At 42.3% G+C, this 57671-nt stretch carries 47 protein-coding genes and 1 tRNA gene (1 of these 48 only partly in view); 31 read left to right on the top strand and 17 right to left on the bottom strand.

Annotation, left to right across the window (positions count from 1 at the left end):
* The first annotated feature begins 89 nt into the window (after positions 1-89).
* Together Xsto_RS02670 and kdsB are read left to right on the top strand one after the other, a co-directional pair.
* Entirely contained in the window at positions 90-269 is a 180-nt protein-coding gene (locus Xsto_RS02670; protein WP_099110703.1) for a Trm112 family protein, read from the top strand.
* A 3-nt stretch (positions 270-272) separates the two neighbouring features.
* Positions 273-1019, top strand: a complete 747-nt coding sequence (gene kdsB, locus Xsto_RS02665; RefSeq protein ID WP_099124019.1) for a 3-deoxy-manno-octulosonate cytidylyltransferase — start codon at positions 273-275, stop codon at positions 1017-1019.
* A gap of 86 nt (positions 1020-1105) precedes the next feature.
* Here kdsB and elyC read toward each other — a convergent pair whose 3' ends face one another.
* A complete protein-coding gene (elyC, locus tag Xsto_RS02660) occupies positions 1106-1912 on the bottom strand; it encodes an envelope biogenesis factor ElyC (RefSeq protein ID WP_099124018.1) in 807 nt (268 codons plus the stop codon).
* A 314-nt stretch (positions 1913-2226) separates the two neighbouring features.
* Here elyC and cmoM point away from each other — a divergent pair, with 314 nt between their 5' ends.
* From cmoM to Xsto_RS02620, 8 genes are all read left to right on the top strand, one after another.
* A complete protein-coding gene (cmoM, locus tag Xsto_RS02655) occupies positions 2227-3012 on the top strand; it encodes a tRNA uridine 5-oxyacetic acid(34) methyltransferase CmoM (protein WP_099110706.1) in 786 nt (261 codons plus the stop codon).
* Positions 3009-4331 (top strand): chromosome partition protein MukF, encoded by a 1323-nt coding sequence (gene mukF / locus Xsto_RS02650; protein WP_099124017.1) that lies wholly within the window; start codon positions 3009-3011, stop codon positions 4329-4331. Before cmoM ends, mukF begins: the two co-directional genes overlap by 4 nt.
* Positions 4312-5034, top strand: a complete 723-nt coding sequence (mukE, locus tag Xsto_RS02645) for a chromosome partition protein MukE (RefSeq protein ID WP_099124016.1) — start codon at positions 4312-4314, stop codon at positions 5032-5034. Before mukF ends, mukE begins: the two co-directional genes overlap by 20 nt.
* Positions 5031-9488, top strand: coding sequence for a chromosome partition protein MukB (mukB, locus tag Xsto_RS02640; protein ID WP_099124015.1), 4458 nt, complete (start codon positions 5031-5033; stop codon positions 9486-9488). Before mukE ends, mukB begins: the two co-directional genes overlap by 4 nt.
* A gap of 174 nt (positions 9489-9662) precedes the next feature.
* Complete coding sequence (aphA, locus tag Xsto_RS02635) at positions 9663-10376, top strand: acid phosphatase AphA (RefSeq protein ID WP_099110710.1); 714 nt, start codon at positions 9663-9665, stop codon at positions 10374-10376.
* Between the two features lie 330 nt (positions 10377-10706).
* The gene (ldtD, locus tag Xsto_RS02630; protein WP_099124014.1) at positions 10707-12416 is read left to right on the top strand and encodes a L,D-transpeptidase; all 1710 of its coding nucleotides are present in this window, start codon (positions 10707-10709) and stop codon (positions 12414-12416) included.
* A 465-nt stretch (positions 12417-12881) separates the two neighbouring features.
* The gene (gene mepK, locus Xsto_RS02625; RefSeq protein WP_099110712.1) at positions 12882-13430 is read left to right on the top strand and encodes a peptidoglycan L,D-endopeptidase MepK; all 549 of its coding nucleotides are present in this window, start codon (positions 12882-12884) and stop codon (positions 13428-13430) included.
* Between the two features lie 99 nt (positions 13431-13529).
* Positions 13530-14162 carry an MBL fold metallo-hydrolase gene (locus Xsto_RS02620; protein ID WP_099124013.1) on the top strand — a complete coding sequence of 211 codons (633 nt, stop codon included), beginning with the start codon at positions 13530-13532 and terminating at the stop codon, positions 14160-14162.
* Between the two features lie 107 nt (positions 14163-14269).
* On the opposite strand, the gene Xsto_RS02615 is transcribed toward Xsto_RS02620, so the two are convergent.
* The 4 genes from Xsto_RS02615 to pncB form a co-directional block, all read right to left on the bottom strand.
* Positions 14270-15460 carry an amino acid aminotransferase gene (locus Xsto_RS02615; RefSeq protein WP_099124012.1) on the bottom strand — a complete coding sequence of 397 codons (1191 nt, stop codon included), beginning with the start codon at positions 15458-15460 and terminating at the stop codon, positions 14270-14272.
* Positions 15461-15700: 240 nt separating this feature from the next.
* Positions 15701-16816 carry a porin gene (locus Xsto_RS02610; protein ID WP_099124011.1) on the bottom strand — a complete coding sequence of 372 codons (1116 nt, stop codon included), beginning with the start codon at positions 16814-16816 and terminating at the stop codon, positions 15701-15703.
* A gap of 307 nt (positions 16817-17123) precedes the next feature.
* Positions 17124-18524 carry an asparagine--tRNA ligase gene (gene asnS, locus Xsto_RS02605; protein WP_099110716.1) on the bottom strand — a complete coding sequence of 467 codons (1401 nt, stop codon included), beginning with the start codon at positions 18522-18524 and terminating at the stop codon, positions 17124-17126.
* Positions 18525-18873: 349 nt separating this feature from the next.
* A complete protein-coding gene (pncB, locus tag Xsto_RS02600; RefSeq protein ID WP_099110717.1) occupies positions 18874-20088 on the bottom strand; it encodes a nicotinate phosphoribosyltransferase in 1215 nt (404 codons plus the stop codon).
* 328 nt (positions 20089-20416) lie between these two features.
* On the opposite strand from pncB, the gene pepN reads away from it, so the two are divergent.
* From pepN to Xsto_RS22795, 11 genes are all read left to right on the top strand, one after another.
* Positions 20417-23035: an aminopeptidase N gene (gene pepN / locus Xsto_RS02595; RefSeq protein ID WP_099124010.1), complete on the top strand. Its 2619-nt coding sequence runs from the start codon at positions 20417-20419 to the stop codon at positions 23033-23035.
* A gap of 149 nt (positions 23036-23184) precedes the next feature.
* Positions 23185-24195: a quinone-dependent dihydroorotate dehydrogenase gene (pyrD, locus tag Xsto_RS02590; RefSeq protein ID WP_099124009.1), complete on the top strand. Its 1011-nt coding sequence runs from the start codon at positions 23185-23187 to the stop codon at positions 24193-24195.
* A 179-nt stretch (positions 24196-24374) separates the two neighbouring features.
* On the top strand, positions 24375-24926 hold the full coding sequence (locus tag Xsto_RS02585; protein WP_099124008.1) for a cell division protein ZapC: 552 nt from the start codon (positions 24375-24377) through the stop codon (positions 24924-24926).
* A gap of 283 nt (positions 24927-25209) precedes the next feature.
* Positions 25210-25329: an alpha-amylase domain-containing protein gene (locus Xsto_RS22800; protein ID WP_422646211.1), complete on the top strand. Its 120-nt coding sequence runs from the start codon at positions 25210-25212 to the stop codon at positions 25327-25329.
* Entirely contained in the window at positions 25274-27370 is a 2097-nt protein-coding gene (gene rlmKL, locus Xsto_RS02580) for a bifunctional 23S rRNA (guanine(2069)-N(7))-methyltransferase RlmK/23S rRNA (guanine(2445)-N(2))-methyltransferase RlmL (protein ID WP_422646210.1), read from the top strand. The genes Xsto_RS22800 and rlmKL overlap by 56 nt, the downstream gene beginning before the upstream one ends.
* 4 nt (positions 27371-27374) lie before the next feature.
* Positions 27375-29285: an ABC transporter ATP-binding protein gene (locus Xsto_RS02575; RefSeq protein ID WP_099124006.1), complete on the top strand. Its 1911-nt coding sequence runs from the start codon at positions 27375-27377 to the stop codon at positions 29283-29285.
* A gap of 108 nt (positions 29286-29393) precedes the next feature.
* On the top strand, positions 29394-30662 hold the full coding sequence (pqiA, locus tag Xsto_RS02570) for a membrane integrity-associated transporter subunit PqiA (RefSeq protein ID WP_099124005.1): 1269 nt from the start codon (positions 29394-29396) through the stop codon (positions 30660-30662).
* A 1-nt stretch (position 30663) separates the two neighbouring features.
* A complete protein-coding gene (pqiB, locus tag Xsto_RS02565) occupies positions 30664-32313 on the top strand; it encodes an intermembrane transport protein PqiB (RefSeq protein WP_099124004.1) in 1650 nt (549 codons plus the stop codon).
* Positions 32313-32918, top strand: coding sequence for a membrane integrity-associated transporter subunit PqiC (gene pqiC / locus Xsto_RS02560; RefSeq protein ID WP_099124003.1), 606 nt, complete (start codon positions 32313-32315; stop codon positions 32916-32918). The genes pqiB and pqiC overlap by 1 nt, the downstream gene beginning before the upstream one ends.
* A 421-nt stretch (positions 32919-33339) precedes the next feature.
* On the top strand, positions 33340-33972 hold the full coding sequence (locus Xsto_RS02550; RefSeq protein WP_099124001.1) for a baseplate wedge 1 family protein: 633 nt from the start codon (positions 33340-33342) through the stop codon (positions 33970-33972).
* Positions 33973-33980: 8 nt separating this feature from the next.
* Positions 33981-35666 (top strand): tail fiber assembly protein, encoded by a 1686-nt coding sequence (locus Xsto_RS22795; protein WP_422646209.1) that lies wholly within the window; start codon positions 33981-33983, stop codon positions 35664-35666.
* Between the two features lie 246 nt (positions 35667-35912).
* On the opposite strand, the gene Xsto_RS02540 is transcribed toward Xsto_RS22795, so the two are convergent.
* The 3 genes from Xsto_RS02540 to Xsto_RS02530 form a co-directional block, all read right to left on the bottom strand.
* A tRNA-Pro gene (locus tag Xsto_RS02540) sits at positions 35913-35989 on the bottom strand.
* Between the two features lie 75 nt (positions 35990-36064).
* Positions 36065-37807, bottom strand: coding sequence for an LPS biosynthesis-modulating metalloenzyme YejM (gene yejM, locus Xsto_RS02535; RefSeq protein WP_099124000.1), 1743 nt, complete (start codon positions 37805-37807; stop codon positions 36065-36067).
* Positions 37808-37838: 31 nt separating this feature from the next.
* Positions 37839-38066 carry a YejL family protein gene (locus tag Xsto_RS02530; protein WP_099110991.1) on the bottom strand — a complete coding sequence of 76 codons (228 nt, stop codon included), beginning with the start codon at positions 38064-38066 and terminating at the stop codon, positions 37839-37841.
* 277 nt (positions 38067-38343) lie between these two features.
* Here Xsto_RS02530 and yejK point away from each other — a divergent pair, with 277 nt between their 5' ends.
* Positions 38344-39351: a nucleoid-associated protein YejK gene (yejK, locus tag Xsto_RS02525; protein WP_099110990.1), complete on the top strand. Its 1008-nt coding sequence runs from the start codon at positions 38344-38346 to the stop codon at positions 39349-39351.
* Positions 39352-39457: 106 nt separating this feature from the next.
* On the opposite strand, the gene rplY is transcribed toward yejK, so the two are convergent.
* Positions 39458-39739 (bottom strand): 50S ribosomal protein L25, encoded by a 282-nt coding sequence (rplY, locus tag Xsto_RS02520; RefSeq protein WP_047679702.1) that lies wholly within the window; start codon positions 39737-39739, stop codon positions 39458-39460.
* A gap of 164 nt (positions 39740-39903) precedes the next feature.
* Positions 39904-41661 carry a DNA repair helicase RadD gene (gene radD / locus Xsto_RS02515; protein ID WP_099123999.1) on the bottom strand — a complete coding sequence of 586 codons (1758 nt, stop codon included), beginning with the start codon at positions 41659-41661 and terminating at the stop codon, positions 39904-39906.
* A 184-nt stretch (positions 41662-41845) separates the two neighbouring features.
* Here radD and rsuA point away from each other — a divergent pair, with 184 nt between their 5' ends.
* From rsuA to Xsto_RS02500, 3 genes are all read left to right on the top strand, one after another.
* Positions 41846-42553 carry a 16S rRNA pseudouridine(516) synthase RsuA gene (gene rsuA / locus Xsto_RS02510; protein ID WP_099123998.1) on the top strand — a complete coding sequence of 236 codons (708 nt, stop codon included), beginning with the start codon at positions 41846-41848 and terminating at the stop codon, positions 42551-42553.
* Positions 42554-42593: 40 nt separating this feature from the next.
* The gene (locus Xsto_RS02505) at positions 42594-43781 is read left to right on the top strand and encodes a Bcr/CflA family multidrug efflux MFS transporter (protein WP_099123997.1); all 1188 of its coding nucleotides are present in this window, start codon (positions 42594-42596) and stop codon (positions 43779-43781) included.
* An 873-nt stretch (positions 43782-44654) separates the two neighbouring features.
* Entirely contained in the window at positions 44655-44999 is a 345-nt protein-coding gene (locus tag Xsto_RS02500; protein ID WP_099110986.1) for a YejG family protein, read from the top strand.
* 82 nt (positions 45000-45081) lie between these two features.
* Here the strand turns inward: Xsto_RS02500 and mepS are convergent, their stop codons facing one another.
* Both mepS and Xsto_RS02490 read right to left on the bottom strand, forming a co-directional pair.
* A complete protein-coding gene (mepS, locus tag Xsto_RS02495; RefSeq protein ID WP_099110985.1) occupies positions 45082-45678 on the bottom strand; it encodes a bifunctional murein DD-endopeptidase/murein LD-carboxypeptidase in 597 nt (198 codons plus the stop codon).
* 345 nt (positions 45679-46023) lie between these two features.
* On the bottom strand, positions 46024-46728 hold the full coding sequence (locus Xsto_RS02490) for a phosphatase PAP2 family protein (protein ID WP_099110984.1): 705 nt from the start codon (positions 46726-46728) through the stop codon (positions 46024-46026).
* Between the two features lie 472 nt (positions 46729-47200).
* Between Xsto_RS02490 and Xsto_RS02485 the strand changes: the two genes are divergently transcribed.
* Positions 47201-47482 carry a hypothetical protein gene (locus Xsto_RS02485; protein WP_099123996.1) on the top strand — a complete coding sequence of 94 codons (282 nt, stop codon included), beginning with the start codon at positions 47201-47203 and terminating at the stop codon, positions 47480-47482.
* A 336-nt stretch (positions 47483-47818) separates the two neighbouring features.
* Positions 47819-48136: a type 1 fimbrial protein gene (locus tag Xsto_RS02480; RefSeq protein WP_099110995.1), complete on the top strand. Its 318-nt coding sequence runs from the start codon at positions 47819-47821 to the stop codon at positions 48134-48136.
* A 63-nt stretch (positions 48137-48199) separates the two neighbouring features.
* On the opposite strand, the gene yeiP is transcribed toward Xsto_RS02480, so the two are convergent.
* The 3 genes from yeiP to Xsto_RS02465 form a co-directional block, all read right to left on the bottom strand.
* Positions 48200-48772: an elongation factor P-like protein YeiP gene (gene yeiP / locus Xsto_RS02475; protein WP_099110982.1), complete on the bottom strand. Its 573-nt coding sequence runs from the start codon at positions 48770-48772 to the stop codon at positions 48200-48202.
* 123 nt (positions 48773-48895) lie between these two features.
* Positions 48896-50140, bottom strand: coding sequence for a tryptophan permease (mtr, locus tag Xsto_RS02470; protein ID WP_099123995.1), 1245 nt, complete (start codon positions 50138-50140; stop codon positions 48896-48898).
* Positions 50141-50294: 154 nt separating this feature from the next.
* Positions 50295-50714, bottom strand: a complete 420-nt coding sequence (locus Xsto_RS02465; RefSeq protein WP_099123994.1) for a nucleotide triphosphate diphosphatase NUDT15 — start codon at positions 50712-50714, stop codon at positions 50295-50297.
* Positions 50715-50953: 239 nt separating this feature from the next.
* Here Xsto_RS02465 and fruK point away from each other — a divergent pair, with 239 nt between their 5' ends.
* Complete coding sequence (gene fruK, locus Xsto_RS02460; RefSeq protein WP_099123993.1) at positions 50954-51892, top strand: 1-phosphofructokinase; 939 nt, start codon at positions 50954-50956, stop codon at positions 51890-51892.
* Here fruK and nfo read toward each other — a convergent pair whose 3' ends face one another.
* The gene (gene nfo / locus Xsto_RS02455) at positions 51893-52735 is read right to left on the bottom strand and encodes a deoxyribonuclease IV (protein ID WP_099110978.1); all 843 of its coding nucleotides are present in this window, start codon (positions 52733-52735) and stop codon (positions 51893-51895) included.
* A gap of 124 nt (positions 52736-52859) precedes the next feature.
* On the bottom strand, positions 52860-53960 hold the full coding sequence (locus Xsto_RS02450) for a YeiH family protein (RefSeq protein WP_099110977.1): 1101 nt from the start codon (positions 53958-53960) through the stop codon (positions 52860-52862).
* 197 nt (positions 53961-54157) lie between these two features.
* Here Xsto_RS02450 and yieE point away from each other — a divergent pair, with 197 nt between their 5' ends.
* The 3 genes from yieE to Xsto_RS02435 all read left to right on the top strand — a co-directional run.
* Positions 54158-55021, top strand: a complete 864-nt coding sequence (yieE, locus tag Xsto_RS02445) for a DNA-binding transcriptional regulator YeiE (protein WP_099110976.1) — start codon at positions 54158-54160, stop codon at positions 55019-55021.
* Positions 55022-55190: 169 nt separating this feature from the next.
* The gene (locus Xsto_RS02440; RefSeq protein WP_099123992.1) at positions 55191-56678 is read left to right on the top strand and encodes an amino acid permease; all 1488 of its coding nucleotides are present in this window, start codon (positions 55191-55193) and stop codon (positions 56676-56678) included.
* 229 nt (positions 56679-56907) lie between these two features.
* On the top strand, positions 56908-57671 hold the 5' portion of the coding sequence (locus Xsto_RS02435; RefSeq protein ID WP_099110974.1) for an ABC transporter substrate-binding protein. It continues 367 nt past the right edge of the window; only the first 764 of its 1131 coding nucleotides appear in the window; the start codon lies at positions 56908-56910; its stop codon lies off the right edge, out of view.

Below are 57671 nucleotides of genomic sequence, written 5' to 3'. Positions count from 1 at the left end.
TTAAATAAAACAACAGAGTTAACGGTGATACATCGCTTGTGGTATTCTGAGCCACATTAAACTTCAAAAACCCGTCATTTGGGGGATGTATGGATCACCGTTTACTCGAAATCATCGCTTGTCCGGTATGTCATGGCAAACTCAGTTACGATAAAGAAAACTTTGAGCTGATTTGTAAAATTGACCGTCTCGCTTTTCCTTTCCGTGATGGTATTCCTGTGCTGCTGGAGCATGAAGCACGTGCTTTACCAACAGAGGAAAAGAAATAATTTATGTTTACAGTCATTATCCCCGCACGTTTTGCTTCATCCCGCCTGCCCGGAAAGCCGTTGGCTGATATTCATGGTAAGCCGATGATTGTGCGGGTTATGGAGCGTGCTATCCGTTCCGGTGCCGGTCGCGTGATTGTAGCCACAGATAATCAGGCTGTTTTTGATGCAGTCACTGCTGCGGGTGGTGAAGCCTGTATGACCAGTGAAAATCATCATTCAGGCACAGAGCGTCTGGCAGAGGTTATTGATAAATACCAATTCGCTGATGATGAAATTATTGTCAATGTTCAGGGCGATGAGCCACTTATTCCTGAGCAAATCATCAAGCAGGTTGCTGATAATCTGGCAGGGAGTGATGCAGGTATGGCAACACTCGCAGTTCAGATCCAGAATGCAGAAGAAGCATTTAATCCGAATGCCGTAAAAGTGGTTATGGATGCTCAGGGTTATGCTCTCTATTTTTCTCGTGCAACTATTCCGTGGGAACGGGATCGTTTTATGTACTCCAAAGAGACTATCGGGGATAATTTCCTGCGTCATATTGGGATTTATGCATACAGAGCCGGGTTTATACGCCGCTATGTGCAGTGGGAACCCAGCCCACTGGAAAATATCGAAATGCTTGAACAACTGCGAGTACTTTGGTATGGGGAAAAAATTCATGTAGCGAAAGCATTACAGGCTCCGGGAGCTGGAGTCGACACACCGGAAGATTTGGAAGCAGTCAGAAAAACTTTTGCGGCCTGATACAAAAAATAACAAAACAGAGTAATAGCAATTAGGCGATTAAGTTCGCCTAATTTTTTCTGGCTACTCAGCAACAACCCGTATAATTAATTCCTACTCTCACTCTTTTCATTTTTATCTGTACCGGAAGGTTTAATTGCCTGCCAGATACTACCCAGAGTTTCATACCATGCTCGCTCCGTGTGAGAAAAATAATAAGGTGACGGAATATATTTTTCCCAGTTATACAGTGGCGTTGTGACTGCTAGCTGATTTGCCGGGCCGGGAATAGGGTGCATACCACGTTGTTCAAAGAATTTCAGTGAACGGGCCATATGGTTTGCGGATGTAACCAGAATAAAAGGTTGCTGACCAATAATCTTTTCGACTTCGGCTGCTTCTTCCTCTGTATCCAGCGGATTTTTTAATGCTATCGTGTCAGCTACAGGAACCCCCAGTGATTGTGCTACCATAGCCGCGATTTCAGCACTGCTGATTGAATTAACCCCCTTACCACCGGTAAAAATCATTTTAGCGCCGGGGTTAAGACGGTATAAGCGAATACCTTCGGTTACTCTGGGCAGGCTATTGCTGATAAGGTTGGCACTGGGTGCCCATTTGGGGTTATAAGTGAAGCCGCCGCCAAGAACAACAATGTATTTTACCGCAGATGCGTGTATCGCATCTGGCTCGTAACGTTGAGTATATTTTCCTTCGACAGGGAGTAGTAAGTTATCTGCAACAGGCTGTAAACTCAATAAAAGCAGGGTAAGCCAGCTTAGTGAAAGAATTGTTTTCCCTGTTTTTTGCCATCGGGTAAACCACAGCAGGAATAAAGCGATGAAAGCGATTAAAATGATTAAAGGGAGCGGCATTAATAGCGCACCAACGTATTTTTTTAGCAGAAATAGCATCAACTGGCCTTAATCTGATTGAATTATCACCGCACAGGGGTAAATTCAAGGGTAAAAGTAGTGAATTTACCGATTACTGTGCCAGAATAACGGTAGTAAAAATAGCACTAGGCACTATCTATACACAATGGATTTCAAGATGCATCGCAGCGGCAAGGGAGCTCATCTCCAGGAGCATAGATAACTATGTGACCGAGGTGAGTGAGCGCAGCTAACAAAGAGGCAACTTGAAAGACGAAGTGTATATACTGAATAGACCCTATAAATACATCAATAGATACATAAAGCTTAGTTTATTAATGAGGCGTTTTTTCATGCGGGATCGCAATTTCGATGATATTGCAGACAAATTTTCGCGTAATATTTACGGCACCACCAAAGGTAAAATCAGACAAGCCGTTGTCTGGCAGGATATCGAAGAATTGCTGAATCATTTGCCTCAACGATCTTTGCGTATTTTGGATGCAGGGGGCGGTGAAGGGAATATGGCCTGTCAGCTCGCTGAATTAGGCCATCAGGTTATATTATGTGACCTTTCCGAAGAAATGATCCAACGGGCAAAAAGTAACGCTGAAGAGCGGGGAGTTCTTCAGAAGATGCAGTTTATTCAGAGCCCGGTACAGGATATTCATCAACATATTACTCAGCCTGTTGATCTAATCCTATTCCATGCGGTATTGGAATGGATCACCGATCAAAAAGATGTGATAGAAATATTGGGTGATATTATTACGCCCGGTGGTGCGCTCTCATTAATGTTTTATAATGCTAATGGGTTGGTTATGCGCAATGCCATTCTGGGTAATTTTCATTTAGCAACGCCAAATATTCAGCGTCGTCGGAAACGTTCCCTGTCGCCACAGAATCCATTAATACCTGAACAGGTATATCAATGGCTCACTGAACTTAATATGGAAATAGTGGGTAAAACCGGAGTCAGGGTCTTTCACGACTACCTGCAAAGCCGCCAATTGCAAAATACAGATTTTCCGGCGCTGCTTGAGCTTGAACAGCGTTATTGTAGACAAGAGCCTTATATTAGCCTTGGGCGCTATATTCATGTGACAGCACGCAAGCCTACCTTAAAGAGCGAATTATGAGTGAATATTCCCAGACTGTTCCTGAACTTGTGTCCTGGGCCAGAAAGAATGATTTTTCCATTTCGTTGCCACCGGAGCGGTTGGCTTTTTTAATGGCAATTGCCGTACTGAACAATGAACGTCTTGATGGCGAAATGAGCGAAGGAGAGCTGATTGATGCTTTCCGGGAAGTTTGTAAAGGTTTTGAGCAGACTTCAGAAGCCGTGGCGGTCAGGGCAAATAATGCAATTAACGATATGGTAAGGCAAAAGCTACTTAACCGTTTTACCAGTGAACTGGCGGATGGTAGCGCTATCTATCGTTTAACCCCATTAGGCATTGGCATTAGCGACTATTATATCCGTCAGCGTGAATTTTCCACGTTGCGTCTTTCTATGCAGCTTTCCATTGTTGCCAATGAACTACATCGTGCGGCCGAAGCGGCTGAAGAAGGTGGTGATGAATTTCACTGGCATCGCAATGTATTTGCTCCTCTTAAATATTCGGTGGCTGAAATTTTTGACAGTATTGATCTGTCACAGCGCATCATGGATGAGCAGCAAAACAGTGTAAAATCAGATATTGCAGCCTTGCTCAATCAGGACTGGCAGGCTGCTATAGCAAATTGTGAGCAATTATTGTCCGAAACCTCCGGAACTCTGCGGGAGCTTCAGGATACTCTGGAGGCAGCGGGCGATAAATTACAGGCTAATCTGCTGCGGATCCAAGATGCCAACATGATGAGTGGCGGTTCTGAACTGGTGGATAAGCTGGTTTTTGATCTACAAAATAAACTTGACCGCATTATTAGCTGGGGACAGCAATCCATCGATCTCTGGATCGGTTACGACCGACATGTCCACAAGTTCATCCGGACAGCGATTGATATGGATAAGAACCGCATTTTTGCCCAGCGTCTCCGCCAATCTATCCAGAATTACTTTGATAACCCGTGGGTGCTGAATGTTGCCAGTGCAGAGCGTCTGCTGGATATGCGTGATGAAGAACTGACATTACGCAATGAAGAAGTCATGGGTGAATTGCCACCAGAAATGGAATACGAAGAATTTAATGAAATTCACGAGCAACTGGCGGAAATGGTAGAACAGGCACTGGCAATTTACCAACAGGCTAAACTCCCTCTGGATTTGGGCGCTGTATTGCGTGATTACCTTGCCAAATATCCACAAAAACGTCATTTTGATGTTGCACGTATTCTGGTGGATCAGGCAGTACGACTGGGCGTTGCAGAAGCAGATTTCTCTGGGTTGCCAGCGGAATGGTTAGCGATTAATGATTACGGAGCCAAGGTGCAGGCACATGTCATCGACACATATTGAACAATTTATGCCAGTTAAACTGGCTCAGGCATTATCCAACACACTTTTCCCAGAATTAGACAGCCAGCTTCGTTCAGGGCGTCATATTGGAATGGATGATCTTGATAATCACGCTTTTCTGATGGATTTTCAGGAAGAGCTGGAAACATTTTACTCGCGTTATAACGTCGAATTGATCCGTGCACCAGAAGGTTTTTTCTACCTGCGGCCGCGTTCAAATACGCTGATCTCCCGCTCTGTTTTATCTGAGCTGGACATGATGGTGGGTAAAATTCTGTGTTACCTCTATCTCAGCCCGGAGCGCTTATCTAATCAGGGAATATTCACTTTTCAGGAACTGCATGAAGAGCTGTTGTCACTGGCTGATGAAAACAGACTGATGAAATTGGTGAATCAGCGTTCAACTGGCTCAGATTTGGATAAACAAAAACTACAGGAAAAAGTACGCACTTCCCTGAACCGCCTGCGTCGTTTGGGGATGGCCTATTTCCTACAAAATGACAGCAATAAATTTATGATTACCGAAGCGGTATTTCGTTTCGGTGCAGATGTACGTAGCGGTGATGATCCACGTGAAGCTCAGTTACGGATGATCCGTGATGGAGAAGCAATGCCAGTGGAGAGCAGTTTATCGCAGGAAGGTAATGAACACGAAGAAGCACCAACGGATTCAGCCACAGGTGCGGAGGATGAACAGTCATGATTGAACGCGGTAAATTTCGCTCACTGACACTCGTTAACTGGAACGGTTTTTTTGCCAGAACATTTGATCTTGATGAACTGGTAACGACTTTATCCGGGGGTAACGGCGCAGGTAAATCTACAACGATGGCGGCATTTGTCACCGCATTAATTCCGGATTTAACACTCCTGCATTTCCGTAATACGACGGAAGCAGGTGCAACCAGTGGCTCCCGTGATAAAGGTCTGCACGGTAAACTGCGGGCAGGTGTCTGTTATTCTACGCTGGATGTGGTCAATTCCCGCCACCAGAGAATTATTGCTGGTGTACGCTTACAACAAATTGCAGGGCGAGACCGAAAAGTTGATATTAAACCCTTTATGATTCAGGGTGCCCCTGCTTCAATACAGCCAACACAACTATTGACTGAAAACATCAACGAACGTCAGGCGCGGGTTCTGCCACTGAATGAACTGAAAGAGCGCGTCGAAGAAATGGATGGTGTTCAGTTCAAACAATTTAATTCCATCACTGATTACCATGCCCTGATGTTTGATTTGGGGGTGATCCCGAAACGCTTACGTTCTGCCAGTGATCGCAGCAAGTTTTATCGCCTGATAGAAGCATCGTTGTATGGTGGTATTTCCAGCGCGATTACACGTTCATTGCGTGACTACCTATTACCAGAAAATAGCGGAGTCAGAAAAGCATTCCAGGATATGGAAGCCGCTCTGCGTGAAAACCGTATCACACTGGAAGCTATCCGCGTCACTCAATCTGACCGTGACCTGTTTAAGCACCTTATTACCGAAGCGACAGCTTATGTTTCTGCTGACTATATGCGCCATGCCAATGAACGTCGCGTTCATCTGGATGAAGCGCTGGCTTTACGCAGTGAACTGTTTGGCAGTCGGCGGCAGTTAGTGACGGAACAATACCGCCATGTAGAAATGGCGCGGGAACTGACAGAACAAAATGGCGCATCCTCTGATCTGGAAATGGATTATCAGGCAGCCAGCGATCATTTGAATCTGGTTCAGACAGCCATGCGTCAGCAGGAAAAAATTGATCGTTATCAGGCTGATATCGAAGAGCTGACTTATCGACTGGAAGAACAGACCGAAGTCGTTGAAGAAGCGAAAGAGATGCAGGCGGAATATGAAGTTGCATCTGAGGCCGCAGAACAGGAAGTTGATGAATTAAAAAGCCAGCTTGCTGATTATCAGCAGGCACTGGATGTTCAGCAGACCCGCGCTATTCAGTATCAACAGGCATTGCAAGCGCTGGAGCGAGCTCGTGAGCTTTGCCAGCTTCCTGAGTTATCGGCAGAGAATGCTGATGAATGGCAGGAGACTTATCAGGCCAAAGAACAACAGGCAACCGAAACACTGTTAGCATTGGAACAAAAACTCAGTGTGGCTGATGCTGCTCATAGTCAGTTTGAGCAGGCTTATCAGTTGGTGAAAAATATTGTTGGTGAAGTCAGCCGTAGTGAAGCATGGCACAGTGCCCGTGAAGTATTGCGTGAATGGTCATCTCAGCGCCATCTGTCAGAGCGTGTTCAACCGCTTCGTATTCAGTTGGCTGAGCTGGAACAGCGTCTTAACAGCCAGCAAAATGCAGAACGCATGCTGGAAGAATTCTGTAAGCGTTATCAGCAGCAATATCAGCCAGAAGATTTGGAAATGTTGCAGGGTGAGTTAGAAGCTCAGTTGGAAGAATTAAGCCTGACTGCTAATGAAAGCGGTGAATCTCGCATGCAGGTGCGTCAGGAACTCGAACAACTTAAACAGAAAATACAGGCGCTGACTGCCCGTGCGCCAGTCTGGCTGGCAGCACAGGAAACACTGGACCAGCTTTGCGAGCAGAGCGGTGAGAATTTTGAAAACAGCAATGATGTCACGGAATATATGCAGCAATTGCTGGAGCAGGAACGTGAAATCACGGTTGAACGTGATAATGTCTCGACACAGAAACGTGAACTGGAAAAACAGATTGAACGGCTGAGCCAGCCAAGTGGGGCGGAAGACAGCCGTTTGCTGGCTCTGGCGGAACGTTTCGGTGGGGTTTTGTTGTCAGAAATTTATGACGACATCACCATTGATGATGCACCTTATTTCTCTGCGCTCTACGGCTCAGCACGTCATGCGATTGTTGTACCGGATCTTTCATTGGTACGCCCACATCTGGAAGCATTAGAGGACTGTCCGGAAGATCTCTACCTGATCGAAGGAGATCCACAATCGTTTGATGACAGTGTGTTTGATTTTGAAGAGCAGGAAAATGCTGTTCTGGTTAAATCCTCTGATCGTCAGTGGCGTTATTCTCGCTATCCTGAAGTCCCTTTATTCGGACGGGCGGCAAGGGAAAATCGTCTGGAAGCGCTCAGTCTGGAGCGTGATACGCTGGCAGAGCGTTATGCAACACTCTCATTTGATGTGCAGAAAATCCAGCGTGCACATCAGGCCTTCAGCCGTTTTGTCGGTAAACACTTGTCGGTGGCATTTGATAGCGATCCGGAACTGGAAATCCGTACTCTGAACCAGCGGAGAACAGAGCTGGAGCGAGAGCTGTCACAATTTGAGTCCCGCACACAACAGAATCAACAAAAACTGGCTCAGGTAAAAGAGAGCCTGTCTGTACTCAATCGGTTGATCCCACAAATTACGATTTTGCTGGATGAAACCCTGACTGATCGGGTGGAAGCTGTACGTGAAGAAATGAGCGAAGCACAGGATGCGGCTCGTTTCCTGCAACAGCACGGCAATACCCTGAATAAACTTGAACCGATGGTATCGGTTTTACAAAGTGATCCTCGCCAGCATGAGCAATTGCAGCGGGATTATGAAATGGCGAAACACAGCCAAATCAAAGCCAAACAACAGGCGTTTGCCCTGACTGAAGTTGTACAGCGCCGTGTGCATTTCAGTTACAGCGATTCAGCCGGAATGCTCAGTGAAAATAGTGACCTGAACGATAAATTGCGTCAGCGTCTTGAACACGCAGAATCTGACCGCAGCCGTGCCCGTGAACAACTTCGTCAGCAGCAATCACAAAGTGCTCAGTTTAGTCAGGTTCTGGCTTCCCTGAAGAGTTCTTATGACACCAAGCAGGATATGCTGAAAGAACTTGAACAGGAGATGAAAGATATCGGTGTACAGGCTGACGCTAATGCGGAAAATCGTGCCCGTGAACGCCGTGATCAGCTTCATGCCGCAGTACAGGCCAATCGTTCCCGAGTCAATCAGCTTGAGAAGCAGATCGCATTCTGTGAGGCGGAAATGGAAAACCTCCAGAAGAAACTGCGCAAATCAGAACGTGATTATTATCAGAAACGTGAGCAGGTTGTATCCTCTAAAGCAGGTTGGTGTGCTGTGATGCGGATGGTGAAAGATAATGGTGTTGAACGCCGTCTTCATCGCCGTGAACTGGCTTACATGGATGCTGATGCACTACGTTCAATGTCGGATAAAGCACTGGGTGCCCTGCGTCTTGCCGTAGCAGATAATGAACATTTACGTGATGCGTTGCGTCTGTCTGAAGATCCAAAACGCCCTGAGCGTAAGATTCAGTTCTTTGTGGCTGTTTATCAGCATCTGCGTGAGCGGATCCGTCAGGATATTATCCGTACTGATGATCCGGTTGATGCGATTGAGCAGATGGAAATCGAACTTGCGCGTTTAACCGAAGAGTTAACGGCACGTGAGCAAAAACTGGCGATCAGTTCTAAGAGTGTGGCTAATATCATCCGTAAGACTATTCAGCGTGAGCAGAACCGTATCAGAATGCTGAATCAGGGATTACAAATGGTCTCCTTCGGTCAGGTAGGCGGTGTGCGCCTGAATGTGAATATACGTGAAAGCCACGCTGTTTTACTGGATGTGTTGTCTGAACAACAGGAACAACATCAGGATCTGTTTAATAGCCAGCGTTTGACCTTCTCAGAAGCAATGGCCAAACTTTATCAGCGCTTAAATCCACAAATTGATATGGGGCAGCGTTTACCTCAGACAATTGGTGAAGAATTACTGGATTATCGTAATTACCTTGAATTAGACGTTGAGGTGAACCGTGGCTCAGATGGCTGGCTAAAAGCGGAAAGTGGAGCGCTTTCCACCGGTGAGGCCATTGGTACAGGGATGTCGATTCTGGTTATGGTAGTGCAGAGCTGGGAAGAGGAATCCCGTCGTCTGCGTGGTAAAGATATTTCCCCATGTCGTTTGCTATTCCTTGATGAAGCAGCGCGTCTGGATGCGAAATCTATCGCCACACTGTTTGAATTATGTGAACGCTTACAGATGCAGCTGATTATTGCCGCACCGGAAAATATCAGTCCGGAGAAAGGAACTACGTATAAATTAGTACGTAAGATCTTTAATAATCAGGAACATGTGCATGTTGTTGGTTTACGTGGCTTTGGGCAGGAAACGCCGGCTATTGAACAGCGGCAGGAACAGGCTCAGGCGATATTCTGAAAATAATTTCTCTCTGAGTGAGTAAGTTAAAGCCGTCATTGATTATATGACGGCTTTTTAATTTATGAAGATAATAATCACGTTTTGAAATATGTGCATTAAATCTCATTTTCTTGAAATAAGAGTGCTTATCATTCCCTCCCATTGTGATCAGGATGAGAAGAAGGAAAAACAATGCGTAAAGTAGTGTTAGCATTTAGTGCAATTGCCCTTGCTGTTGGTTTAAGTAGTACTGCTCAGGCAAAAGTACAAGTACCGGAACAAGTCAGCTCAGGGGTCACTACAGTAGAGCTTTCCCAACGTCAGGCGGTACACTGGGTTTCAGTGGAGCAGATTGAAAAAAGTTTGCAAAGTAAACCCCCCATGTCTGTGGGATTCGATATAGATGATACAGTACTGTTTTCCAGTCCCGGATTTTATCGAGGTCAACTGGAATATTCGCCGAATGATAATAGCTACCTGAAAAACCCGGAATTTTGGGAGAAAATGAACAATGAATGGGATAAATTCAGTATGCCGAAACAGGTTGGCATCGATTTGGTTCAGATGCACCTGAAACGCGGTGATGACATTTATTTCATTACTGGCCGTACCAGAACTAAAACAGAAACAGTCACTAAATATTTACAAGAAGACCTTCATATCCCAGCCGATAAAATGAATGCTGTTATCTTTGCAGGAGATGATCCCGGCAAAAATAATAAAATCAGTTGGATGAGAGATCATAACCTGAAAATCTATTATGGCGATGCTGATGCTGATATTGCCGCAGCTCGTGAATTAAATATTCGTGGTATTCGTATCTTGAGAGCATCAAATTCCTCCTATCAGCCTTTACCTAAAGCAGGAAAATTTGGAGAAGAAGTCGTTATTAACTCAGAATATTAATTGAAACATTTATCATGTTTATTTATTATTAAAGGCACTTTGAGTGCCTTTTCTTTTTTATAACTAATATAAGTTAATTTATTATAACAATAATTTTCTTTTAGTTCATGTAATTGGATATAATTGGGGGGCTTTCTGTCTTAATAAGTAATTATGTATATAATTACTACTATTCTCTTCTGATAACATTGGTCTGCCGATAATTAGAATAAGTCATTGGATAGCCAAATATACCCAGTAAATTTCATGTGTGGTTTCATGGCTGATAAATACAGTCGGTAAACTCGTCACTACGAAAAAGGGGTATACATAAAAGCGAGGTGAACTCTTATGGCAAAGAATACGGTAAGGTTACTAAAAGTTTCTTTTATCTGTAGTATTTTAGTAGTATCAGAGGGAGCCTTTGCAAGTCAACAAAACGTATTGATAGCAAATGATGCCCAGCCATTATCATGGGGGCAAAAAAAAGTAGATACTGATGTCACTTCTACTCAAATGGCTCCTGTGTCTTTATCAAGTTCTCCGGAAGAAAATAAAGTTCAGTTACTAGAATTATTACCTAAACAAGTAAAACCGATATATTATCAACAATTATCACGATTATATTCAGTAAATAATATGAAACCGTTATGGCGGGATGAAACTGCCATACAAAATTTTAAAGATCAATTGCTTGATTTGTCGTTAGCCGGGTTTCAGCCTCAATTTGGTAAATGGATGATACAACTTAATTCACCCGAATTAAGTGAAATGGGACGGGATATTATTCTATCTGATGCTATGTTAGGTTATCTTCACTATATTAATAATATTCATAATAAAGGGGATTCATGGTTATATGGTAAAACTCCATATAAAATCGATTTACCCCCGAATAGTTTAATTGAAAAGTGGCAACAGCACGTTAAGAATAATAATCTCAGCAATTACATTTCGTCATTATCACCTAACCATTCTATGTACGAACAGATGCGTAATGAGATGCTAAAACAATTGAAGGACAAACAGCCGTGGTCTGAATTTTCAATGAAAGAAACATTAAGGCCGGGGCAAAGTAGCCAGAGTGTTATTGCGCTGAGAAATATATTGGTCCGTTCAGGTACTTTAGAATCTTCAATAGTTAGCCCTGAGAATAAATTTTATAATAAAGAGTTAGTTGCAGCAGTAAAGCGTTTTCAGTCTTTACACGGCTTAGCTGCTGATGGAGTCATCGGGCAATCGACAAGAATATGGTTAAATACCACCCCGAAAACTCGCGCAAGGATCATGGCATTGAATATGCAACGGTTGCGCATCATTCCTGATAACCTTCCTACCGCAATTTTAGTGAATATACCTGATTATTCATTATTTTATTATTTGAATGGCGAAGAGGTATTAAGTTCTAAAGTCGTTGTTGGGCGTCCAAGCCGAAAAACACCAATTATGAGTAGTGAACTGAATAATGTAGTGATTAATCCTCCCTGGACGGTTCCTGTCAGCATGACCCGCAAAGATATAGCACCGAGAGCCATGCGTGACCCCAGTTATTTTCGCAGCCGTGGTTATACAGTATTTTCCAGTTGGAGCAGTGATGCAGCCGTTGTCGATCCTTCTTCAATTAACTGGGGAGTCATAACTCCCGGTAATTTCCCTTACCGGATACGGCAGGCACCTGGCCCAACAAACTCATTAGGCAGATTCAAGTTTAATATGCCAAATTCGGAAGCAATATATTTGCATGATACACCAAATCAGGCTTCATTTAAGCGTGAAATGAGAGCGGTCAGTTCAGGGTGTGTCCGTGTTAATAAAGCACCTGAATTAGCTAATATGTTATTAGGTGATGCTGGTTGGAATAAAGGAAAAGTCAATAATTCTTTGAAAACGTGGGCAACAAAATATGTGAATATACCGAAAAGAATCCCGGTATTCCTTTATTACCAGACAGCCTGGGTTGATGAAAAAGGAAAACCACAATATCGTGCTGATATTTATGAATATGATAGCCATGCCAGACAAAAATATGAACTGATATCTCAGGTTTTGGTAGCCAGATAATACTCTTATTTTTGTTAAATTATAAATGGAAAAAGTTAATAATATATTTTAGCAGTGAGGAATATTCTCACTGCTATTTTTTTACCTGTCATCTCTCCCACACTTTGATTTTTTCTTTTAGTTATTGCACATTTACTAAATTAATAGCTTGCATTAACTAAATATAAATATTTAAATTCAGTTTAATATACTCGATAAACTTCAAGTTACAACGGGTAATATAAAGTGAGTCCTTATATCTCCCCGCGCCGCGAAGAGATATAACGCGTATCTTGAAGTTGAATAGGTATAAAAACTCTATTCTGTAAATCAGAATAAATACATCAACTAAAAAATTTACATTAATGTACAAAAATAGTAAAAGCTACTTTTTTGTTCGTTGCGGTTTTGTTAATTGATTGGTGTTAAATGTTAATATATTTTTGAAACTATCTAAGAATCAGAGAAAGCAGTAGAGCACAATATATGAATAATATTGATCATAACCGCCGTAAGTGGCTCGGCGTAAGTATGGTTGCATTAGGGTTAGGTTTATTGCCCCAACATGCACTAGCCACACTGACAACACCACGCCCCAGGATCCTACGGGTAGATAATCTCCATACCGGAGAAACAATTAAAGCCGAGTTTTTTGACGGGCGTCATTATAATAAATCTGAACTTATTAGACTGAATTATTTATTCCGTGATTATCGCCAAAATGAAACAAAGAAAATTGATCCAAAATTATTTGATCAAATTTACCTGTTACAAATGATGATGGGAATAAATAAACCAGTTCAGTTAGTTTCAGGATATCGTTCATTAAAGACGAATAATATGTTGCGTCATGCAAGTTCAGGTGTGGCAAAACACAGTTACCATACCCGCGGTCAGGCAATGGATTTTCATATTGATGGCATGGAGTTATCACATATCCGTAAAGCCGCATTGAAAATGAAAGCTGGTGGAGTAGGGTTTTACCCAAAAAGTAATTTTATTCATATTGATACAGGCCCGGTCAGGACGTGGTAATCTTATTATATCTTTCATATTTCAAGTGGACCGTAAAAGGGCTTGAAAGATGACGAATATATTAAGAATTTGTCCTGATTGTGGAGTGTAAACAATACAATGAAATACCACATAATGCCTGTCACCGTTGCGATGCAGAATTGTACGTTGATCTGGTGCGATGAAACGCTGGAAGCTGCAATTGTTGATCCGGGAGGTGAGGCTGAAAAACTGATCGCTGAGATTGAGAGGCGGGGAGTAAAGTTAACCCAAGTTTTGCTGACACATGGTCATTTTGATCATGTTGGTGCAACCGTTGATATCGCTAAACATTTTAATGTACCAGTACATGGGCCGCATAAAGGTGACGCTTTCTGGATAGAGGCGTTAGAGGTTCAATGCCAGATGTTTGGCGTTGAAGAATGCCCATCTTTTACCCCTGAACGTTGGCTGGATGATGGGGATACTGTAAAAGTTGGTAATATTCAGCTTTCTGTTTTACATTGCCCGGGGCATACTCCGGGGCATATTATTTTTGCCAATCATGCTGATAAATTAATCTCGATGGGAGATGTGCTGTTCAAAGGCAGTATTGGCCGAACAGATTTTCCGGGTGGGAATCATGATGAATTGATCCAATCCATCAAAGAGAAAGTTCTGGCTTTGGGGGATGATTATCAATTTATTCCGGGTCATGGCCCAATGTCAACGTTGGGGCATGAACGGAAAACGAATCCATTCTTACAAAGCTGACCAATAATTTTTTACTCAGAATTTCTGAGTATTACAGATAATTGGAAAGAAAAAGCCGCTTTTCAGCGGCTTTAATATCAATATAGGATTGTGTGTACTAATGCAACTTACAGTACAGCAACAATCGCTTCACACAGGGGAACCATGTTCTCCAGTGTTAAACCAGCTACGTTAATACGGCCGGAGCTGACTGCATAAACAGCATATTCTTCACGCAGGCGTTCAACTTGTTCTTTAGTCAGGCCGCTGAATGAGAACATACCATTTTGCGCACAGATGAAGCTGAAATCTTGTTTTGCACCTTTTTCTTGTAAGGTGTTGACGAACAACTGACGCATACGCTGAATGCGCTCACGCATTGTTGCCAGTTCCTGAATCCATTCTGCTTTCAGTTCTTCGTTGGACAGAATTGTCGTAACAACAGAAGCACCGTGAGCCGGTGGGTTAGAATAGTTGGTACGTACAATAAATTTAGCCTGACTGAATGCTTTCTCTGCGGTATCGCTGTCTGCTGCAACGATAGTACAGGCACCAACACGCTCATTGTACAGGCCAAAGTTTTTGGAGTAAGAGCTGGCAACGATCAATTCATTATGATTTTTGGCAAAAATGCGCAGACCTTCTGCATCTTCATCCAGACCTTTAGCAAAACCCTGATAAGCGAAATCGAATACAGGCAGCCAGCCATTTGCCGCAGATAAATCTGCCAGTTTCTGCCACTGCTCAGGAGTTGGGTCGATACCAGTCGGGTTGTGGCAGCAGCCGTGCAATAGAACAACATCACCAGCTTGTGCTTCAGACAGACTTGCCAGCATGCCTTCGAAATTCAGAGCGTGTTTTTCTGCGTCGTAATAGTTATATTCGCGGATCTCTAAACCTGCGCTGGAGAAAACACCTTTATGGTTTGGCCAGGTTGGGTTGCTGATCCAAACACGTTTGGCATTAGTTTGCTTGGAAATAAAATCAGCGGCAGTACGCAGTGCGCCTGTTCCGCCTGGGCTTTGTACGGTACGGGCACGTTTTTCAGTAATGATGGCACTGGTGTTGCCAAAGAGCAGTTCCTGAGTCACACGACCAAACTCTGGTAATCCGCTGATTGCCAGATAATTTTTAGTAGTTTCGTTTTCCAGCAGGAATTTCTCTGCTTTTTTAACGGTGGTCAGGACAGGAGTTTTACCGGTTTCATCTTTATAGACACCGATACCCAGATTGATTTTATTTTCGCGAGGATCAGCTTTAAAGCTATCAGCTAAACCAAGAATAGGGTCGGCAGGCGCTGCTGTGATTTTTTCAAACATTTTTTTATTCCAAAATTTGGAGAGTTAAGCCCGAAATAAATTATACGCTGCTCAGGGTAACCCTAAGAAATCGATTTGCCAACCACTTGTAGCAAAAAGAATAAAATCTTGTGAAGTAGTTTACGGAGTGGAGAAAAGAGTCTGAAAAAACAGAGAGATGAAATGCAAAAAGCAGCGCCGGAGCGCTGCTTTTCTGAGATAAATGGTTTAGCTTTTCGCTAAACTGTTTATCAGCGGTGATTAGAACTGATAAGTCAGACCAACACCGAATACGTTGCGAGCGTTTGCATCGCCACCTTCGTTTTTGTCCAGCAGGTTGATTTTGTAATCAACGTAAGTAGACAGATTTTTGTTAAAATAGTAGTAAGTACCTACAGAAACATATTTAACCAGATCTGCGTTAACAGTGCTTCTTGGTTCACCTACATTTTTAGCTTGAGACTGAACATAAGCCAGAGATGGTTTCAGGCGGTAGTCAGCAAAAAAGTACTGTGCAACTGCTTCGAAGTTCCGAGTTTTATTGGCAATCACGTCAACTGTAACGTTTTTCTCGCCAACTTTAACGTCTGCAGTACCAGCAGAAGTCATATTGCGAGTTTCACCGAACATAGCCGCCAGATAAACATTGTTCGCATCGTATTTAGCACCGATGTTCCATGCTTCAGCGCGTTTGCCGAAAGCAGTGGAAGTCCATTGATCACCAGCACGCGTAGAGTTAGCGTAAGAAGCACCAACATTGATGCCGTAACCTACGTCATAGGTAGCAGACATACCGTAACCGTCACCATTTGCTGCAGCTCCAGTACGACCGTTTTTGGTACGAGCACTGTTTTGACCCTGATACTGCAGAGCAATATTCAGGCCATCAACCAGACCGAAGAAGTCAGTGTTACGGTAAGTCAACAGACCAGTCGCACGGCCAGTCATATAGTTGTCAGTTTTAGCCATGGAATCACCGCCAAAGATTGGCAGTACGTCAGTCCATGCGTTAACATCGTAGTTTACGCCGTAGTTACGACCGTAGTCCAGTGAGCCATAGTTAGCGAATTTCAAACCTGCGAAAGCCAGACGAGTTTTAGTTTCCTGAGAACCTTCTGCGCCGTTAGCATTCAGGTTGTATTCCCAACGACCGAAACCAGTCAATTGGTCAGAGATCTGAGTTTCGCCTTTGATACCGATACGAGCGTAAGAATCGTCGCCATCTTGGCCGCTTCTTTTATCAGCGAACTGGTGACGAACGTCTACTTTACCGTACAGATCCAGTTTGTTGCCGTCTTTGTTAAAGACTTCAGCTGCGTTTGCTGTACCAGCAACCAGCAAAGTTGGAATTACCACTGCAAGAATATTGCGCTTCATTATTATTACCCTCATTGGTGTTATTTAGACATCTGGCACACATTGAAAACAGAACACTAAAATTTTTGGAACTATTTGTGGGTATCAGGTGTCTTATTAATCTGCGCTCAGTGTTCCATTGGTTATGGCTTTTATCCACCCTCAAAATGCTACAAAAGTACAAAATTAGTAACAAACTGAAAAAATATATTACAAAATGTAAATGTCAAGGAACTTTTTTTGCACTGTTTTGGCGATAAAATGAAAAAAGCCAACTTTCGCTGGCTTTTCTCAGGATTGATTTTTGGTTATTTTTCGGACGGATTCATTAGAAACTTGCGTTTCTTGGCGTTCTTGGGAATGGGATAACGTCGCGTACGTTTGAGACACCCGTGACATAAGCCACCAGACGTTCAAAGCCCAGACCAAAACCAGAGTGAGGGACGGTGCCGTAACGGCGCAGATCACGGTACCACCAGTAATCCTCTTTATTCAGCCCCATCTCTTCCAGACGCGCATCCAGCACATCCAGACGCTCTTCACGCTGAGAACCACCAATGATTTCACCAATGCCCGGTGCCAGAACATCCATTGCCGCGACAGTTTTACCATCTTCATTCATACGCATGTAGAACGCTTTGATGTCTTTTGGATAGTTCTTCATGATGACTGGCGCACCAAAGTGCTTCTCTGCCAGATAACGCTCATGCTCAGATGACAAATCAACACCCCAGTAAACCGGGTTTTCGAATTTATGACCGCAGTTTTCCAGAATTTCAATAGCATCTGTGTAATCCAGCTGGACAAAGTCAGAATCGACAAATTTTTCCAGGCGGGTAATAACTTCACTGTCAACTCGCTCTGCAAAGAATGCCAGATCGTCAGCACGCTCTTCCAAAGCCACTTTAAAGACATATTTCAGCATATCTTCAGCGAGCTTAGCGATATCATTCAGATCAGCGAAAGCAACTTCTGGTTCAAGCATCCAGAATTCGGCCAGATGGCGGCTGGTATTGGAATTTTCAGCACGGAAAGTCGGTCCGAAGGTGTAAACTTTACTTAATGCACAGGCATAAGCTTCACCGTTTAACTGACCGGATACAGTCAGAAAGGCTTCACGACCGAAGAAGTCTTTGCTGAAATCAACTTCACCTTTATCAGTCAATGGCAGGTTTTGCATGTCCAGAGTGGAAACGCGGAACATTTCACCTGCACCTTCTGTATCTGAGGCTGTGATCAGAGGTGAAGATACCCAGAAGAAACCTTTTTCGTGGTAAAAACGATGCAGTGCTTGCGCCAGTGTGTGGCGAACACGTGCAACGGCACCAATCAGGTTAGTACGTGGGCGAAGGTGAGCGACTTCACGCAGATATTCGATACTGTGGCGTTTTGCTGCCATCGGATAAGTATCAGGCTCTTCCACCATACCAACGACCACAATGTTGGTTGCCTGTAATTCGAAACTCTGGCCTTTACCCTGTGATTCCACAACAGTACCGGTTACTTCTACAGAGCAGCCGGTTGTGAGGTTCAGAACTTCATCCTGATAATTAGGCAAATTATTATTAACGACGGCCTGTAAGGGATTAAAGCAGGAACCGTCATAAACGGCGAGGAACGAGATACCAGCTTTAGAATCTCTCCTTGTACGTACCCAGCCGCGGACGGTGACTTCGCTGCCAACCGGAACACGGCCTTGCAGTACATCGACTACAGGCGCTACGCTCATAAATTTCTCTCTTCTTTATAATAGGTAATTAATATAGATAACTAGACTTACTGTAAGTCGTGCCAAACGGCACGATGACTCCTTATCTTACTTGTCCTTTCACAGGAAACAAGTAGAAATTAAGGGGGTTAAGGAGGAAATAAAGGGAAAAGTTGTTTTTTATCGGCGTAACCAGAAAGAGAGTGATTACGCCGATAAAGTATCGCTATACACTTCGTCTTTCAAGTTGCCTCTTTGTTGGCTATGTTCGCTCACCCCAGTCACATAGTTATCTATGCTCCCGGGGATTTACTCCCTTGCCGCCGCGATGCATCTTGAAATCCATTGTGTATACAAACTATCCTGAAAATTACACGGCTTTTTTCATTTCCGGGATATCAAATGCTCTGCGTAATCTGTTGACAAATTCGACATCTTCACAGATTGTTTTTCCCGGACTGTCAGACAGTTTGGCTACAGGCTTACCGTTACATTCAACCAATTTGATCACAATATTCAGCGGTTTTATCCCTGGAATATTGCAGGTCAGACGTGTACCAATGCCGAACATGACATTGATTCGTTGGTGGAAATGACGATAAAGAGCCAGTGATTTTTGCAGGTCCAGACTATCCGAAAATACCAGTGTTTTAGTCAGTGGGTCGATACCCAGTGACAGATAATGAGCAATCGCTTTTTCGCCCCAGTCAACGGGATCACCGGAATCATGGCGCAGGCCGTTATAGGCAACAGCAAAAGGTTTATCGAAATCCCGTAAAAAAGCATCCATAGTGATACAATCTGTCAGGGCAATACCTAACTGGTTCGGATACTCATTCAGCCAAGTCTGCAATGCAGCACGCTGGCTGTTAGCAAGTTCGGGGCTGATTTGCTGATGAGCCTGAAACCATTCGTGAGCCTGCGTACCGAGCGGTGCCAGATCAAGTTGTTGTGCCAGCTGGTAGTTACTGGTTCCAATCAGATAAGGAAAACTCTCTTTCAGTTCCTTAACAATGGCATATTGCACTTCGTGTGAAAAACGGCGGCGGGTGCCGAAATCCATCAGTTTGAAACCCGATAAATCGATATGTTCTGCTGCAGCATCCTGATAGAACAGCTCAATTAATTTTCTAAGCTGGCTGACTGCTGCTTCAGGCTTAATCTCAGGCGAGCGATCGCGGTGTACCAGTTCACTAATCAGGGCAAGCAATGGTACTTCCCACAAGATCACTTCACGCCATAAACCTGAAATTCTGATAGCAAGCTGTCCTTTATCAGTAACAGAAACTTCTACTTGTTCAGGGTTAAAACGGAAGGTTTTGAACCAATCCAGATAATCTTGTTTAAAAAATGGTAAACCAGACAGATATTCAGCTTCTTGTTCTGTCAGAGTCAGATCAGCCATCATGTTAATCTGCTGGCGTAATGCCCCGGCGTATTTACCGAGTAGTTCATCACCACGGCAGCGGAACTCTGCAACAACATGAATATCGTTGTAATGGTGGTACACTGCTTGCTGCATATGAAATTTATAAGCATCAGTATCAAGCAGTGATTTGATAATCGGGGTAGCGTCTAAAGTCATGGCGCGTCAGGCATCCTCGCGGAGCATTTGTGTCTGCTAAATCGATAAAGTCCGAAGAGTATACCGTGATTATTCTGTTATTAAAGCTACATAATCGCATATATTTTTTCGGACAATACAGATTAAGGTTGATCAATTTATAGATGATATCATGTTAAATACAATATGAGATGGCAAGTAGCACAAAAGTACTAATATTCTCAAAACAGGTTTTATACCTTTATTTAATAAATGATTAACATCTGAAAAAAGAGATTTCCGGATTGAAAGGATAGAGTCTCTGTGGCAGCGTTAGCTTCTCACATTAAGTATTGAAAAAAGGTTTCTTATGACACAACAGCGGCTTATTAAGCATCGTCTGGATTATAAAGCGCCAGACTATACTATTACAGATATTGATCTCGATTTTGAACTGGATGCAGATAAAACAACTGTAACAGCAACCAGTCAAGTAAAACGTCTGATTAATGATATCACTCCACTCATTTTAGATGGAGAAAACCTGACATTAAAGAGTATCCATATTAATGATAAGGCATGGGAGCATTATCAGGAGCAGGATGGCAAATTAATCATTGAACAACTGCCTGCTCAGTTTACCCTGAAGATAGTGAATGAAAATAATCCTGCGGCTAACAGCGCACTTGAAGGGCTGTATGTATCAGGTGATGCTTTGTGCACCCAGTGTGAAGCTGAAGGTTTCCGCAATATCACTTATTATCTGGACAGGCCGGATGTGTTGGCCCGTTTTACCACTCGTCTCACTGCGGATAAATCCAAGTACCCATATTTATTGTCCAATGGTAACCGTATTGATCAGGGAGAGCTGAGCGATGGTCGTCATTGGGTTAAATGGCAGGATCCATTCCCGAAACCATCTTATTTGTTTGCGTTAGTCGCAGGGGATTTTGATGTCCTGCATGATACTTTTATTACCCGTAGTGGCCGTAAAGTTGCGCTGGAATTGTTTGTTGACCGGGGTAATCTGGATCGTGCTGGCTGGGCCATGACGTCGCTGAAAAACTCCATGAAGTGGGATGAAAGCCGTTTCGGTCTGGAATATGATCTTGATATTTACATGATTGTTGCCGTTGATTTCTTCAATATGGGGGCAATGGAGAATAAAGGGCTGAATGTCTTTAACTCCAAATATGTCTTAGCGAAAACGGAAACAGCAACAGACAAAGATTATCTTGGAATTGAAGCTGTAATTGGGCATGAATATTTCCATAACTGGACAGGCAACAGGATCACCTGCCGTGACTGGTTCCAGTTAAGCCTGAAAGAGGGGCTGACCGTATTCCGTGATCAGGAATTCAGTTCTGATTTGGGTTCACGCTCGGTTAATCGTATTAACAATGTGCGTATTATGCGTGCAGCTCAGTTTGCTGAAGATGCCAGTCCGATGGCGCATCCTATCCGCCCTGAGCAGGTGATGGAAATGAATAACTTCTATACGCTGACTGTTTATGAAAAAGGCTCAGAAGTCATTCGAATGATCCACACTTTACTGGGTGAAGAGCAATTTCAGGCAGGTATCCAGCTTTATGTACACCGTCATGATGGCAGCGCAGCAACCTGTGATGATTTTGTACAGGCAATGGAGGATGCTTCAAACGTTGATTTGACACTATTCCGCCGCTGGTACAGTCAATCGGGTACGCCGGTACTGACCGTGCGTGATGAATATGATGCGGAAAAACAGCAGTATCTGTTGCATGTCAGTCAGATGACACCACCAACTGCAGATCAGAAAGAGAAATTGCCTCTGCACATTCCGCTGGATATTGAACTATATGATGAACATGGTCGTGTTATTCCGTTGCGCCGGGATGGTCAGCCTGTGCATCATGTTCTGAATGTCATCAGTGCAGAACAGACATTTGTATTTGATGATGTGCCATCACAGCCGGTGCCTTCTTTATTACGTGAATTCTCTGCACCAGTGAAACTGGATTATTTATATAGTGATAGCCAACTAACCTTCCTGATGAAATATGCCCGCAATGAATTTTCTCGTTGGGATGCGGCACAGGCACTGTTAGCTAATTATATAAAACTGAATGTTACCCGTTATCAGCAATCCCAGCCGGTAGAATTGCCAATGCATGTTATTGATGCATTCCGTGCTGTATTGCTGGATAAAGATATTGACCCAGCACTGGCGACCCTGATCCTGACACTGCCGTCTGAAAATGAAGTGGCAGAGTTGTTTACAGTGATTGATCCACAGGCCATTCATGAAGTGCTTGATGTCATCACACGTAGTCTGGCAAACGAAATGGCAGATGAATTTGCGGCTGTGTACCATAGTATTCACACAGGGGCATATCGTGTGGAACATAAAGATATTGCTAAACGGTCATTGCGTAATATTTGCCTGCATTATTTAGCCTTTATTGAAGACCAAGCGCTGGCTGATAAATTAGTCGCCACTCAGTATTATCAGGCAGATAATATGACCGATACTGTTGCAGCATTATCTGCGGCAATGGCGGCAGAATTGCCTTGCAGTTATCAATTAATGGATGAGTTTGATCAACGCTGGCATCAGGATGGGTTGGTCATGGATAAATGGTTTATGCTTCAGGCAACCAGCCCGGCATTTGATGTACTTGATAAAGTACGTAGTTTGATGAACCATCGCTCTTTCAGCCTGAGTAACCCAAACCGCACTTATTCACTGCTGAGAACCTTCTTTGCCAATAACGTAGTAGCATTCCATGCTGAGGACGGCCGTGGTTATCAGTTCCTGAAAGAAGTTCTGACTGATCTGAACACGCGTAACCCGCAAGTGGCTTCACGTCTAATTGAGCCATTAATCCGCCTGAAACGCTATGATGAAAAACGTCAGGCGCTGATGCGTACAACGCTAGAAGAACTGAAAACACTGGAAAACTTGTCGGGTGATTTATTTGAGAAAATCACTAAGGCACTGGAAAACTGAGTAATGACATTTCCTCCGGCTGAAGCCGGAGGAAATTAATAAATATCTTCTGCGTTACATTTACATTTTGACAATATCTCTTTAAGATGCTCCGCGCTTATTTCACAGTCACCACAACCTGTCATTATGCTCGCAGCGCAGGAGATTGCATGTATTATCCGCTTCTAAAGAAGGCATTGTTCCAGCTTGATCCGGAACAGGCCCATGAGCTTACTTTTCGCCAGCTCAAACTTGTTACCGGTACTCCTTTCGAATTCCTCATCCGCCAATCAGTTGCTACTAAACCTGTTACCTGTATGGGGTTGTCATTTAAGAATCCTCTTGGCTTAGCCGCCGGTCTTGATAAAAATGGTGATTGCATTGATGCCTTTGGTGCAATGGGCTTTGGTTTTGTTGAAATTGGTACAGTAACTCCACGTCCGCAGGCAGGGAATGATAAACCGAGATTATTCCGTGTTGTTGAAGCAGAAGGCATTATTAATCGGATGGGCTTTAATAATCTCGGCGTTGATAATTTGGTTGAGAATGTTAAGAAAGCAAAATACGACGGAATTATCGGAATTAATATTGGTAAAAATAAAGATACTCCGGTAGAGAATGGTAAAGATGATTATTTAATTTGCATGGATAAAGTGTATCCCCATGCTGGTTATATTACGATTAATATCTCCTCACCTAATACACCGGGCCTGAGAACATTACAGTATGGCGAAGCACTGGATGATCTTCTGTCTGCTATTAAAAATAAACAAAGTGAACTACAACAAAAATATCAAAAGTATGTTCCTGTTGCCGTAAAAATTTCGCCAGACCTTACTGAATCTGAATTAGTAGAAATCGCAGATAGTTTAATGCGCCATCAAATTGATGGAGTCATTGCAACGAATACCACTTTGGATAGAAAGATTATTGAAGGATTAAATCACTGCCAGCAGGCTGGTGGTTTAAGCGGTCGCCCGGTACAGCTACGCAGTACAGAAATTATTCGCCGTCTTTCTCAGGAATTAAAAGGTGAAATCCCCATTATTGGCGTCGGTGGAATTGATTCATTAGTTTCAGCCAGAGAGAAAATGGAAGCAGGTGCTTCATTGATTCAGATATTCTCCGGTTTTATCTATAAAGGACCGAAATTAATCAAAGATATTGTTAATCATATCTGAATATTTTCTGTCATTTAGTGTTTAAGGATTAGTATTAAAGGCGTTGGGGGTTTATTTCTGCCCTCAACTCGTCTATATTTTGTTTGACAGATTAAAAGTTTATCAACTTTTTAAAATTCCCATTAGGGTGGTGCTTATTTTTAAACAAATAAACTATTTTGAGCAGAAAAGGGTAACCAATGAAAATTAGACCTGATGATCAATGGCGCTGGTATTTTGATACTGAGCATAACCGTGTCATGCTCGATCTTGCTAATGGTATGGTTTTTCGTTCTCGTTTTCCTGCCAGAATGTTGACTTCCTATGTCACCACAATGAAAGAAATTAACTTTTCTGTCGATGATGCAGCGCTTTATTATACTTTCGAAGAATATTCCCGCCGTATTAATATTGCACCAGAACTCAGGGCTGAATTAGCTTTAAATGGATTGATTGCTTTTCGTTTTATGAAACCACAGATGCCTAAAAGTTGGTATTTTTCTATCTGTTCTTTGATAAGCAAACCTGAACAAGGTGAAATGATTCAGGTTCGTTTACAGGAAGATGGCACAGAAGCGTTATTTATGGTTGCTGAAGCAGGTGAAAATGCCAGTGTTTGTTTATTAGTAGAGCAAAAATTAGATCTCGGAGATCGTGTAATGAATTTCTGTGATCCGATAAAAATAATGAATGACCGTTTAATGCCTTATACTGAACCAACTCAGGCGCCTATATATGATAAGGCGATTTAAAGGATTATTTATTCATCTGGTTTTATGATTGATCCCAATACACAGATCCAAAAATCAGCTAAAGGCTGACAGTTTTTTCAATCTTAATCAAATCTTAACTCACTCCTGATCATCGAAAACTGCCGGCATTTTTCGTACATAAGTGTCTCAACACTGCGCCACAGGCTATTTTTCACCTTTATTTTTACCTAAAGCGAGCAATCTTATGACATGTTGCTGGTATTAGCTATAATGGCAGCAATTTTTTGGTGGTACATTTTTTAGTAAATAATAGTCTTGGTGAATAATACATGAACTCTCTCTTTGCCAGCACGGCACGTGGACTGGAAGAACTGTTAAAGAACGAACTGGAAACGCTGGGGGCACAATCTTGCAAGATTGCTCAGGGTGGGGTTCATTTTAAAGGCGACGAACGGGTGATGTATAAAAGTCTGCTTTGGAGCAGATTAGCATCCCGTATCCTGCTACCGCTTAATGAATTTAAGGTTTATAGCGATCTTGATCTGTATCTTGGTGTCCAGTCTATTGACTGGACTGAAATTTTTTCAGTAGATAGCACATTCGCAGTCCATTTCAGTGGGACAAATGAAGAAATTAGAAATACACAATATGGTGCACTGAAAGTCAAAGATGCAATTGTTGACTGTTTTATGCGGAAAACAAAGCAGCGCCCTGATGTTGCTAAACAACAGCCGGATGTGCGTATTAATGTTTTTCTCAATAAAGAAAAAGCAAGCGTATCACTCGATCTGAGTGGAGAAGGGCTACATATTCGTGGTTATCGTGATTTAGCCGGGCAGGCTCCACTGAAAGAAAATCTGGCTGCCGCAGTTGTGATGCGTTCCGGCTGGAGTATGGGAACACCGATGGTTGACCCAATGTGCGGTTCAGGAACCCTATTGATCGAAGCGGCGATGATGGCTGCCGATTGTGCGCCGGGTTTAAACCGCCAGCGTTGGGGGTTCACATCGTGGCTGAAATTCGATGAAACTATCTGGCGTGAAGTCACCACTGAGGCACAGGTGCGTTTCCGTAGAGGGTTACAGGAAACTTCATCACGTTTTTGGGGGCTGGATATTGATCGTCGTGTTATGGATATGGCGCGTTCAAATGCACGCAGAGCCGGCGTTTCGCAGCTGATTGAATTTCAGCAAGGCGATGCGAGTAAGCTGGAAAACCCGTTGCAGGAGGGGGTAACAGGTACGGTATTAAGTAACCCGCCATATGGAGAACGTCTCGAAAGTGAACCGGCATTGATTGCTTTGCACAATGTATTCGGTCGGATCATAAAAAACCGTTTTCCGGGTTGGCGCTTATCCCTGTTCAGCGCTTCACCAGAGTTGTTAAGCTGCCTGCAATTGCGTGCTGAGCGCGAGTTTAAAGCGAAAAATGGCCCTTTAGATTGTGTTCAGAAAAATTATTCTATTCAAAAAAATGATGCGATTCAGCAAAATGAACAAGCATCAGGCAAACCTCAGCCACTGGATGGTGGTATTGCTGAAGATTACGCTAATCGTCTGCGTAAAAATGAAAAGAAACTCAGTAAATGGGCGAAACAGCAGGGGATTGATTGCTATCGTTTATATGATGCAGATTTGCCGGAATATAACGTCGCCGTTGATCGTTATGCCGACAAAGTTATCGTACAAGAATATGCTCCGCCTAAATCGGTAGATGCCAATAAAGCCCGCCAACGCTTGTTTGACGTTATTAGTGCAACAATGAATGTGCTCGGGTTGCAATCCAATCAGTTGATTCTGAAAACCCGCCAGCGCCAGAAAGGCAAAAATCAATATGAAAAACTTGCCGAAAAGAAAGAATTCTTTTTGGTGAATGAATATGGCGCGAAATTCTGGGTTAACCTGACTGATTATCTGGATACAGGGTTATTCCTTGATCACCGAATTGCCCGCAAAAAACTCGGGGAAATGAGTCAGGGTAAAGATTTCCTCAATCTATTTTCTTATACCGGATCAGCAACAGTTCATGCCGGACTGGGTGGTGCACGTTCAACGACCACAGTGGATATGTCCCGAACTTACCTTGAGTGGGCGGAGAAAAACCTACAGATAAATGGACTGGCTGGTCGTCAGCATCGTCTGATTCAGGCAGATTGTCTGGGTTGGCTGGCCCAAACACGCGAACAGTTCGATCTGATTTTTATTGATCCTCCGACATTCTCTAACTCTAAACGTATGGAAGATACATTTGATGTTCAGCGCGATCATATCGATTTAATGAAGCAATTAAAGCGCTTACTCCGTCGCGGAGGAACATTAATGTTCTCCAATAATAAACGTGGTTTTAAAATGGATTTTGCTGAACTGGAGAAATTAGGTCTGGTAGCAGAAGATATCACAGAAAAAACTCTGTCTCAGGATTTTGCCCGTAACCGCCAGATCCACAACTGCTGGCTACTGCGTCACGTTGGCGAGGGAAAATAATATTATGTCATTGATTAGTCTATCTGGTGCTTGGCTGTCATTCGGTGATTCGCCATTATTGGATGATACTGAGCTACATATTGAAGAAAATGAAAGAGTATGTCTGGTTGGCCGCAATGGTGCAGGAAAATCCACCCTGCTGCGTGTGTTGGCGAAAGAGCAGCCACTGGACGACGGACAGGTTATTTATGAACAGGATTTGATTGTTGCCCGGTTACAACAGGATCCGCCTCGTGATATAGAAGGTACGGTTTTTGATTTTGTAGCGGAAGGTGTCAAAGAGCAGGCGGAGTATATTAAGGCATTCCATCATACTTCACGACTGGTGGAAACAGATCCTAGTGAGAAAAATCTCAACCGACTGGCAGAGTTACAGGAAGTGTTAGATACCCGTAACCTCTGGTTACTGGACAGCCGCATTAGTGATGTATTAAAGCAACTGGCTTTACCTGCGGAGGCGAAATTATCTTCTTTATCCGGAGGCTGGTTACGCAAAGCGGCTTTGGGGAGAGCTTTAGTCAGTTCCCCCAAAGTTCTTTTCCTTGATGAGCCAACAAACCATCTGGATATTGAGACGATTGAGTGGTTGGAAAATTTCCTGAAAGACTTTAATGGCAGTCTGGTTTTTATTTCCCATGACCGTTCATTCATTCGCAGTATGGCGACCCGTATTATTGATTTGGATCGCGGAAAACTGACGTCTTGGCCGGGAAATTATGATAAATACCTTGAAGGCAAAGAAGAAGCATTACGGGTTGAAGATCTACAGAATGCGGAATTTGATAAAAAACTGGCTCAGGAAGAGGTCTGGATCAGGCAGGGGATTAAAGCTCGTCGTACCCGTAATGAAGGCCGTGTGAGAGCGCTAAAAGCATTACGAGTGGAACGCTCAGAACGCCGTAACGTTATGGGTAGCGCCAGAATGCAGGTTGAAGAAGCAACTCGTTCCGGCAAGATTGTATTTGAACTGGAAAACGTTAATTACCAGATTGGTGACAAAACGTTAGTTAAAAACTTTTCGGCTCAGATTCAGCGTGGTGACAAAATTGCCTTAGTGGGGCCGAATGGTTGCGGTAAAACAACATTACTGAAACTGATGCTGGGGGATTTGAAGGCAGATAGTGGGCGGCTTCATTGTGGTACAAAACTGGAGGTTGCTTACTTTGATCAGCACCGTGCTGCGCTTGATCCAGACAAAACAGTGATGGATAACCTTGCTGAAGGCAAACAGGAAGTCATGGTGAACGGTCGCCCGCGCCATGTTTTAGGCTATCTGCAAGACTTCCTTTTCCACCCTAAGCGCGCAATGACACCGGTACGGGCTCTTTCAGGCGGAGAACGTAACCGTTTGTTGTTAGCACGTTTATTCCTGAAGCCCAGCAACCTGCTTATTCTTGATGAACCGACGAATGACCTTGACGTTGAAACGCTGGAGTTACTGGAAGAATTAGTGGATGGCTACACGGGTACTGTTATTCTGGTAAGCCATGACCGTCAGTTTGTCGATAACTCAGTGGCAGAATGCTGGATTTTTGAAGGCAACGGTGAAATCAACAACTATGTTGGTGGGTATTTCGATGCTCAGCAACAGAGGGAACAAACTGTTTCTTTACGTCAATCCTCTGCAAAAAAAGAGAAGCCAGAGAATAAACAGGCTAAGGCTAAAGAAACCATAAAACGTTCAAATAATAAGATAAGTTACCATTTACTCAGAGAGTTAGAACTACTACCATCATTATTGGAAACGTTAGAGCAGGAAATAGAACAGTTACAAACTCAGGTCAGTGATCCTGATTTTTTCAATCAGTCACACGAAGTCACACAAAATGTTCTACAGGATCTGGCAAATAAAGAGCAGTCGTTAGAGAAAGCTTTTGATCGCTGGCAGGAACTGGAAATGATGAAAAATGGATAATGCTTGCCGGTGATATCCGACAGTGTACAGATTGCCGCGATATCTGCGGTAATCTGACAAATTGATGATATAAAGGGCAGCATTGATTTTGTTTATGGGAGAGGCACTTTGTGTTCTGACAATCATCAGAATGACAGGCTGGTTCTATGCCACCAATGCGATATGCTGGTGGCATTGCCTGATTTGGAGGAAGGGAAAAAGGCTGTTTGTCCACGATGTGATACTTTGCTGACTGCAAAGTGGAAAGAACCACGTAATCAACCGACAGGTTATGCAGTCAGTGCATTATTTATGTTATTCCTCGCCTGTCTGTTCCCTTTTGTCAGTATGAGTGTTGCGGGGATTGTCAGTGAAATTACACTGACAGAAATCCCCAAGACCATGTTCAGTGAAGATTATTCGAGTCTAGCGGTATTCTTCCTGATCTTCGTGCAGCTTGTACCTGCATTTTGCATGCTTTCTATCATCCTTTTATGCCAGAACATTAAAATGGCGCGTCGGCTGAAAATTGAGTTGGCGCGCATTTTATTTCAGATGAAAACCTGGTGCATGGCCGAAATATTTTTAGCTGGCGTGTTAGTCAGCTTTGTTAAGCTCATGGCTTATGGCGATATTGCGGTTGGCCTCAGTTTTTTGCCTTACTGTCTTTTTTGTCTGTTTCAGATCAGAGCCTTTCAATGTCTGGATCGGTATTGGATCTGGAATGATATAGAATCTGCACCAAAAATACGTGTTCCTCTACAAACGGGTAAACCCGGCTTAATTCAGGGGATCAGGCTATGCCAGTGCTGTACGGCTATTCTACCAGCGCAGAAATATCAATGCCCCCGTTGCCACTCAAAGGGCCATGCCCGTCGTCATTACAGTCTTCAGTGGACAATGGCACTATTGATTACATCAGCCATACTTTATGTTCCAGCAAATATGTTGCCGATTATGGTGACACAATCATTAGGAAGTGACATTAATTCAACCATTCTGGAAGGTATTATTTTGCTTTGGAGCACGGGGTCTTATCCTGTTGCACTGGTTATTTTTATCGCCAGTATTATGGTGCCTTTACTAAAGATGCTCGCTATTTGCTGGTTATGCTGGGATGCAAAAAGGCATGGCAGATACAACTCTGAAACTATGCATTTTATTTATGAAATAGTGGAATTTGTTGGCCGCTGGTCAATGATTGATGTTTTTGTTATCGCAGTATTATCGGCATTAGTACGCATGGGGCAGTTTATGAGTATTTATCCCGCAACGGGAGCAATACTGTTTGCTTCAGTGGTGATTTTAACAATGTTTGCATCAATGACCTTTGATCCGCGCCTGACATGGGACAAAGCAAATAAAAAATTTGAGTTACGGAATAGTGGGGAATCATAAGGTGACGGATAAAGAAGAAACTTTGGCTCAAGCCAAGATCAGCAAACTTAAGAGTTGGTCACCTATATGGATCGTACCAATTATTACTGTGCTCATCGGTGCCTGGATACTATTTTATCACTTTAGCCATCAGGGGCCTGAAGTAATACTGATAACCTCTAATGCCGAAGGTATTGAAGCCGGGAAAACGAAAATAAAGAGTCGCAGTGTTAATGTAGGTGTGGTTGAAAGAGTGTCATTAAGCGATAGCCTAGGTGAAGTGATCATCAAAGCTCGTCTGAATGATGGGATGGAGAGGCTGTTACATAAAGATACCGCATTTTGGGTCGTTAAGCCTCAAATTGGTCGTGAAGGGGTTTCTGGCCTGAGTACATTGTTATCGGGTGTATTTATTGAATTACAGCCCGGTAGCGAAGGCAGTGAAGAAAGAAAATTTTCACTATTGGATTCACCACCATTGGCCTCACCTGATGCAAAAGGTATGCGGCTGATTTTAACCAGTGAAAAAGCAGGAAGGTTATCCGCTGGCGATCCTGTCTTGTTTCGGGGTTATCGTGTTGGTTCAGTAGAAACAAGTACTTTTGATCCTAAATCCCGTCTCGCCAGATATCAGATTTTCATTAATTCCCCTTATGACGGATTATTAACAACCAATATTCGATTCTGGAAAGACAGTGGTGTGGCTTTTGATGTGTCATCACAGGGAGTCAGGGTTGAAGTTGCGGCATTATCCACTTTATTTGCTGGTGGAGTCAGTTTTGATGTACCCAAAGGCTGGGATTTAGGCAAACCGGTACAAGAAAAAGAAACATTTAGACTTTACGATAACGAAAAAAATATAGAGAACTCACTGTATACCGAACACAGAGACTTCTTGCTGTTCTTCTCTGATTCAATCAGAGGCCTACAGCCGGGAGCTCCTGTCGAGTTTCGTGGTATACGGGTGGGTACAGTCGCCAAAGTTCCTTTTTATGCAGACGGGATCAAACAACGCCTTGATAACGATTTCCGCATTCCTGTCTTAATTCATATGGAGCCTGAACGGTTTGAGAGAGAAATTGGTGATGGCTTTTACACAGATAAAGAATTGGAAAAAATTATTTCCCGGGGCTTAAGAGCTTCTCTGAAATCCGGCAATTTACTGACAGGTGCACTGTTCATCGATCTGGACTTTTACTCTGATGAAAAGACATGGAAAGGCCCGAGAGAAATAGCGGGTTATGAGATTTTACCTACTACAAGTAGCGGATTGGCTCAGATCCAGCAAAAAGTCACCATGGCTCTGGATAAAATTAATCAAATGCCGATTGAACCTCTCTTTATTCAGGCAACACAAACATTAGAAGAAAGTCAGAAAACCGTTAAGGCTGCGCGGAAGACTATGGATGAGTTAAATCGCATCCTTGCGAGCAAAGAAGCGCAGGGGCTGCCTAAAGATCTGCATAATACCTTGAATGAATTAAACCGTAGTATGCAGGGGATTCAGCCGGGTTCACAGGCTTACAATAAGCTGGTTGATAATATGCAACGGTTGGATCAGGTCTTGCGTGAATTGCAGCCGATATTGAAGACCCTGAACAATAAGAGCAATGCACTGGTATTTGAAGCGGAAGCCACACAAGATCCTGAACCGAAAAAGGCGCGTAATTAATGAAAAAACTGATGTTAAGATTGGCATTTTTTATACCTGCTGGTTTCTTACTGATAGGGGGAATGTTGCTTTCAGGATGTAGCAGCAGCCAGCCACAGAAAACTTATTATCAACTACCTGTTGTCACAAAAGCCTCAGAGGTGAAACGGGTAAATGTCGAACATGAACCTCAGCTATGGATAAAAAAGGTCAGCCTTGCTGATTACCTTGCATCACCGGGAATTGTTTATCAGACAGGAGATGTCAGTTACGTCAATGCCTCGAATCATTTATGGGCTAGCCCGCTGGAACAGCAGTTACAACAGATTCTGACTACTCAGCTAAGTGCCACATTTCCGCAAAGGCTGGTTTCTGACCAGCTTCTGGAAAAAAATGCTGACATATTGAATATCACAATCACAGCTTTTCATGGGCGCTATGATGGTCGGGTTGTCATTCAGGGATACTGGGTTTTATCTAATCAAAAAGAGACGATTAAGCGGACATTTAACTTAGAGTTGAAACAGACAGAAAATGGCTATGCGCAATTAGTACGTACTTTATCCATGGGTTATAACCAGTTAATTCAGTCTATTGCCAGCCAGATATTTTATACAAAAGGATAATGTATGAAAAAAGCTATTCATGGTTGGTTATTACAACTATTGTAATAAATATGGCGATCCGTTTTTTTAAATAAAAGAGGAATAAATTTTATATTCCTCAGGTCAGGCATTAGCTCGAATAAAAGTTGATACCCGATGTCGGCACTGTATATGTCACGGAATTGATTGATTAACGTGGCATACCTCTCCGCTAAACTTAATGATCTGTAAAAATACTGATTACCTTCCAGTAGCATGATTGCCTTTGCTGAATATGTGGTGTAGTTGTGAGCACATTTTTTAATCTGTCGCACCACGGCATGAGTAATGAAAATAACTATTTGATTAAAATACATTTATGCTGTGTGTCAGTATGATATACGAGAGCTATTTTTTTGTTTTGATTTAAGTTTTGACACTTTTAACCAAAGTCGGTAGCGTCATGATTGAGATAAAAGACACCTTCCTGAGCCAGTACGCTAACAGCCCCACTATCTGCACTATCCTTAATAATTTCAATGACACTGTCGACCCCAGAGCCAGTACGGATGAGTTCTATCATCTGGCAGTCAATGTGCTCACAGCAAAAGGATTCGGACTGGATATTTGGGGGCGGATTGTCGGCATTGGCAGAGATTTATCCATACCGGATCCGAATGCGGATTATTTCGGCTTTAAGGAGACAAAGAAATACACCCCGTTTGACCAGTCCCCCTTTTACAGTGGCGGGTCTTCAGATATGTCTTACAAAATGGATGATTCCACTTACCGAGATGTCATTTTAATGAAGGCGCACTCGAACATCCTGTATGCCACCGCACCAAATATTAACCGGTTCTTGAAAAGCTGCATTTTTACAGGCCGGGCCTATTACCTGATCACCGGACATATGACCGCTCGGTATGTTTTTGAATACCGGTTATCGGAATTAGAAAAGAACCTGATTTACCACCACCACATCTTACCGCATCCGTCAGGGGTTCAGATTTCTATCGCAGAACTGCCCGCGGGTGAATTTTTCGGCTTCTACGGAACGGGCTTTCAGCCTTTCGGTCAGGCCGCTTTTGCACAATAAGGTGAACAATGAAAAATCCTAACTTAATCCCGAAGCCCTTCGCGCAGAACGGGCAGAAAGACGCGATCCCTGCGAACCACAAATCAGACCTGCCCAGCCAAAAGGCCACATGGGATACCGGTTTTCCGCAAATTACTATGATGCCCGTCACCGCAGGCGGTTTACCCCCTAGTGGACGCGATTTTAACGGCATCCTGAACCAGATTTCAGAGAATATCGTGTATTTATCCCAAGGCGGGAAGTTTAAATATTCTCAGGAATATGCGGACTCGACGGGAGGTTATCCCAAAGGGGCAATATTGCAGTCTGATGATGAAACCCGTGAGTTTCAGAGTCTGGTGGATAACAACAAAATTAACTTTAACAAAGAATCGCCAGAGAAAGTAAGTACGGCATGGAAGCAGGTGAGCACAACTCAGCTTTTGGATGAGCTAAATAAAAAACTCAATCGGTCAGATGTCGTGCAATCAATCGGCAGCAGTAAAACGCAGGTAATGAGCCAGAATGCGGTTACCGATGCCCTGAACACCAAACAAGACAAAGGCGATTACGCCACTAATTCGGCCTTGAATCAAGTCAACGATAACGCCAACAGCCGCCTTGAGAAAGCGAAGAATGGGGCGGATATTCCCAATAAGCCCGAATTTGTCAGCAATATCGGCGCTTACCCCAAAACAGGAGGGCAGGTAGATGGAAACATCGAGGTGACCGGTTCGGTTCATGCGGTTAACAACGTGACTGTGGGAGAAGCCATTTATACAGCCTGGGGAGATATCAAAGGGACGATATGGGGTGATGAGTTTTTAAGTCATTGGGTGAAAAAAACGTTTAACGAAAAATGGGCAAACGGGGCAGATATTCCAGATAAGCGGGCTTTTGTTAATAATCTGGGTTTATCGGATGTCGTCTATCGAACTATCGGAAACGGGCCAAATCAGATACCGGATATGTCATTTTTCACATCAGGGCCTAATTGGTTCAAAATGCCTGATGGTAGGATCATTCAATATGGCACCTCTCGGTTTTCGAGGGGTAATGATGAATTTTTTTATGCCGACGCTCGCTTCTCCGTTCCCTTTCCTCATGAATTATCCTGTATGTTTACAACCCTAAGAGGTTACTCGCTGGGACCCCATGCAGTGCTCAATATAGCATCAGATATGGATAGCAAAACATGGGCAGCAATTTCAATGTTAAAAGGGAAATTAATCACTATACCGCCCCAATCTGTTATGTGGCTGGCAATTGGTTATTGGTGGGGGTCTTTTATGAAATACAAATATTCTGATAATCTATTTTATCCATACGCATTAAAAGCTGATTATATAAAATCGGGTATATGGCCTGATACCGGAATTGATGTTGACGAATCCGTTTTTGCGCAATGGACAGCACCCCCCCCTGTGGGCAAAATGCGGATTACTGGCTCTGACGGATTACCCGCATGGGGGGATATACCACCGCCGACACCTCCGACGCCGCAAGAAATGCAACAACGTGCAGAGCATCAAAAACAGCGCTTACTCAGTAAAGCCAAGGAGAAAATCGATATCTGGCAGGATGCCGTTGAGCTTGATATGGCCACGAAAGAAGAGAAAGCCGCACTGCTCAAATGGAAAAAATACCGTGTTCTGCTCAATCGGGTGGATTGTTCAACCGCCCCCGATATCGTCTGGCCTGAACAGCCGGAGTGAGGTAGTAGGGTTAAGCAATAGAAAAATTAAACTGATGACCATACATCGTAATTGTAAAGCACAAAAGTTAGGGAATAGATAGGTGGGTAAATTTGAGTGAGGAGACAATCAAAATATGATTATTTCTTAGCTCAGTGAATCAGTGTTTTTGCGGAGGGTTTTACACCCATTTTACACCAGTTTTACACCAAGTAAATTTGGAGTATAAAAAACCAACCCTAACAGGTTGGTTTTTCTAGGGAAATTTGGTCGGCATGATAGGATTTGAACCTACGACCCCCGACACCCCATGACGGTGCGCTACCAGGCTGCGCTACATGCCGATGACTTTGCTTATAGTACCTTTTTTTATTCGCAAAGCAAGTCCCTTCTTTAGTGAGTGATTGATTTTTCGGCAATTAGTTTGCTAAAAATCGTTTGATTTCAGTCAGTATTTGTAATAACTGAGTAAGATTCGGTTTTGCGTTCTGGATTTCATTGCCATCTGAGTCGTACAGATGGTAGTCCCCATCTTTGGAAAGATAAATTGTGTTTTCAGTCGTTGTCACGATCAGTGAACCGTTCTCACCGGTAATGAGCCAAGGAATATTTCTTTGGCCTCTGAATAGGTCTTCTCCCTGAGAGTAATCATCAGGTGAGTTGCTTACGTGCAATAAACGCTGCATTAATGTAGTCATAACATCCTGATGACCGGTCAGTTTGTTAATAACTTGTGCAGGTGTTCCTGGCCAATGAATGATCAATGGAACGTGCATTTGCTTACGATTAAATTTGTCACCGATAAACCATTTTGGATCGTTGTTTTTGATGGTGCTGCCATGCTTAGCAGTAATAACAACGATAGTGTTGTCCAAAATACTTTTATTTTTCAGTGTATCTAAAACGTTATTGATTTCAGTATCCAGTGTTTTTTTATCAACCTGAATTGACGAAGGAGAAATACCATTAAGGTTTAAAAATGAGAACCATGGTGTAGTACTATTACGCGAATTTAGCCACTGCTGCCATTGCTCTACAGTGAGGTTGTCATTTGGGTTAGTTTCGTAGGGAAGCGAGTAATCGGTTAAAATAGCCTGCCTATAAAGAGGTGTCTGGAATCCATCTGATGAATACAGACCAAACTGATACTTTTGGTGAGTTAAGGCATCAATAAGTGCTGAGGGTTTTCGACTATAAAGGATACTATCCAGATAGCCTGATGATATACCGTAGAATAAACCAAACAACGCAGTATCGTTTTTCATACCGGTACTAAAATGCTGAGTGAACTGAATATTGTTCTTTGTGAAGCGCTCAAGAAATGGCATTTTATTTGCTGTAATGTCACCATTATCCAGACTATCCACAACCAGCAATAATAAATTATAACCGCGGCCGCTATCGCGGTAAGACAGATTATTCAATGGATACTCAATGGTCAGAGCAGCAGGGTTTCCTTGCTGACTGATACGGCGTTGATATTCGTTCTTATCCAGCAAACCATGTTTCTCAAGAAATTTACGCGCTGTCATCGGGTATGAAAGCGGTAGATTTGAGCGTTGCATGGTGATAGGGCGATAGAAATTAGCATCTGCCCAGATATACATCATATGGGAGGCCACAAAAGCTGTGATAAAGATAGCCGCCATAGGTTTACCGAGCTTTTGCCGATTCAGGCTGCGTAATTTTTGCCAGCTCCAGGTTCCATACAGCATCTGCACCAGAAAAATAAGCGGAATGCAGATGAACATCAATTGCCATTCTCTTGCCCGTTCACCCTGTTCAGGATTAGTAACCAAATCCCATACCAATGGTGTCAGGTGCAGGTGAAAACGCACATAAATGGAAGAGTCAAATATCAGTAGTGTTAACCCTGCTGTTGCCAGAGCTGCGGAAAGAAATCGCAGTAAACGCTGTGACATCACAATAAATGTCAGCGGAAATAACACCAGTAAATAAGCGGCAAAAACAATAAAGCTAAAATGACCGAGCCAACTGACCAGCGCATAAATGCGACCAAACAGCGAACCCGGCCAGTCAGATGCGAATAAATAGCGACTGCCCAGCACAAGACTGAACACGATATTGAACAGAGCGAACCAGTGCCCCCAACTGATCATTTGAGAAACTTTTTCGCGATAGTGCTGGCGGTTAGTCACCATATTTTCTTACGTTAATTTTTTAATGGAAAAATTAATGCGCTTTATCTTCGTTAATTGAAGATTGTAACGCGTGTGCAAACGAGTTTGCGATATGTTTGCGTTGGGCTGGTGCAATACTCGTGTTGATCAAATTCGTGACCATGTTGCCTAAAACCATCAATGAAAGATCGGTAGGCACGTGGTTTTTTTCGAAAACACTTACTAGTTCAGCTAATAAATGTTCAACTTTTTCATCGCTGTAGCGAGATGACTGTGGCATGACTCAAATATCCTGAATGTACAAAGCCCAATATATTACCGTATAGAGGGGCTATTTTCTGCTTTTTTATGACAATTTAATTTCCTTATTGTACAAATTGTTGCCATTCTTGTGCCTGCTGCCTCATTTTAGCCTGTGATATGGGGAACGCGAATAATTAAATTGTGAACACTTTTCCATCATTGGGTTTTTTGGTTGCAGCAGAGAGGGAACAGTGTTTGAATACGCCGCTAACTGCAATACCCAGAAGGTCAGTGCTGTAAAAGGAGTAGAAATAATGAGTCTGGAAATTACCCAGATCGCGTTACATCAGTTGATTAAACGTGACGAACAAACACTGGAAGTGATTTTGCGGGATTCTCTGCTGGATACCAATCAGGTAGTCGAAGAGATGATGGCTGAATTACATCGTGTGTATAGCGCTAAAAGCAAGGCTTATGGTGTGTTCAGTGATGAAAGTGAGCTGGCTGAATCACTTCGCCATCAGCGCAAGGGAAATGAAGATTTTTTAGGTTTTAGCCGAGCGGCAACCGTTCGTCTGAAAGATGAACTGATAAAATACCCGTTTGCAGAAGGTGGCACGGTATTATTTTGCCAATATCGATATTTGGCTGTGGAGTATTTGCTAATCGCAGTTCTGAATAGCTGTAGTAGTACCTCAGTCGATGAGGCTCTGGATGTCAATACGACACAATATCTTGATATCCCACATGCTGATATCGTTGCCAGAATTGATTTGACAGAATGGGAAACTAATCCTGAATCCTGCCGCTATCTGACTTTCCTGAAAGGTCGGGTAGGGCGCAAGGTATCTGACTTTTTTATGGATTTTCTTGCCGCCAGTGAAGGAATGAATGCTAAGGTGCAGAATAAAGGATTATTGCAGGCCGTGGATGATTATTGCGAATCTGCTCAGCTTGATAAAAATGAGCGACAGGCTTATCGCCAACAAGTTTACAGTTACTGCAATGAGCAGTTACAGGCGGGCGAAGAGATTAAGCTGCAAGAATTATCGCAGGAATTACCTCCATTAGGTGAACAGAATTTTCAGCAATTCTCCCAAAGTCAAGACTATGAGCTGGAAGAAAGCTTCCCGGCAGATCGCAGTACGTTGCGTCAATTAACTAAATTTGCCGGTAGTGGTGGCGGGTTAACGATTAACTTTGATGCCATGTTGCTTGGAGAAAGAATTTTCTGGGATCCAACGACGGATACATTGACGATTAAGGGAACGCCACCAAATCTACGGGATCAGCTGCAACGCCGTGGCAGTAATAATCACTAATGTTGTCGGTTTTAAGGTTAAAGTTTTCGTAAAAGCCAGAAATAAATAACGCCGCAAATGCGGCGTTATTTACTCGGCGTCCCGATAAAAGCTCGATTCTGGCTAATTAAGCACGCAGGAAATCAATGTGCGTCAGTTTAGGTTTAAACGGATGACGCTGTACTGCCTGCACTTTAACTTTAGTTTCTTTACCATCAACGACCAGAGTCAGAACTTCGTAGAATTCTGGCTTGCTTTCGTGGTTGATAACTGCATCGTGATCCAGTTCGATAGAAACTGGCTCTTGGTTACCACCATAAATGATTGCTGGAAACTTGTTAGCTCTGCGCAGGCGGCGGCTCGCACCCTTACCCTGCTCTTTACGTACTTCTGCATTAATAGTTAACATCATTTTTTCTCTATAAAAGAAGAAAATAAATCCTGCTACAGGCGACCCAGCAGCAGGTTCGATATTTGGCTTAACATTATGTATTACGCTAAGCGGGCGGCATTTTAACGAAAAACCGGTATGACAGCAAATATAAAGTACTCTGCTGTCTGTGATTGTGTTATTTAATACAGAGCATTAGCCCGGCGGAAGCGGCCCTGATAATCAAATATTTTTTCCCTAATCTGCCAGAATTGTCCTTTTTTCCGTGCTACAACAAAGTCTGGATGTCGCAGTAAAGGAAGTTGTTGCGCGATATCGTCGGCAGTTTTCCAAGATAAAGGAACCCCCGGAGCACGCTGATGGTGGCGTATAAATTGAAGTTCAAACACTTTTTTCTGGGCTGGTGTTGTTAAACGAAATAACTCAGAGACATTTGCACCGTCTTCATCGTAATAAGTAATCTTGAGCCACTCACCTTTGTTGTCATTACCCGGAGTTAACTGCATCCCCCCACAACGTAACACCAGAGCATCTTTAAGTTTAAGTGCTGCTTTTAGCATATCATCAGGATCAACGAGTACTTCCTGACAATGATGACAACGTCGGGCTGCTATGTCATTTTCTGTGCCGCAATGTGGACAAGATTTAAAACGAAAGCGAAAATCACATTGATGCCGTTTTCCATTCTCGTCTTCTTCCCATCCCTGACAGCGACGTCCAAAATGCTCAATTATGTCTCCTTTTGCGGTACATTTTCCCCAGAAAGTATTGGCAAATCGGCAGAGCGGGCAGAATACCTGTACAGGCTGATTTTGTGAGTCGGGCTTGTGGCTTCCGACTTCTGGCGTATAAAGGTCATGGGGATTACCTGCATAATCTAAGATTAGGCATTCTTTTTTGTCGGGGAATAAACGCAGCCCCCTTCCAACGATTTGTTGATAAAGACTCACGGACTCCGTCGGACGTAATATCGCAATAAGATCAACATGGGGAGCATCAAATCCCGTTGTCAGTACAGCAACATTGACCATATAACGTAATTGCTGCTTTTTGAATGCGTTGATCAAGAGATCTCGCTCATGGCTTGGTGTATCGGCACTGACTAATGCAGCTTGTCCTACCGGGAGTAACAGGGATATTTCTTTAGCATGTTCAACTGTAGCTGCGAAAATCATGACGCCTTTCCGATCTTCTGCATACTCAATAATTTGCCTGACAATATGTGGTGTGATGCGTTTTTGTCGCTTAATTTCCCGATTCAATTCAGCTGTATTGAAAATACCCTGCTGGCTGGTGCGTACCTGACTGAAATCATACTGCATAACGGGCATATCTAATCTTTCCGGAGGAACGAGAAAATTATGCTTTATCATATAGCGCAACGGAAGCTCATAAATACAGTCACGAAAGAAGCAATTTTCATCGCCGCGGATCATACCGTGGTAGTGATACTGATATATCCAGCCAGCACCTAAACGGTAAGGAGTAGCGGTTAATCCCAGAATGCGTAGTTTTGGATTATTTTTTTGGAGTTGTTGGATAATTTGTTGATATTGGCTATTTTCGTCATCGCTGATTCGATGACATTCATCGATGATTAGCAGTGAAAATTGATGGTTGAAACGATCTAAGTTACGGGCAACGGACTGAATACTACCAAAAACAACTTTTCCTTCGCTCTGTTTTTGGTGCAGTCCGGCAGAAAAAATAGCAGCCGTGAGGTTATATGAACAATACTTACTATGGTTTTGTGCAACAAGTTCTTTAACATGTGCTAGAACCAAAACCCGACCATGAGCCAGCTTTGCCAGCTCAGCAATGACAAGACTCTTACCTGCACCAGTAGGTAAGACAATAACTGCGGGTTCTTTATGTTGGCGGAAATGGCGGATGGTCGCATCTACCGCTTCTTGCTGATAAGGGCGTAAGGTAAAAGCCATTGTTATATTACTGTCACGGATATCGGGTAAAAATCGTTGACAGAGAGAATAGCATTTTTGTCTGTTCTATTTATTGATTTTACAATTACGCTATAAATTATCTGTTTAATCTTGTCATTCAGTAGTAGGCTTAAAGTCATTTTTGCGATTTTTTTAGATTATTTTTTGTTAGGTATAGCTATACATGCGATTGGATAAATTTTTATCACAACAATTAGGTATCAGCCGTAACGATGTTGGGCGTGAATTACGAGCTGGTCGGGTTACTGTCGATAATGAAATTATTAAAACAGGGGCATATAAACTGAAACTTGAGCAGACCGTTGCTTATGAAGGAACGGTTCTGGAGCAATTAGATGGCCCACGTTATTTTATGCTGAATAAGCCACAGGGATATGTGTGCTCGACTGATGATCCCGCCAATCCGACAATTTTATATTTTATTGATGAGCCTGTTGCCCATAAATTACATTCAGCAGGACGGTTGGATATTGATACAACAGGCTTAGTTTTATTGACTGACGATGGGCAGTGGTCACATCGCATCACTTCACCTAAGCATCATTGTGAAAAAACTTATCTTGTGACACTGGAGAACCCGATTTCAGCGGATACTGAAGAAAAATTTCTCACAGGTATCCGGCTGAATGGGGAAAAAACACTGACGAAGCCCGCCAAATTAGAGATTATTGAGCCTCAGCGTGTACGTCTGACTATCAGTGAAGGGCGGTATCATCAGGTAAAAAGAATGTTCGCTGCTGTTGGAAACCATGTCGTTGAACTCCATCGTGAGCGCATCGGTGATATTTATCTGGATCCTGATTTGGATCCCGGTGAATACAGGATGCTGACAGAGAATGAAATCAAGAGCATAAACATGCCAACAGCTTAATTTTTTATCTATTTTATCAAGTTGTTTTGGGAAGAAACGAGTGCAACAACAACGATTATCTTATTTGGGGTTAGTCCTTATTCTTGGGCTAATTTCTATGCTGATGCCACTGGCAATTGATATGTATTTGCCGAGTATGCCAACAATAGCTTCTGATTTCGGCGTCAGTGATGGCAAAGTACAAATGACCCTGAACAGCTATATTTTAGGGTTTGCTATTGGTCAGATAGTTTATGGACCAATGTCTGACAGTCTGGGGCGTAAGCCGGTTATTTTAGGTGGAGTGGCTGTTTTTGCAATATCTTCTGCCGCATGTGCTCTGGCTCAAAATATTGACACTTTTATTTCCATGCGGTTTTTGCACGGTTTTGCAGCCGCTGCGGCCAGCGTTGTGATCAATGCCTTAATGCGTGATATATTCACCAAAGATGAATTTTCTCGCAGTATGTCATTTGTGACGCTGGTTATGATCATTGCTCCGCTACTGGCTCCTATGCTGGGTGGAATAATGATGGTGTGGTTTAACTGGCATGCTATTTTCTGGTCTATTGCAATTGCGGCTGTCATAGCGGCATTGTTAGTAGCGGTTTTTATCAGGGAAACATTACCTAAAGAAAGAAGGCTGCGTTTTAACTTAAAGGTTACTCTAGGGCAGTTTGTGATGCTGTTTAGGCAGCGTCAGGTCTTGTGCTATATTTTGGCAAGTGGTTTTTCTTTTGCCGGAATGTTTTCTTTCCTCAGTGCTGGCTCATTTGTTTATATTCAACTGAATGGTGTCCCTGTGCAGCATTTTGGCTATTACTTCGGGTTGAACATCATCTTTATGTTTGTTATGACAACCATCAATAGCCAATTTGTCCGCAAATATGGTGCATTGAATATGCTGAAATTTGGTGTGTTCGTGCAATTTCTTATGGGGTTATGGCTGTTATTCAGCACGATGCTGGATTTGGGCTTTATTTCTTTGGTATTGGGTGTTGCAATTTATATTAGTTGTATTTCTTTGATTACATCTAACTCAATGGCGGTTGTTTTGGATGGCTATCCCCATATGGCCGGAACGGTCGCATCATTATCAGGAACTTTACGTTTCAGTATTGCTGCTTTGGTTGGAGCAATTTTATCTTCTGCTCCTGAAAAAAGTGCTTGGCCGATGGTTGGTTCAATGGCTTTATGCGTGATATTAGCAATGGCATTGATTGTCTATGCAAGCAGAGCAAAACAATAAAATAATCACATAATTAATAGAAACCACCGGTTGTACAAGGTGGTTTCTTATTTCCATAGACTTCACCTTTCAAATTGCTTTTTTATTGGCTGCACTCGTTTACCTCAGCCACTGTTTTATCAGCATACGGTTATCTATATTCCCGGAGATTATTGAGAGTCTTGTTTTTAGCTGGATAAATTCGTTCCTGACGAAATTGTCTCTCCTTTGTCGTCGCGACCCATCTTGAAATCTGTTGTTTATATACCAGTATCTACGGTTTCTTAAATCACATTTTCATGGTTTGTTCATGAAATCGAGCTGCTATATCAGTATCTGAGTTTTTCCTTCTAAAGTGGGTAGATCCGCACTCAGAAGCAAAAATACCCCAAGAACCCGAAGGAATATTAAGTTTTATTTATTAGATAAATAAAGATATTGAATTAAAAGATAGTCCAATATGGCTGGGTGTTAATTTTATGATGCTAAATGGCTCCATTTTGTTTGTTTTTTGTTAATTTAAGAATGTTAAATATATGACTCTATATGGTAAACATTTTGTTTTTTACTAACCATATGTAATGAAAGGATATTGTAGAAATATTATCGTGTTTTATCGTTAGAAAAAATATCGTTTTGTAAATAAATTTTGAATAAAAAGTTGCCACTTTACATAAAAATAAGTTGAATTTTTTACCAAAACAGTATAAATATATACAAAGTGCGAGTTTGATCTCATTTTTTTCTAAATAAAAGACGAAAAAAGTGTGATGTTGTGATTTTTGTTTTAACTTTTTATTTACTTTTTTGTTGGGTGGTTATTCGGCTTTGAGAAGTCGATAGCCAACAGCTGGTGGTTAGATGTATTAATGTTGTTTCTGATAGGAATAATACGTGAATAATATTCAACTTTCGGTAGTACACAGGCTGCCGCAAAGTTATCGGTGGTCATCTGGTTTTGTCGGGACAAGAGTTGAAATCTTGCCAGAAGAAGAGGCAGATATAGGAAATACCCTGATGGGACTGAAATTGTTAAGCCATGAAGGCGAACATGCATGGGGTATCTTGCATGAGATACATCAGTCTATTTCTGATATGCAAATAATAAGTGCGGTAATTGAGTGGGAAGGTGAGCCGTGTTTGTTTTTTGCTCGAGAGGATGAAAGTGCAGTGATATGTCGGCTGAAGACATTAGGTGCTGCAATTGCTGAAAATATAACAGCATTTTATCCACTTTAACGAATAATAACTGAATAAAAAACGCTTCCGAATGGAGGCGTTTTTTATACTGCAAGAGAAAATATAGGGTAGAAAAAAGAGGCTATATTGAGGCCTTAAGATCATCTGCTAAAACACGGCGTGCACCGTAATAGCGTTTGCTCCAATAAGTATCTGTTAATTTGGAAACCATGACACCACTACTAGTGGAAGCATGGACAAACTGGTTATTACCTATATAGATACCGATATGGCGCCTGTGAACACCTGTCTTAAAGAGTACTAAATCACCCGCTTTTAATTTGGTACGGCTAACTGTCTGACCTATACTCTGCTGCCCTGATGTAGAGCGGGGTAATGCCATACCGAACTGATCATGAAAGGTGCGTTGTACGAAAGCTGAACAGTCAATGCCACGTTTCGTATTACCACCGAGCCGATAGGCAACTCCTTTCCAGTCTGCGTATTGGTTAAGGATCTTAGATTTGATATCCAGATTTTTAACCAATGTTTCAAATTCATCCTGAGATGTTTGCAGGAGAAAATGTTTTTGACTGTTCTGACCGTTTACGGTCTGAGTTTCAGGTTTTTTACTACGTATTTGGGAATCTGGAGAACTACATGCGGTCAGTGCCACTGCCGCGATAATTGCGGGAATAAACCGCAATACATATCTCAGTATTGGTTGAGATTTGACCATTATATTAATTTCCCTTGCAGTCCTTAATGTGACTTATCGCCACCACAAAAACACTAAACGTTCTAAAGGCTAGTATAAAGTAGCGAATTGACAAATTTTTCGTCCCTAAAGTGTGTGAAGCCACACATTTTATTAATATCTTTACAAAAGGAGTATTTTAATAAAAAGGACTAGCGGAAGAGTACAGAAACTGTGAGAAAAAAGCGAGAGATAAAAATAATTATTTACAAAAAATTAGATTATAAACTAATAGGTTAGAATTATTTTGTTTGTTTTTTCTCCGTTGGAGAAAAAGTCTATATTATCGGAGAGATAGTAAGTATCTCCCCGATAATGATTATCTTTTTAGTGAGTACGACCGATATGCGGTAATTTTTTATCTAACCAATCAGCCAAAATGTCACTCAGAGGAGTCAATAATGCCCAGCTTACTCCAACTAAAGTGAGTGATAATGAACCAACAGCAATATCTGTAAACCAATGCGCACCAGCCATAATTCGGGGGAGAGCAAAAGCTATCATAATCAGTAAAGCGATAAAGAATGCCCCACGAGAAATGTATCGAAGGATAAAACAGCTAAAAATTAGCAGCATCAACCCGTGATCTCCCGGGAAGCTATCACCGGAAGCATCTTTGGTATGCCAGCTTGTCATTTCGCTTACACGATTGACGTTTTCAAATGTTAAAGTCGGGCTCGGACGGCTGACAGGGATCTGATGACCAATCTGATTGATGATCACGGCGGTTATCAGCATGACCAGACCAATCATAAAAAGACGGCGTTTTCCTGCGTAATTTTGTTTACGAAATGCGCTATAATAAAGTAAACCCATACATAAGAGTGAGATGACGTCAAATGCTCTTATATTCACGATAGCGACAAATAATGCAAATTTTGAATTTGGGAGTAGTTTTTCATTAAAGTAATGAAAAATGGTGGAGTCAATATGAAACCAAAAGCCGTGATTCTCAGGTAAATACCATGAGAAAAACAGGGCGAAACCAAGCATATTGAGTATAAGTATAGTTAGTGGGCGACTACGGGTCATGTGTTACCTATTTTAATGCGACAATGGGTTTTGGTAGCTAGATTGAGGGTTAGGGCACTATAACAAAAATTAGGGAAAAGAGTAATCATTCGGCTGCGTAATATGTAATCTGTATAGTGTTTATATATTTATATTTTCTATTGATTACATTTCATATCATTATCACATGAATAATATCAAGATATCGAAAAAATAGTTAAATGGCTACCTCAGTAACAATAATATATATTTGGTGTAATTATTGAGCACTGACTATTATTAAATAATTAATTGTTGATTTTTTCATATCCTAATTTGTTAGTATATTATGTTGAATTGTGCTTGGGATAAATAAAACATATAAAGAAATTGTTTCATTTTCCGTTGTATCGTTATATAGATAGCAGAGCGTTAAACCGTTGTCTGGTTTAGGGATTGGCATGGGATTAAAACCGAAAAAGGTAGTGATACCGGTTGCAGAGGTTAAATGCTTATGTTAAAGAACATAGTCATATTTTTGTATATATTTTTATCTTATCCTGTATTGGCTCATTATCCTCCGGATTTAAAATTCAAACCGGATACCTCTCGATCCTTTGATTTTGCTGCTGATGATCCCCCTTGTATATCTGATAATCGAAATAGAGAAACTGAAAAAACAGTAAGCTGGCATAAGCACCACAACAATCAATACATAAGAAAAAATAATACAATTCCCAGAAGAATAGTGGCAATCCATCTTAATGACCAATATATATTAGGACAAAGGGAGTAAGATAGATTGGAGCAAATAAGAATTAGGATTTGTCACTATAACTTATCACTAAATGTTATATAACAATTTTCTAATTTCCTTGCTTCGCTAATTTTAAAATTTTGTGATTTATTTTAAATTTTATATGAAATTTAACTCAAATATTAGTTGTTAATAACAGTATTTTAAATTAATTAATGAAAGTAGCATCTTTCTTTTTAGCTATAAATTCACCTTTGATATAAATCAATAAAAGGTATTGATGTCGTATTATTTTCACATTAAATATTTATTATGGAGATGAAGGAATAAAAGGTAACTGAGTTTTAGTTAATGGACAAACGAAGTGAGGTCACCATGCAAAATTATCTTAAACTATTAATCAGCGTTTTGTTGTTTTCATGGATTTCTTATGGATATGCACAATCTACAAGTGGAAAAATACACTTTTCAGGCTCTATTGTTGATCCCGGGTGTCAGGTTGTTGTATCAAGTGCTCAGGCCAATATCTCCTGCTATAGAAAGGGTAAAAATATTACGGTAAAACAGATTGTTTCAGTCTACAAAGCAAAAAATCCCGGAAGTATTATCCTTCCCGGTAATATAGGTGTTACTAAAGTGAAATGGACTGATAATAAAAAGCGTTTGGCAATTATTAATGTGGATTATTTTTAATTTAAACAGATAATAAGTTGCTCTTTTATCAGAAAAGAGCAACTTATATCCAAAAACACTGAACTAATCGCAACGTCCCATATAACGACGTTCTGCAATGTGAATGCGGATTTTTTCTCCGGTACTCAGGTATTCAGGAACCTGAATCGACAGCCCTGTGCTCATTTTTGCTGGTTTTGTACGGGCACTTGCTGATGCGCCTTTAATTCCCGGTGACGTTTCTTCAATGACCATATCAACAGTTTGTGGTAATTCCAGAGCCAACAGTTGACCTTCCATTGTCATCACTTGCATTCCCGGCAAACCTTCTTCCGGGATAAACAGTAGTTCTTCTTCAATTTGTTCTTTTTTAAAGTGATACGGCGTGAAATCCTCATTATCCATGAAGATATATTCATCGCCATCGATGTACGAAAAACTGACACTACGACGAGTTAATGTAATCGTTTCCAGAATATCATCACCTTTGAAGCGTTCTTCCACTTTCTGACCGGTACGAATATCGGTAAAGCGCATCTTATACAGTGTACTGGCACCACGTGCGCTGGGTGACTGAATATCAATGTCTTTTACTAATAATAGTTTTCCGTTGTGATTGATTGCGGTTCCGCGTTTAATTTCATTGGCTTTAGCCATAGATACCTTCTGTAATACAGTGGAATAAGGATTTTAGTGGCGACAAAATTACTCGCAGTCAGGAGATTAGGCAAGAAATGAATGCCCCGGTACTTTTACCGGAGCAGGGAAACTTAGTCAGAATTAGCGGTAGGCAGGTAAAAGGTCAAATAAAGACAGAATGTGTACGATTGCATTGATTAGACCAAACAGGATAATAAAAACTATCAGGATATTGCCACCGGGGGCACGATAACTGGCTTGTGGATGGCGCCGACGGCTGGCACGAGCCATCAGTGCCGGCACGATAACTGCCCAGATAGTGGCTGCAAGTCCTGCAAACCCGATTGCATACAGGAAACCATTCGGGAAGAGTAAAGCCAGAACGGTAGGTGGGATAAACGTTATTAAAGCCGTCTTTAAACGCCCTGTATGGCTATCATCAAATCCGAAAAAATCAGCCAGATAATCAAATAATCCAAGCGAAACACCTAAAAATGAGCTAGATAATGCCATATATGAGAAGGCATTTAACAATTGATTTATCGTCTCATTGCCAGACACATTATCCATTTGGTTCAGCAGAGCGCTGACATTACCACCATCAGCAATGACCTGTTTAAATGCTTCACGGGGAATATTTCCTTGAATAGCAAACTGCCACAAAATGTAGATGGTCAGTGCTATCAGAGAGCCATAGAGCATACTGCGGGTAATGGCTTTGACATCCTTATTATAATATTTCACTAACCCTGGTACGTTGCCATGATAGCCAAAGGAAGTCAGTAGATATGGCAATGCCATTAAAGCGTAAGGTAGGTAACTGGTTTCGGTATTTGTCTGATCAAACAATATAGCAGGTTTGACTTCAGTAAACATTCCTCCCACTGACATGATAAATGTGATGACCATACCACCGATTAAAATCGTGCTCAGGCGATCAACGGCTTTGGTTGATAACCAGACAATGAAGGCAACAATAAAGGAAAAAATCAGGCCGGTTCCGGCTTGTGGCAGAGGAATAGTGCTATTGAGATTACGAAAAATAATTGAGCCGCCAGCTGAAATATAAGCATAAGTCAGAATATATAAAACAAAGGTAATGGATAACCCAGTGAGTACATTCCAGCCTTTACCCAGCAAATCTTTGGTAATGGTGTGGAAGCTAGCCCCACAGGGGTAATTCATATTGGCTTCTAAGATCATCAGGCTTGAGAAATAGATACAGACCCAAGTGTAAACCAGCAAAATTATTGATCCTGTGAACCATACACCAGAAGTGACGATGGGAATGGAAAACATACCAGCACCGACAGCAGTACCGGCAATGATCATTGCTCCGCCTAATATAGAGGGGCGTTTAAAATTTTGCGTTACCTCAATGGTCATATAGACTCCTGATGAATAAGTGTTACCTTTGTACTAGCGCGACGATACATTAATAAGGAACATGTGTAAACAATTAATCAAGGAGATATGTAAATGGCTTTTGTTTGGTTTCAGATACACTGCTTTTTGTCGATATTGGCAGTGTATCCGCATGTCAGGCAGGCAAATAGAACTTTTTCTCTTGCCAGAGTTTAATTGCATTGCGGCTGGCTTCAAAATGAGGTTCTGGAAGATTATTAGGATCACACCAGATAAGTTGGTTACATTTTTCTGGTTCCATTAGACGCGGTTCTCCGCCGGGATGGTGGGCCATCAGGCAGACAGAAATAGTATGCTTTCCTTCTTCACGGTAGGTTTGGATGTTATTGCAGATCCCATAAACTTGCGGATTTTGAATGTTTAAGCCAATTTCTTCCTGAATTTCACGGATAGCACATTCTTCAAATGTTTCACCGGGATCAACATGTCCGCCAAATATTGACCAGTACGGGGCATGTTTACCCGTCCGCTTTCCCAGCAAAATTTCACCTTTATCATTAATGATAATGACACCAACTCCAACAACCACTGACATTGATTTATTCCTTTGCTCGTAAAGTTTTTCTCTGTGGGGGAAACTTTAAATTAACTGAAGGCCTTTTTTCTTCATCGGATAAAAAATTATCGGTTGCCGATATTTTTACTTTTGGATTGAGATAACACAATGACCAATCTGATATTAAATTTAACTGAAACGATTCAATTTTGATGTTATAAATAGTCGAGGAATTTTAATGTGATTTATGACTATTTATTCAGGAGATACTGGGCAAGATGAGCCGTCGAGTTGCCACAATAACCTTAAATCCAGCTTATGATTTAGTTGGCCTGTGTCCAGATATTGTTAAAGGAACCGTTAATCGTGTACGCACCGCAGGGTTACATGCTGCCGGAAAAGGTAATAATGTTGCGAAGGTACTACGTGATTTGGGTATTGATGTCACCGTCAGCGGTTTTCTGGGAAAAGAAAATCAGGACGGTTTTCAACATTTTTTCGATGAAAATAAGATGATCAACCGTTTTCATTTAGTTTCTGGTAGAACACGTATCAATGTGAAACTGACTGAAAAATATGGTGATGTGACCGATTTTAATTTCTCAGGTTTCCATGTGACAGAGAAGGAATGGGAGCAGTTTATTACTGATTCCCTCTCATGGCTGGGGCAATTTGATATGGTTGTGGTTAGCGGTAGCTTGCCTGAGGGAGTTTCGCCTGAATCATTTACCGATTGGATGAAACAGTTACAGCAATGTTGTCCCTGTATTATTTTTGACAGTAGCCGTGAAGCATTTTCAGCTGGCCTCAAAGCAACGCCATGGCTGGTGAAACCGAATCGTTATGAATTAGAAATCTGGGCGGGTAAACCATTGCCGGATTTAGATAGCATTATTGACGCTGCTCATGAGTTGCGCCAAAAAGGGATCGCCCATGTCGTTATTTCACTGGGTGAGCAAGGAGCATTGTGGGTGAATGCTTCCGGCGCATGGCTGGCAAAACCACCTCATTGTGACGTCATCAGTACTGTTGGTGCCGGAGATTCTATGGTTGGTGGGTTGGTTTATGGTTTACTGATGCGTGAATCCAGTGAACATACATTGCGCCTGGCAACCGCAGTTTCTGCTCTGACGGTTAGCCAGCCTGATGTAGGGATCAGAAGTCGCACTGAGCTGGCATCAATGATGTCGAAAATCCAATTGACACCTGTCAGATAATTAACTTTGCTGTGATTTTAGCCATGCAATTTCCTGATCCCAGATATCCGGATTGATCGTTTCAAGTATCAGAGGAATGCCATTGAAACGATCATCTTTCATGATATAGCTGAAGGGGATTTTTCCTATGTTGCCTTCACCAAGGCTGTGATGGCGGTCAACACGGCTGGAAAACTCGCTTTTGGCATCATTGAGATGCATGGCTCGCAGGTATTTGAAACCGACAATATCGTCGAATGCTTTGAATGTGGCATCGCAATTTTGCTCGGTACGTAAGTCATAACCGGCCGCAAAAGCGTGACAGGTATCGATACAGACACCAACCCGGCTTTTATCTTCAACGCCCTCAATAATGGCTGCCAGATGTTCAAATTTGAAGCCCAGATTAGTGCCCTGCCCGGCAGTATTTTCAATCACTGCCGTGACCCCCTGAGTTTGGTCTAGCACAATATTGATAGATTCAGCGATACGGGCCAGACATTTATCGATATCAATTTTTTTCAGGTGACTGCCGGGATGGAAATTAAGTAAATCAATACCTAGTTGCTCACAACGCTGCATTTCATCAAGGAATGCAGCACGGGATTTTTCCAGTCCTTCAGATTCCGGATGACCCAGATTAATCAGGTAACTATCATGAGGAAGGATCTGACCTTTACCGTAACCGTAACGCTCACAACCCGCCTTAAATTTATCAATGACTTCTGTTGACAGGGGAGGGGCATTCCATTGACGCTGATTTTTTGTGAATAAGGCAAAAGCAGACGCTTTCAATTCATGGGCTCGAATCACTGCCTGATCCACACCACCCGCAGCGCTCACATGGGCTCCAACAAATTTCATATCTTTCTCCTGTTCTGTTTCATTAATTATGCATTGTTCTTGTTGTTAATGAAATTCTGTAAGACGGATATAGCCAGTCGGGTGATACGCTGAAAAGTGACATTGTTTTTTTCAGGTGAAAATTTCAGCCGAGTAAATGATGAATCCCTTTGTTGATGATCAATCCTCCAACCATCAGCCAGATAAACAAAAGGAAGGCTAACAAAATAGGCTTGGTTCCGGCCTGACGAATAGCACTGATATGCGTTGTTAACCCTAAAGCAGCCATAGCCATTGCCAGCAGAACAGTATCAATGGTTATGATATAGCTGACAATGGGCTCTGGTAATAAATGGAAAGAGTTGAAAGCTGCCATGACAATAAAAAAGATGGCAAACCATGGGATGGTAATTGGCGATTTTCCATGATCATTGACACAGTTTTTAGATTTCACCCGACTAAGATAACCCGAAAGTAGTAATAAAAAGGGCGCGAGCATCATGACACGGATCATTTTGCTGATAACAGCAGTGTCTTCGGCTGCATTTCCTTGTGTGTGACCAACGGCAACGACTTGGGCAACTTCATGAATAGTTGAGCCAGAAAATAGGCCAAACTCTACCTGAGAGAAAGGAAACCATTGGTAATAAATGTTGAGTTGATAAAACCAGGGATAAATAAAGATGGCAAGGGTGCCGAATATCACGACGGTAGAAATAGCAACAGCAACTTTGTCGGCAGAGGCTTTTACGACAGGCTCAGTAGCCATGATTGCGGCAGCACCACAGATACTGCTACCCGCTCCGATTAGCATGACAGTCTGACTATCTATTTTGAAAAAAACACGTCCGAGCCATAACGCTATAAAGAAAGTGGAAGAAAGCATAATGACATCAATCAATATGCCGGCTATACCGACATCAGCTATCTGCTGGAATGTCAGCCGAAAACCATAAAGAATGATGCCGGCTCTTAACAGATAGTGTTTAGTGAAATTAATTCCATTACCACAGATTGGTTTTAATGAAGGATATAACGTATTTCCAATAATAATTCCCATCAGAATCGCGATAGTCAGGACACTGAGTCCCATATTAATGAGTAGAGGAAGCTGGCTCAAATAGGTGGCGGCGGCTGTCAGTATTGCTGTTAGTATCAGCCCGGGAAGGAGTCGCAGTAAGGGATGACAATGAATAGTGCCCGTTTTATTAAGTGGATTTTCAAGCACTGTTTTACTCTTAGACATAGTTGTCGCTCATATCGCTTATATGTTTTATGAATAAGCATATAGCAAATCGTTTAATCGTAAAAATTGATTATATTTATATGATTAATTATTAAAAAAGATAGATAGAGCATGACTTTTGTTAAGTTGCGTAATAGTGTCTAGAATCAAGGTTATCTTATCATTTCAATTTACTTTTATGTTTCCCGCGAGGCCATATGCGTATCACTCTGAGACAGCTGGAGATTTTTGCAGAAGTTCTGAAAAGTGGTTCAACGACACAGGCTTCTCAACAATTAGCTTTATCACAATCTGCGGTGAGTGCTTCACTGACAGATCTTGAAGGTCAATTGGGAGTACAGCTTTTTGACAGGGTTGGAAAACGACTGGTTACTAATGAACATGGTCGCTTGCTTTACCCAAAAGCTCTGGCGTTGCTTGAGCAGACTGGAGAGGTGGAACAGCTTTTTAAATTGGAAATGGGAGCTCTGCGGCTGGCAGCCAGTAGCACGATTGGTAATTATATGTTGCCTGAAATGCTGGCGAAATATCGTAAGGAGTATCCAGATACGCCGCTGGAATTACATATCAGCAATACTGAAGATGTCATTAAATCGGTTGCCGAATTCCGGGTCGATTTGGCATTTATTGAAGGGTTGTGTCATAACCCGGATTTAATTACCCAGCCATGGATGAAAGATGAGCTGATTGTTTTTTCTCCACCAGAAAGTCCGCTTGTGCGTTCCAATCTGACTTTGGAAGATTTAATTAAAGCTCCCTGGATATTGAGGGAAAAAGGCTCAGGAACACGGGAAGTGCTTGATCAGTTGCTTTTTTCACAAATGCCCAGATTCAATATTGCCATGGAGCTGGGGAACTCAGAAGCAATTAAACACGCAGTCCAGTATGGTATGGGGATCAGTTGTCTGTCACGCCGGGTTGTCCGAGAACAACTGAAAAACGGCACACTGGTTGAACTGGTGATACCGGGTCTAAATCTTTATCGTACGCTTTATCTGATTTATCACCGACAGAAACATATATCTAATGCGTTACAAAAGTTATTAAGCTACTGTCAGTGATGCTGAGCCAATGCCATGAAATTAAAGAATTAATGTACCTATAATCGTGTAGCTTATAATTAAGGGCTGATCATGAAGGTATCTTATAACCGCCAATCGCCGCTATTCTGGGGACGAGGATTTGTTACAATTCCGCATTAGAAATTATTCTCGATGATATAGGAATATAATGTCTCAAGAACAAAGCGTGCCACAGGAGCAGGCGCCCAAAAATCTGCGTCGTGAGCTAAAAGCACGACATATGGCGATGATAGCCATTGGCGGTTCAATTGGTACGGGGCTATTTGTTGCTTCCGGAGCAACAATTTCACAGGCTGGCCCCGGCGGAGCCCTGCTTTCATATGCGCTGATCGGCCTGATGGTCTATTTCCTGATGACCAGTCTGGGTGAATTGGCTGCTTACATGCCGGTTTCCGGGTCATTTTCCACTTATGGCTCAAAGTATGTTGATGAAGGCTTTGGTTTCGCATTGGGCTGGAACTACTGGTATAACTGGGCTGTTACGATCGCGGTTGACCTTGTCGCTGCCCAGTTGGTTATGGGGTACTGGTTTCCGGATGCGCCGGGGTGGATATGGAGTGCCTTGTTCCTCAGCCTGATTTTCCTGCTGAATTTCATCTCAGTAAAAAGCTTCGGTGAGGCAGAATATTGGTTCTCTTTGATTAAAGTTTCTACGGTGATTGTTTTCATTATCGTCGGTATTTTAATGATCGTCGGTATTATGAAAGGTGCAGAAGGGGCAGGGTGGCATAACTGGACTATAGGTGAGGCACCATTTGCTGGTGGATTTGCGGCCATGATTGGGGTTGCCATGATTGTCGGTTTCTCATTTCAGGGGACTGAACTGATTGGGATTACCGCCGGAGAATCAAAAGATCCTGCCAAAAACATTCCCCGTGCTGTGCGTAAGGTATTCTGGCGTATCTTATTATTCTATGTATTCGCCATTTTAATCATTAGCCTGATTATTCCTTATACTGACCCAAGTTTGTTAAGAAATGACGTAAAAGACATCAGTGTCAGCCCTTTCACGCTGGTTTTTGAAAACGCGGGTCTGTTGTCAGCCGCAGCGGTAATGAACGCCGTGATTTTAACCGCAGTGCTTTCTGCCGGAAACTCAGGAATGTATGCTTCTACCCGCATGTTATTTACATTGGCACGGGAAGGTAAGGCACCTAAGATTTTTGGACATTTGTCAAAAGGCGGTGTTCCTCGTAATGCACTTTATGCCACAACTGTAGTTGCAGGATTATGCTTTCTAAGCTCCATGTTCGGTAACCAGACAGTGTATCTGTGGCTGTTGAATACCTCGGGCATGACCGGATTTATTGCATGGCTTGGTATTGCAATAAGCCATTATCGTTTCCGTAAAGGGTATGTTGCTCAGGGGCGTAATATCAACGAACTGCCCTATGTCTCCGGCTTTTTCCCTGTCGGGCCAATTTTTGCCTTTGCTTTGTGTCTGTTGATCACCTTAGGCCAGAACTATCAGGCATTTTTGCAGGATACGATAGACTGGTACGGTGTTACGGCGACTTATATTGGTATTCCGTTATTCTTGCTCATTTGGTTTGGCTATAAACTGAAAAATAAAACACGTTTCGTCAAATACAATGAGATGGACTTTCCGTCGATAAAGCATACATACCATGAATAAAATGTTAATAATAATTTGATAAAATGATACTTATTGATTAAGACATTATTATTTTTATTTTGCAAACAACTGCCTGTTCTGTGATGGAATCGGCAGTTTTTATTTTTCATGGATTTAAAGCAAAATTATCGTCATTAAATTTCGGATATACCGAATCAATCGCATTGATAAGTATTCTTATTTGCTTTATTGTTAACGGCAAAATTATTGCTTGAAGAGGCTAACTAAAGTGAAGTTTGGATTTCAGACAGTCGTGAAAGGCGCGAGTATCAGCCTATTGGCAAGCTCTGCGATGATGACCAGTTTTGCATGGGCCGAAACAGTCACTGATGTTGCTGGGCGTACTGTAGAAGTGCCTGCAAAGGTGAACCGTATCCTATTGGGTGAAGGCCGTTTATTCCATTCAGTCGCAGTGTTAGAAGGAGATAAACCTCTGGCGCGTATTGTTGGCTGGCAGGGTGATTTCCGCAAGCTTGATCCACAAACCTACTCTATCTATAAAGCAAAATTCCCTGAAATTGACAACATTCCCCTGATAGGCAATACCACTGCTGATACTGTCAGTTCTGAAAAAGTACTGACTCTTAATCCCGATGTGGCTATTTTTGGTTTATCCGGTCATGGCCCGGGCAAACACAGCGAACTGGTTAAACAATTAGAAAAAGCAGGCGTTCCTGTTGTTTTTGTCGATTTCCGTAATGACCCACTGAAAAACACTCTGCCGAGCATTCGCATGCTGGGTAAAGTACTGCACCGTGAGGAGCAGGCAAACGCTTATGCTGATTTTTATGAAAAGAATCAGAAACTGGTCACTGATATTACCAGCCGTATTCCGGCAGAGCAGAAACCGTCAGTCTTTATTGAGCTGAGAGCAGGTTCTATCGAAGACTGTTGTGGTACTGCGGGCAATGGCAACATGGGTAATTTCATTGACCTTGCAGGTGGTAAAAACATTGCTAAAGAGGTTTTGCCAGTTCCACTGGGTACTATGAA

This window comes from Xenorhabdus stockiae, assembly GCF_002632825.1.
GTDB lineage: Bacteria > Pseudomonadota > Gammaproteobacteria > Enterobacterales > Enterobacteriaceae > Xenorhabdus > Xenorhabdus stockiae.
Note: the sequence above shows the minus strand (reverse complement) of the source record. Positions and strands in the feature narration are given on the sequence as shown.

Coding starts and splice junctions, on each gene's coding strand:
- Xsto_RS02670 (WP_099110703.1), top strand. CDS start 90: ATGGATCACCGTTTACTCGAAATCATCGCTTGTCCGGTATGTCATGGC.
- kdsB (WP_099124019.1), top strand. CDS start 273: ATGTTTACAGTCATTATCCCCGCACGTTTTGCTTCATCCCGCCTGCCC.
- elyC (WP_099124018.1), bottom strand. CDS start 1,912: ATGCTATTTCTGCTAAAAAAATACGTTGGTGCGCTATTAATGCCGCTC.
- cmoM (WP_099110706.1), top strand. CDS start 2,227: ATGCGGGATCGCAATTTCGATGATATTGCAGACAAATTTTCGCGTAAT.
- mukF (WP_099124017.1), top strand. CDS start 3,009: ATGAGTGAATATTCCCAGACTGTTCCTGAACTTGTGTCCTGGGCCAGA.
- mukE (WP_099124016.1), top strand. CDS start 4,312: ATGTCATCGACACATATTGAACAATTTATGCCAGTTAAACTGGCTCAG.
- mukB (WP_099124015.1), top strand. CDS start 5,031: ATGATTGAACGCGGTAAATTTCGCTCACTGACACTCGTTAACTGGAAC.
- aphA (WP_099110710.1), top strand. CDS start 9,663: ATGCGTAAAGTAGTGTTAGCATTTAGTGCAATTGCCCTTGCTGTTGGT.
- ldtD (WP_099124014.1), top strand. CDS start 10,707: ATGGCAAAGAATACGGTAAGGTTACTAAAAGTTTCTTTTATCTGTAGT.
- mepK (WP_099110712.1), top strand. CDS start 12,882: ATGAATAATATTGATCATAACCGCCGTAAGTGGCTCGGCGTAAGTATG.
- Xsto_RS02620 (WP_099124013.1), top strand. CDS start 13,530: ATGAAATACCACATAATGCCTGTCACCGTTGCGATGCAGAATTGTACG.
- Xsto_RS02615 (WP_099124012.1), bottom strand. CDS start 15,460: ATGTTTGAAAAAATCACAGCAGCGCCTGCCGACCCTATTCTTGGTTTA.
- Xsto_RS02610 (WP_099124011.1), bottom strand. CDS start 16,816: ATGAAGCGCAATATTCTTGCAGTGGTAATTCCAACTTTGCTGGTTGCT.
- asnS (WP_099110716.1), bottom strand. CDS start 18,524: ATGAGCGTAGCGCCTGTAGTCGATGTACTGCAAGGCCGTGTTCCGGTT.
- pncB (WP_099110717.1), bottom strand. CDS start 20,088: ATGACTTTAGACGCTACCCCGATTATCAAATCACTGCTTGATACTGAT.
- pepN (WP_099124010.1), top strand. CDS start 20,417: ATGACACAACAGCGGCTTATTAAGCATCGTCTGGATTATAAAGCGCCA.
- pyrD (WP_099124009.1), top strand. CDS start 23,185: ATGTATTATCCGCTTCTAAAGAAGGCATTGTTCCAGCTTGATCCGGAA.
- Xsto_RS02585 (WP_099124008.1), top strand. CDS start 24,375: ATGAAAATTAGACCTGATGATCAATGGCGCTGGTATTTTGATACTGAG.
- Xsto_RS02575 (WP_099124006.1), top strand. CDS start 27,375: ATGTCATTGATTAGTCTATCTGGTGCTTGGCTGTCATTCGGTGATTCG.
- pqiC (WP_099124003.1), top strand. CDS start 32,313: ATGAAAAAACTGATGTTAAGATTGGCATTTTTTATACCTGCTGGTTTC.
- Xsto_RS02550 (WP_099124001.1), top strand. CDS start 33,340: ATGATTGAGATAAAAGACACCTTCCTGAGCCAGTACGCTAACAGCCCC.
- Xsto_RS22795 (WP_422646209.1), top strand. CDS start 33,981: ATGAAAAATCCTAACTTAATCCCGAAGCCCTTCGCGCAGAACGGGCAG.
- yejM (WP_099124000.1), bottom strand. CDS start 37,807: ATGGTGACTAACCGCCAGCACTATCGCGAAAAAGTTTCTCAAATGATC.
- Xsto_RS02530 (WP_099110991.1), bottom strand. CDS start 38,066: ATGCCACAGTCATCTCGCTACAGCGATGAAAAAGTTGAACATTTATTA.
- yejK (WP_099110990.1), top strand. CDS start 38,344: ATGAGTCTGGAAATTACCCAGATCGCGTTACATCAGTTGATTAAACGT.
- rplY (WP_047679702.1), bottom strand. CDS start 39,739: ATGTTAACTATTAATGCAGAAGTACGTAAAGAGCAGGGTAAGGGTGCG.
- radD (WP_099123999.1), bottom strand. CDS start 41,661: ATGGCTTTTACCTTACGCCCTTATCAGCAAGAAGCGGTAGATGCGACC.
- rsuA (WP_099123998.1), top strand. CDS start 41,846: ATGCGATTGGATAAATTTTTATCACAACAATTAGGTATCAGCCGTAAC.
- mepS (WP_099110985.1), bottom strand. CDS start 45,678: ATGGTCAAATCTCAACCAATACTGAGATATGTATTGCGGTTTATTCCC.
- Xsto_RS02490 (WP_099110984.1), bottom strand. CDS start 46,728: ATGACCCGTAGTCGCCCACTAACTATACTTATACTCAATATGCTTGGT.
- Xsto_RS02485 (WP_099123996.1), top strand. CDS start 47,201: ATGTTAAAGAACATAGTCATATTTTTGTATATATTTTTATCTTATCCT.
- Xsto_RS02480 (WP_099110995.1), top strand. CDS start 47,819: ATGCAAAATTATCTTAAACTATTAATCAGCGTTTTGTTGTTTTCATGG.
- yeiP (WP_099110982.1), bottom strand. CDS start 48,772: ATGGCTAAAGCCAATGAAATTAAACGCGGAACCGCAATCAATCACAAC.
- mtr (WP_099123995.1), bottom strand. CDS start 50,140: ATGACCATTGAGGTAACGCAAAATTTTAAACGCCCCTCTATATTAGGC.
- Xsto_RS02465 (WP_099123994.1), bottom strand. CDS start 50,714: ATGTCAGTGGTTGTTGGAGTTGGTGTCATTATCATTAATGATAAAGGT.
- fruK (WP_099123993.1), top strand. CDS start 50,954: ATGAGCCGTCGAGTTGCCACAATAACCTTAAATCCAGCTTATGATTTA.
- nfo (WP_099110978.1), bottom strand. CDS start 52,735: ATGAAATTTGTTGGAGCCCATGTGAGCGCTGCGGGTGGTGTGGATCAG.
- Xsto_RS02450 (WP_099110977.1), bottom strand. CDS start 53,960: ATGTCTAAGAGTAAAACAGTGCTTGAAAATCCACTTAATAAAACGGGC.
- yieE (WP_099110976.1), top strand. CDS start 54,158: ATGCGTATCACTCTGAGACAGCTGGAGATTTTTGCAGAAGTTCTGAAA.
- Xsto_RS02440 (WP_099123992.1), top strand. CDS start 55,191: ATGTCTCAAGAACAAAGCGTGCCACAGGAGCAGGCGCCCAAAAATCTG.